This window comes from Acidisphaera sp. S103, from assembly GCF_009765975.1.
GTDB lineage: Bacteria > Pseudomonadota > Alphaproteobacteria > Acetobacterales > Acetobacteraceae > Rhodopila.
In genome coordinates this window covers 238,798-293,490 of the sequence record NZ_LMUJ01000054.1, presented here as the reverse complement: position 1 = coordinate 293,490, position 54,693 = coordinate 238,798, and the positions used below count along the sequence as shown (strand labels likewise).

At 63.2% G+C, this 54,693-nt stretch carries 49 protein-coding genes, 1 tRNA gene and 4 pseudogenes (1 of these 54 only partly in view); 28 read left to right on the top strand and 26 right to left on the bottom strand.

What is annotated here, in order from left to right; translation table 11 throughout:
* Positions 1 to 181 precede the first annotated feature (181 nt).
* The 7 genes and pseudogenes from GSQ89_RS17700 to ltrA (GSQ89_RS17675) form a co-directional block, all read left to right on the top strand.
* Positions 182 to 1,468: pseudogene (locus tag GSQ89_RS17700) on the top strand (thiamine pyrophosphate-dependent enzyme); the annotation flags it as partial.
* Positions 1,469 to 1,478: 10 nt separating this feature from the next.
* Positions 1,479 to 2,513 (top strand): dihydroorotate dehydrogenase-like protein, encoded by a 1,035-nt coding sequence (locus GSQ89_RS17695; RefSeq protein ID WP_158927565.1) that lies wholly within the window; start codon positions 1,479 to 1,481, stop codon positions 2,511 to 2,513.
* A 179-nt stretch (positions 2,514 to 2,692) separates the two neighbouring features.
* Positions 2,693 to 3,253 (top strand): general stress protein, encoded by a 561-nt coding sequence (locus GSQ89_RS17690; protein WP_158927563.1) that lies wholly within the window; start codon positions 2,693 to 2,695, stop codon positions 3,251 to 3,253.
* A 142-nt stretch (positions 3,254 to 3,395) separates the two neighbouring features.
* Positions 3,396 to 3,797, top strand: coding sequence for a MaoC/PaaZ C-terminal domain-containing protein (locus GSQ89_RS40165; protein ID WP_371734266.1), 402 nt, complete (start codon positions 3,396 to 3,398; stop codon positions 3,795 to 3,797).
* Entirely contained in the window at positions 3,782 to 4,801 is a 1,020-nt protein-coding gene (locus GSQ89_RS17685) for a bifunctional enoyl-CoA hydratase/phosphate acetyltransferase (protein ID WP_371734265.1), read from the top strand. Before GSQ89_RS40165 ends, GSQ89_RS17685 begins: the two co-directional genes overlap by 16 nt.
* Positions 4,802 to 5,094: 293 nt before the next feature.
* Entirely contained in the window at positions 5,095 to 5,928 is an 834-nt protein-coding gene (locus tag GSQ89_RS17680; protein ID WP_158927561.1) for a slipin family protein, read from the top strand.
* A 629-nt stretch (positions 5,929 to 6,557) separates the two neighbouring features.
* Positions 6,558 to 7,811: a group II intron reverse transcriptase/maturase gene (ltrA, locus tag GSQ89_RS17675; protein ID WP_371734272.1), complete on the top strand. Its 1,254-nt coding sequence runs from the start codon at positions 6,558 to 6,560 to the stop codon at positions 7,809 to 7,811.
* 30 nt (positions 7,812 to 7,841) lie between these two features.
* On the opposite strand, the pseudogene ltrA (GSQ89_RS17670) reads toward ltrA (GSQ89_RS17675), so the two are convergent.
* Positions 7,842 to 8,609, bottom strand: a pseudogene (gene ltrA / locus GSQ89_RS17670) (group II intron reverse transcriptase/maturase); the annotation flags it as partial.
* A gap of 716 nt (positions 8,610 to 9,325) precedes the next feature.
* Between ltrA (GSQ89_RS17670) and GSQ89_RS40160 the strand changes: the two are divergent.
* Both GSQ89_RS40160 and GSQ89_RS17660 read left to right on the top strand, forming a co-directional pair.
* Positions 9,326 to 9,508 carry a DDE-type integrase/transposase/recombinase gene (locus GSQ89_RS40160; protein ID WP_216856245.1) on the top strand — a complete coding sequence of 61 codons (183 nt, stop codon included), beginning with the start codon at positions 9,326 to 9,328 and terminating at the stop codon, positions 9,506 to 9,508.
* A 156-nt stretch (positions 9,509 to 9,664) separates the two neighbouring features.
* The gene (locus GSQ89_RS17660) at positions 9,665 to 9,964 is read left to right on the top strand and encodes a hypothetical protein (protein WP_158927557.1); all 300 of its coding nucleotides are present in this window, start codon (positions 9,665 to 9,667) and stop codon (positions 9,962 to 9,964) included.
* A 483-nt stretch (positions 9,965 to 10,447) separates the two neighbouring features.
* Here GSQ89_RS17660 and GSQ89_RS17655 read toward each other — a convergent pair whose 3' ends face one another.
* Positions 10,448 to 10,876 (bottom strand): type II toxin-antitoxin system VapC family toxin, encoded by a 429-nt coding sequence (locus GSQ89_RS17655; RefSeq protein ID WP_216856244.1) that lies wholly within the window; start codon positions 10,874 to 10,876, stop codon positions 10,448 to 10,450.
* A 252-nt stretch (positions 10,877 to 11,128) separates the two neighbouring features.
* Between GSQ89_RS17655 and GSQ89_RS17645 the strand changes: the two genes are divergently transcribed.
* On the top strand, positions 11,129 to 12,145 hold the full coding sequence (locus GSQ89_RS17645) for a hypothetical protein (protein WP_158927553.1): 1,017 nt from the start codon (positions 11,129 to 11,131) through the stop codon (positions 12,143 to 12,145).
* Between the two features lie 290 nt (positions 12,146 to 12,435).
* Positions 12,436 to 14,544, top strand: coding sequence for a Hint domain-containing protein (locus GSQ89_RS17640; protein WP_158927551.1), 2,109 nt, complete (start codon positions 12,436 to 12,438; stop codon positions 14,542 to 14,544).
* A gap of 298 nt (positions 14,545 to 14,842) precedes the next feature.
* Here GSQ89_RS17640 and GSQ89_RS17635 read toward each other — a convergent pair whose 3' ends face one another.
* From GSQ89_RS17635 to GSQ89_RS17625, 3 genes and pseudogenes are all read right to left on the bottom strand, one after another.
* Complete coding sequence (locus tag GSQ89_RS17635; protein WP_256367330.1) at positions 14,843 to 15,319, bottom strand: NAD(P)-dependent oxidoreductase; 477 nt, start codon at positions 15,317 to 15,319, stop codon at positions 14,843 to 14,845.
* Positions 15,234 to 15,431: pseudogene (locus GSQ89_RS40155) on the bottom strand (NAD(P)-dependent oxidoreductase); the annotation flags it as partial. The pseudogene GSQ89_RS40155 and the gene GSQ89_RS17635, both read right to left, overlap by 86 nt.
* Before the next feature lie 293 nt (positions 15,432 to 15,724).
* Positions 15,725 to 17,023, bottom strand: a complete 1,299-nt coding sequence (locus GSQ89_RS17625; protein WP_158927547.1) for an LLM class flavin-dependent oxidoreductase — start codon at positions 17,021 to 17,023, stop codon at positions 15,725 to 15,727.
* A 600-nt stretch (positions 17,024 to 17,623) separates the two neighbouring features.
* On the opposite strand from GSQ89_RS17625, the gene GSQ89_RS17620 reads away from it, so the two are divergent.
* Positions 17,624 to 18,103 (top strand): antitoxin Xre/MbcA/ParS toxin-binding domain-containing protein, encoded by a 480-nt coding sequence (locus tag GSQ89_RS17620; protein WP_158927545.1) that lies wholly within the window; start codon positions 17,624 to 17,626, stop codon positions 18,101 to 18,103.
* A complete protein-coding gene (locus GSQ89_RS17615; protein WP_371734264.1) occupies positions 18,100 to 18,528 on the top strand; it encodes an RES family NAD+ phosphorylase in 429 nt (142 codons plus the stop codon). The genes GSQ89_RS17620 and GSQ89_RS17615 overlap by 4 nt, the downstream gene beginning before the upstream one ends.
* Here GSQ89_RS17615 and GSQ89_RS17610 read toward each other — a convergent pair.
* A complete protein-coding gene (locus tag GSQ89_RS17610) occupies positions 18,454 to 19,569 on the bottom strand; it encodes an ISAs1 family transposase (RefSeq protein ID WP_158927543.1) in 1,116 nt (371 codons plus the stop codon). The two genes, GSQ89_RS17615 and GSQ89_RS17610, sit on opposite strands and share 75 nt — an antisense overlap.
* 626 nt (positions 19,570 to 20,195) lie before the next feature.
* Between GSQ89_RS17610 and GSQ89_RS17605 the strand changes: the two genes are divergently transcribed.
* Positions 20,196 to 21,392: a M20 aminoacylase family protein gene (locus GSQ89_RS17605; RefSeq protein ID WP_158927541.1), complete on the top strand. Its 1,197-nt coding sequence runs from the start codon at positions 20,196 to 20,198 to the stop codon at positions 21,390 to 21,392.
* A gap of 43 nt (positions 21,393 to 21,435) precedes the next feature.
* On the opposite strand, the pseudogene GSQ89_RS17600 reads toward GSQ89_RS17605, so the two are convergent.
* From GSQ89_RS17600 to GSQ89_RS17575, 6 genes and pseudogenes are all read right to left on the bottom strand, one after another.
* Positions 21,436 to 21,684 (bottom strand): annotated as a pseudogene (locus GSQ89_RS17600) (ISKra4 family transposase); the annotation flags it as partial.
* Positions 21,576 to 21,902: a hypothetical protein gene (locus GSQ89_RS38525; RefSeq protein WP_216856224.1), complete on the bottom strand. Its 327-nt coding sequence runs from the start codon at positions 21,900 to 21,902 to the stop codon at positions 21,576 to 21,578. The gene GSQ89_RS38525 and the pseudogene GSQ89_RS17600, both read right to left, overlap by 109 nt.
* A 179-nt stretch (positions 21,903 to 22,081) precedes the next feature.
* Positions 22,082 to 22,408 carry a CcdB family protein gene (locus GSQ89_RS40150; RefSeq protein WP_216856223.1) on the bottom strand — a complete coding sequence of 109 codons (327 nt, stop codon included), beginning with the start codon at positions 22,406 to 22,408 and terminating at the stop codon, positions 22,082 to 22,084.
* Positions 22,398 to 22,664, bottom strand: coding sequence for a type II toxin-antitoxin system CcdA family antitoxin (locus GSQ89_RS17585; RefSeq protein ID WP_158927537.1), 267 nt, complete (start codon positions 22,662 to 22,664; stop codon positions 22,398 to 22,400). Before GSQ89_RS17585 ends, GSQ89_RS40150 begins: the two co-directional genes overlap by 11 nt.
* A gap of 572 nt (positions 22,665 to 23,236) precedes the next feature.
* Positions 23,237 to 23,312: transfer RNA gene (locus GSQ89_RS17580), tRNA-Glu, on the bottom strand.
* A 73-nt stretch (positions 23,313 to 23,385) separates the two neighbouring features.
* A complete protein-coding gene (locus GSQ89_RS17575; RefSeq protein ID WP_158927535.1) occupies positions 23,386 to 23,688 on the bottom strand; it encodes a DUF6476 family protein in 303 nt (100 codons plus the stop codon).
* Between the two features lie 31 nt (positions 23,689 to 23,719).
* Between GSQ89_RS17575 and GSQ89_RS17570 the strand changes: the two genes are divergently transcribed.
* Positions 23,720 to 24,721, top strand: coding sequence for an RluA family pseudouridine synthase (locus GSQ89_RS17570; RefSeq protein ID WP_158927533.1), 1,002 nt, complete (start codon positions 23,720 to 23,722; stop codon positions 24,719 to 24,721).
* 248 nt (positions 24,722 to 24,969) lie between these two features.
* Positions 24,970 to 25,863 (top strand): RNA polymerase sigma factor RpoH, encoded by an 894-nt coding sequence (gene rpoH / locus GSQ89_RS17565; RefSeq protein WP_158927748.1) that lies wholly within the window; start codon positions 24,970 to 24,972, stop codon positions 25,861 to 25,863.
* A 97-nt stretch (positions 25,864 to 25,960) separates the two neighbouring features.
* On the opposite strand, the gene GSQ89_RS17560 is transcribed toward rpoH, so the two are convergent.
* From GSQ89_RS17560 to GSQ89_RS17540, 5 genes are all read right to left on the bottom strand, one after another.
* Complete coding sequence (locus GSQ89_RS17560) at positions 25,961 to 26,419, bottom strand: hypothetical protein (RefSeq protein ID WP_158927531.1); 459 nt, start codon at positions 26,417 to 26,419, stop codon at positions 25,961 to 25,963.
* Entirely contained in the window at positions 26,419 to 28,386 is a 1,968-nt protein-coding gene (locus tag GSQ89_RS17555; protein ID WP_158927529.1) for a hypothetical protein, read from the bottom strand. The genes GSQ89_RS17560 and GSQ89_RS17555 overlap by 1 nt, the downstream gene beginning before the upstream one ends.
* Before the next feature lie 288 nt (positions 28,387 to 28,674).
* Positions 28,675 to 29,964 (bottom strand): adenylosuccinate synthase, encoded by a 1,290-nt coding sequence (locus GSQ89_RS17550; RefSeq protein ID WP_158927527.1) that lies wholly within the window; start codon positions 29,962 to 29,964, stop codon positions 28,675 to 28,677.
* 5 nt (positions 29,965 to 29,969) lie between these two features.
* Positions 29,970 to 31,124 (bottom strand): ATP phosphoribosyltransferase regulatory subunit, encoded by a 1,155-nt coding sequence (locus GSQ89_RS17545; protein ID WP_158927525.1) that lies wholly within the window; start codon positions 31,122 to 31,124, stop codon positions 29,970 to 29,972.
* 45 nt (positions 31,125 to 31,169) lie between these two features.
* Positions 31,170 to 31,862, bottom strand: coding sequence for a hypothetical protein (locus GSQ89_RS17540; protein ID WP_158927523.1), 693 nt, complete (start codon positions 31,860 to 31,862; stop codon positions 31,170 to 31,172).
* 195 nt (positions 31,863 to 32,057) lie between these two features.
* Between GSQ89_RS17540 and GSQ89_RS17535 the strand changes: the two genes are divergently transcribed.
* Positions 32,058 to 33,632 (top strand): MBOAT family protein, encoded by a 1,575-nt coding sequence (locus tag GSQ89_RS17535; protein ID WP_254073251.1) that lies wholly within the window; start codon positions 32,058 to 32,060, stop codon positions 33,630 to 33,632.
* Complete coding sequence (locus tag GSQ89_RS17530) at positions 33,632 to 34,594, top strand: hypothetical protein (RefSeq protein ID WP_158927521.1); 963 nt, start codon at positions 33,632 to 33,634, stop codon at positions 34,592 to 34,594. The genes GSQ89_RS17535 and GSQ89_RS17530 overlap by 1 nt, the downstream gene beginning before the upstream one ends.
* Here GSQ89_RS17530 and GSQ89_RS17525 read toward each other — a convergent pair.
* Together GSQ89_RS17525 and GSQ89_RS17520 are read right to left on the bottom strand one after the other, a co-directional pair.
* Positions 34,563 to 35,153 (bottom strand): hypothetical protein, encoded by a 591-nt coding sequence (locus GSQ89_RS17525; RefSeq protein WP_158927519.1) that lies wholly within the window; start codon positions 35,151 to 35,153, stop codon positions 34,563 to 34,565. The genes GSQ89_RS17530 and GSQ89_RS17525 overlap by 32 nt on opposite strands.
* Positions 35,153 to 35,785, bottom strand: coding sequence for a hypothetical protein (locus GSQ89_RS17520; RefSeq protein WP_158927517.1), 633 nt, complete (start codon positions 35,783 to 35,785; stop codon positions 35,153 to 35,155). The genes GSQ89_RS17525 and GSQ89_RS17520 overlap by 1 nt, the downstream gene beginning before the upstream one ends.
* Before the next feature lie 252 nt (positions 35,786 to 36,037).
* On the opposite strand from GSQ89_RS17520, the gene htpG reads away from it, so the two are divergent.
* From htpG to GSQ89_RS17505, 3 genes are all read left to right on the top strand, one after another.
* Positions 36,038 to 37,858 (top strand): molecular chaperone HtpG, encoded by a 1,821-nt coding sequence (htpG, locus tag GSQ89_RS17515; protein WP_158927515.1) that lies wholly within the window; start codon positions 36,038 to 36,040, stop codon positions 37,856 to 37,858.
* Positions 37,859 to 38,025: 167 nt separating this feature from the next.
* Positions 38,026 to 39,411, top strand: coding sequence for a M17 family metallopeptidase (locus tag GSQ89_RS17510; protein WP_158927513.1), 1,386 nt, complete (start codon positions 38,026 to 38,028; stop codon positions 39,409 to 39,411).
* A gap of 146 nt (positions 39,412 to 39,557) precedes the next feature.
* A complete protein-coding gene (locus GSQ89_RS17505) occupies positions 39,558 to 39,935 on the top strand; it encodes a MarR family winged helix-turn-helix transcriptional regulator (protein ID WP_158927511.1) in 378 nt (125 codons plus the stop codon).
* A 35-nt stretch (positions 39,936 to 39,970) separates the two neighbouring features.
* On the opposite strand, the gene GSQ89_RS17500 is transcribed toward GSQ89_RS17505, so the two are convergent.
* Both GSQ89_RS17500 and GSQ89_RS17495 read right to left on the bottom strand, forming a co-directional pair.
* Positions 39,971 to 40,804 (bottom strand): carbohydrate ABC transporter permease, encoded by an 834-nt coding sequence (locus GSQ89_RS17500; RefSeq protein ID WP_158927744.1) that lies wholly within the window; start codon positions 40,802 to 40,804, stop codon positions 39,971 to 39,973.
* A gap of 8 nt (positions 40,805 to 40,812) precedes the next feature.
* Positions 40,813 to 41,745 (bottom strand): carbohydrate ABC transporter permease, encoded by a 933-nt coding sequence (locus tag GSQ89_RS17495; RefSeq protein ID WP_158927509.1) that lies wholly within the window; start codon positions 41,743 to 41,745, stop codon positions 40,813 to 40,815.
* A gap of 103 nt (positions 41,746 to 41,848) precedes the next feature.
* On the opposite strand from GSQ89_RS17495, the gene GSQ89_RS17490 reads away from it, so the two are divergent.
* A complete protein-coding gene (locus tag GSQ89_RS17490) occupies positions 41,849 to 43,015 on the top strand; it encodes a M20 family metallopeptidase (RefSeq protein WP_158927507.1) in 1,167 nt (388 codons plus the stop codon).
* A gap of 4 nt (positions 43,016 to 43,019) precedes the next feature.
* Here GSQ89_RS17490 and GSQ89_RS17485 read toward each other — a convergent pair whose 3' ends face one another.
* The 3 genes from GSQ89_RS17485 to GSQ89_RS17475 form a co-directional block, all read right to left on the bottom strand.
* Positions 43,020 to 43,226, bottom strand: coding sequence for a hypothetical protein (locus tag GSQ89_RS17485; RefSeq protein ID WP_216856222.1), 207 nt, complete (start codon positions 43,224 to 43,226; stop codon positions 43,020 to 43,022).
* A gap of 244 nt (positions 43,227 to 43,470) precedes the next feature.
* The gene (locus GSQ89_RS17480) at positions 43,471 to 44,352 is read right to left on the bottom strand and encodes a sulfotransferase family protein (protein ID WP_158927505.1); all 882 of its coding nucleotides are present in this window, start codon (positions 44,350 to 44,352) and stop codon (positions 43,471 to 43,473) included.
* Positions 44,353 to 44,661: 309 nt separating this feature from the next.
* Positions 44,662 to 45,774: an Mrp/NBP35 family ATP-binding protein gene (locus tag GSQ89_RS17475; protein WP_158927503.1), complete on the bottom strand. Its 1,113-nt coding sequence runs from the start codon at positions 45,772 to 45,774 to the stop codon at positions 44,662 to 44,664.
* Between the two features lie 144 nt (positions 45,775 to 45,918).
* On the opposite strand from GSQ89_RS17475, the gene hflK reads away from it, so the two are divergent.
* From hflK to GSQ89_RS17455, 4 genes are all read left to right on the top strand, one after another.
* Positions 45,919 to 47,235: an FtsH protease activity modulator HflK gene (gene hflK / locus GSQ89_RS17470; protein ID WP_158927501.1), complete on the top strand. Its 1,317-nt coding sequence runs from the start codon at positions 45,919 to 45,921 to the stop codon at positions 47,233 to 47,235.
* Positions 47,232 to 48,131 (top strand): protease modulator HflC, encoded by a 900-nt coding sequence (gene hflC, locus GSQ89_RS17465; RefSeq protein ID WP_158927499.1) that lies wholly within the window; start codon positions 47,232 to 47,234, stop codon positions 48,129 to 48,131. The genes hflK and hflC overlap by 4 nt, the downstream gene beginning before the upstream one ends.
* Before the next feature lie 94 nt (positions 48,132 to 48,225).
* Positions 48,226 to 49,767 carry a DegQ family serine endoprotease gene (locus tag GSQ89_RS17460; RefSeq protein ID WP_158927497.1) on the top strand — a complete coding sequence of 514 codons (1,542 nt, stop codon included), beginning with the start codon at positions 48,226 to 48,228 and terminating at the stop codon, positions 49,765 to 49,767.
* An 82-nt stretch (positions 49,768 to 49,849) separates the two neighbouring features.
* Positions 49,850 to 50,689: an amidohydrolase gene (locus GSQ89_RS17455; protein ID WP_371734271.1), complete on the top strand. Its 840-nt coding sequence runs from the start codon at positions 49,850 to 49,852 to the stop codon at positions 50,687 to 50,689.
* A 101-nt stretch (positions 50,690 to 50,790) separates the two neighbouring features.
* Here GSQ89_RS17455 and GSQ89_RS17450 read toward each other — a convergent pair whose 3' ends face one another.
* Positions 50,791 to 52,218, bottom strand: coding sequence for an MFS transporter (locus tag GSQ89_RS17450; RefSeq protein ID WP_158927495.1), 1,428 nt, complete (start codon positions 52,216 to 52,218; stop codon positions 50,791 to 50,793).
* Between the two features lie 256 nt (positions 52,219 to 52,474).
* Between GSQ89_RS17450 and GSQ89_RS17445 the strand changes: the two genes are divergently transcribed.
* Positions 52,475 to 52,807, top strand: coding sequence for a hypothetical protein (locus GSQ89_RS17445; RefSeq protein WP_158927493.1), 333 nt, complete (start codon positions 52,475 to 52,477; stop codon positions 52,805 to 52,807).
* A gap of 94 nt (positions 52,808 to 52,901) precedes the next feature.
* Here the strand turns inward: GSQ89_RS17445 and serB are convergent, their stop codons facing one another.
* On the bottom strand, positions 52,902 to 53,777 hold the full coding sequence (gene serB / locus GSQ89_RS17440; protein WP_158927491.1) for a phosphoserine phosphatase SerB: 876 nt from the start codon (positions 53,775 to 53,777) through the stop codon (positions 52,902 to 52,904).
* Between the two features lie 33 nt (positions 53,778 to 53,810).
* Between serB and miaA the strand changes: the two genes are divergently transcribed.
* On the top strand, positions 53,811 to 54,693 hold the 5' portion of the coding sequence (miaA, locus tag GSQ89_RS17435; protein WP_158927489.1) for a tRNA (adenosine(37)-N6)-dimethylallyltransferase MiaA. Its footprint extends 98 nt past the window's final position; 883 of the gene's 981 nt are visible here — the first part of the coding sequence; it begins with the start codon at positions 53,811 to 53,813; its stop codon lies beyond the right edge, outside the window.

Genomic DNA, 54,693 nt, shown 5'->3' with positions numbered 1-54,693 from the left:
GTGCGGGGCTCGGGGAACTCTTCGCCTTCGCTTCCGATCCCGCGCTCGAATCCGTTGCGGTGAGCGGGTCGACATTGGCCTTCATTGCGAGTGGTCCCTTCCGTAATGCGCCCGAACAACAGCGAGGCGCTCCCGAACCTCGCCGCAGTGGCGTCCGGAAGCGGTCCTCAAGTCAGTGGCCTGTCCCGCGATCTGTCCGCGCGAAGCCGACGTCAAGGCCATCAACATGGCCGACAAACTGCCGACGCTGGCGGATGAGCGCGCCAACATCAAATTCTTCGAGAGCCTGGCAGTAAACGATCGTTCTCGGGTTGATTTCGCCGACGTCCGAGGCGTGCAGTTCCTGGAGCCGCTGTTTGAGTTTTCCGGTGCCTGCGGTGGTTGCGGAGAAACGCCTTACCTGAAGCTTCTAAGTCAGTTGTTTGGCGATCGGCTGCAAATCGCCAACGCAACGGGCTGCTCGTCCATCTATGGCGGTAACCTTCCGGTGACGCCGTGGACCAAGAACGCCGAAGGCCGCGGACCGGCATGGTCGAATTCATTGTTCGAGGATAACGCTGAGTTCGGGCTCGGCTTCCGGCTTGCCGCGGACAAGCATCTGTCACTGGCTTTGTCCCTGTTGGCCAGCCTCGCCAGTAAGGTCGGACCGGATCTCGCGGCGGCGATTGCCAAGGCGCCCCAAATTCAGGAGTCCGATATCCGCACGCAACGGATCCGTGTCGCGCAACTGAAGACACGGCTGCTGACCTTCAAGGAACCGGCGGCGCTCGATCTTTTGTCGGTCGTGGATCATCTGGTCCGCCGCAGCATTTGGATCGTTGGCGGTGACGGGTGGGCCTATGATATCGGTTATGGTGGGCTGGACCACGTTCTTGCTACGGCGCGCGACGTGAACGTGCTGGTCCTCGACACCGAGGTCTATTCCAACACCGGCGGTCAGGCTTCGAAGGCAACGCCGCTTGGTGCGGTCGCCAAGTTCGCCGCCGCGGGCAAACGAACGGCACGCAAGGACCTTGCGCTCCAGGCGATCGCCTACGGCAACGTTTACGTTGCCCAGGTGGCCATGGGCGCGAACCCGCAACACACGTTGCAGGCCTTCCGGGAAGCCGAGGCCTACGCGGGGCCGTCACTCATCCTTGCGTACAGTCATTGCATCGCCCACGGCATCGACATGCGCTTCGGCATGAAGCAGCAGGACCTGGCTACGGCCAGCGGATACTGGCCGCTGTTCCGCTTCAATCCGATGATGCGAAGTGTTGGCGAGAACCCGTTCCGTCTCGACTCGCTACGTCCGCGGATTCCGTTGAAGACATATGCCTACAACGAGCTTCGTTACAGTTCGCTTGCCAGTACGCGTCCGGCAGAGGCGGATACGCTACTGGAACTCGCGCAGACGGCCGTTACGGAGAAATACCGCCAATATGAGGAACTCGCCACCCGCGATGGCAGCCGGTTCCATCAGGCATAAGGAGCGTATCATGTCGTTGAGCACCCAATATCTCGGCCTCACGCTGAAAAACCCAATGATTGCGTCGGCGTCTCCCTTGAACAGCAAAGTCGATAACCTGCGCCACCTGGAGGACGCAGGCGCCGCCGCCATCGTGTTGCCGTCGCTGTTCCAGGAACAGATCGAGGCCGAAACGGAGAACCAAATCTCCCGCGTGGAGGCCTTCGCCAATAGTTCCCCGGAGGCGCTGTCCTATTTTCCTGCGGCGGCCAACGGACCTTACGGAATGTATCCGGAACGGTATCTCGACCTGGTCCGGCGCGGAAAGGAATCTGTCGACATCCCAATCATCGCCAGCCTGAACGGGTCATCGCGGGCTGGTTGGGTTGAACACGCCAAGCTTATGGAGCAGGCCGGGGCGTCAGCGCTTGAGCTGAATATGTATCAGGTATCGACCAATTTACTGGAAACCGGCCGCGACATCGAAGCGCATTATCGCGACATCGTGCAAGCCGTGTGCGGCTCCGTCGGATTGCCGGTCTCGGTCAAGCTGACGCCTTATCTTAGCGCCATCGGGAATTTCGCGACGACCCTGGTGGGGCACGGCGCCAAGGGCCTGGTGCTTTTCAACCGCCTGATGGAGCCGGATATCGACCTTCTGCTGATGAAAATGACGGACACGCTTGAATTCAGCGACGCGGCGGAATTGCGCCTGCCACTTCTTTGGACGGCCATTCTTGCTGGCCGTATCAAGGCTTCCCTGGCAATATCGACGGGCGTAAGGACTGTCGATGATGTCGTGAAGGCGTTGCTTGCCGGCGCCGATGCCGTCATGACGACCTCGGCTCTATTGCGTGACGGCATCGGTTACATGTCGACGCTGACCAAAGGCTTGCATCAATGGATGGAGGTGCGGGAAATCGCATCTCTTAAAGATGTGCGTGGAATGATGAGTTGGCAGCGTAGTCGTGATCGCAGTGTTTACACGCGGGCAAACTATCTCCGGATTCTGGAGCATTATTCGGCCTCGCCGGAAGATAAATTCCCCTGGCCGCGACTCGACTGACCTTACGCCGGGGGCATTTGATGGCGGCGTTACACCACGCTGAGTAATTTCCGAACCTGCCGGTCTAAGCGCGCTCGCCATATGATCAACGCATTCACCAAGCCGCCGAAATCCGGCCGCTGATTCTCGGCGTAACAAGTTCGCCTACTGGCATACACCTTATCCAGAAAGAGTATCCCATGGATTATACCAATGCAGTCGTTGCCGTTTTCCCAGATCATCCCGCCGCGGAGGCGGCCGTGAAGAAGCTGACCGACGCCGGATTTGAAATGAAACATCTCAGCGTGGTGGGCAAGGGATATCATACCGACGAGAAGGTGGTCGGTTTCTACAACACCGGCGACCGGATCAAATTCTGGGGCACACGCGGGGCCTTCTGGGGCGGTTTCTGGGGTTTGTTCTTCGGCGGACTGTTCATGACCATTCCCCTTGTGGGGCATGTCGTCGTACTGGGATATCTCGCCACCGTGGCTATCGCGGGTATCGAGAATGCTGTCCTGGTTGGCGGATTAAGCGCACTCGGTGCCGCGATCTACAGCATCGGCGTGCCGAAGGACAGCGTGCTACAATACGAGACGGCGCTGAAGGCCGACAATTTTCTGGTTATGGCCCACGGTAGTTCAGACGAAGCCGCTCGCGCCAAGGCGATCCTGGGGACAGCCAATGCCTCGCGCGTCGATATCTACGCGGGCGGCAAAGTGCCAGAACTCGAAGGTCATGCCGCCCCCGTGAGTGACTGAGCACGACATCATTCCGGCTGAACGGTGTGCTGCCCAAAGCCGCCGGTCAGCCGGCCACGGTCGCGGGCCGGACATCAGACTCAGATAGGCGCTGCTTGCTTGCCGCCACGTCCGGCAACCAAGTGCTCGAAGGACAGAAGTCATGTTTGATGAAACCGCGGATCTGTTCATCGAAAATCGAACATTCGAGGAGATGGCTGTCGGCGAGACTGCCTGCCTATCGCACACGGTAACCCAGCGCGACATCGACCTGTTCGCAACCGTAACCGGCGATCTCAACCCCACGCATGTCGACCCTGCCTACGCGGCTACGGACATGTTCCATCGCATCATTATCCAGGGGATGTGGGGCACCGGCCTGATTTCCGCCGCGCTTGGTACGAAGCTGCCGGGTCCCGGAACGATCTATCTGGGCCAGGATCTGCGCTTTGCCCATCCCGCCAGCATTGGCGATACGATTACCGCGACCGTCCGTGAAAAAAACCTGCCAAGGGTGATGCGGTCCTTGACAGCGTCTGCAGCAACCAAATGGGTCAGACCGTGATCACCGGCAGCGCCTTCGTTCGCGCCCCGGCCGAAAAGATACGCCTGAAACGTGTGACGCTGCCTGATGTACGCGTCTTTCGTCACGACCGGATGCGGGCAATGCTCACTCGGGCCGCCGCCGGAGGCCCGATCAACACCGCGGTTGATTATCCAGTCAATACCGCCGCCCTGCGTGCCGCCGTGGACGCGGCAAGCGCCGGCCTGATCGTTCCGATCCTGATCGGGCCTGCCAGCCACATCCAGGCGGTCGCAAAGGACGCCCACCTGGACATCGCGGGCCTGACGCTGATCGATGTGCAGGATGCCGCCCAGGCCGCTTCCCGAGCAGTGGCTCTTGCCCGTTCGGGCGAAGTAGCCCTGCTGATGAAGGGGGATCTGCACACCTCTGACCTGATGCACGCGGTGATGGCGGCCGACATCGGCCTGCGCACCGTCAAACGGATCAGCCATGTTTATCTGATGGATGTTCCGGGCTATCCTCGACCGCAGCTGATAACGGACGGCGCCATCAACATCGCGCCGAACCTGATGGACAAGGCCGGTATTCTCCAGAACGCGATAGACTTGGCGCATGCCATCGGCATCGAGCAGCCACGGGTGGCGATCCTCGCTGCGGCGGAAACGATCAAGCAACGAATACAATCGACGCTCGATGCGGCCGCGCTCTGCAAGATGGGCGATCGCGGGCAGATCACGGGTGCCTTGCTGGATGGCCCACTTGCATTCGACAACGCGATCAACGAAGCCGCCGCGGTAGAGAAGGGTATCGTTTCGCCGGTGGCTGGACGCGCCGACATCCTGTTGGTGCCTGACCTCGAAGCCGGCAACATGCTCGCCAAACAGTTGACCTTTATGGCCGGGGTGGAAGCCGCCGGCCTCGTGCTGGGCGCTCGTGTCCCAATCATCCTGACCAGCCGAGCGGATAGTGCGGCGGCGCGCCTGGCTTCGTCCGCGTTGGGCGTATTGATGGCACGGGTCGGGACAGAGTCGCATCGCACGTGAGTCCAGCACACTGATCAGTGCGCTGGATGGGCTTGACGGACTGGTTTCCACCGCGGGCATTGGCGAGCACGCGCCGGCGATCCCACACGAGGGTTTAGTCCGAGCCTAATAAGTAGTTTCCGAATCTACCTTGGTAGCGGTGAAGGGATCATATTCCCCATTCGAAGCCGTCAATAGTCCCATACGACCGGCTTCCGGCGGTTTTAACGGCGAGCGGATCGTCTGAGGGGCGCTGCTTTAGCTCCTTCAACCGCGAGGGGAGCTGCTTCTATGGTCTCGAAAGGCAGAGGGCTATGTACTTCTCAACTTTTTACGTCATCACCCCGATCATCGTGATCGTTGCCTTCATCCTTGTCACAGCCAGCGCAAAAGTCCTACGTGAATACGAGCGTGCGGTAGTCTTTACGCTCGGACGGTTCCAGAAGGTAAAAGGGCCCGGCTTGGTACTGATGATCCCATTCGTCCAGGAACTGGTGCGTGTTGATTTACGCATCCAGGTCATCGAGATACCGACCCAAGACGTGATTTCGCGCGATAACGTCTCCATGAAGGTTGACGCGGTGCTCTACTTCAACGTCGTCAACCCCGAGCGGGCTATCATACAGGTACAGAATTACCTGCCGGCCACCAACATGCTGGCGCAAACCACGTTGCGGGCGGTGCTGGGACAGCACGAACTGGACGAGATGCTCTCCGAACGAAAGAAGCTGAGTGCCGACGTTCAGAGCATTCTGGACACCCAGACTGAAACCTGGGGGATCAAAGTTACCAATGTCGAGATCAGGACGGTCGAACTCACGGAAAACATGGTGAAGGCCATTGCCAAACAGGCGGAGGCGGAGCGCGACCGGCGCGCCAAGATCATCCACGCGGAAGCCGAGTTTCAGGCCTCGCAAACCCTGGTCAACGCCGCCAAGATTCTCTCGAGCATTCCCGCCGCCATGCAGTTGCGGTACCTCCAGACACTGACGGAGATCGGTGCCGAACAGAATTCGACCATCATCTTTCCGATGCCGATCGACATCATCAAGCCGTTCATCGAGCTTCTTGACAAAGCCGGCAAGGCGCCTGCGCCAAATGGCCTGATCCACGGTGCCACCGTGCAGGAAGTGCCGCCGGTTCACTGAAACTCGTGAAGTTACGGCTTCGACGCCCCGATGCCGAACATGGTGGCTCGCTACCACCACGTTCATCCTCCGAGGTGTAAAAGTGCGAGATGTCTGTGTGCTGTGAACGTTTCGCCTCGGCTTGAGACGAAGCGGAGCTTTACCGGAGATGGGGGTCGGCCCCCGAAGTCGGCCTGCAGGGGCAGGCTTCAAACCGCCACAAGCTGCGAGGGTAAAGAGCCTTCGTGGTGAGCGTTGCTGGAAAAGGCGGAAGCTATTCCGTCAGGTGGGTCTTGAGGAGACGAACGCGAGTGAACCGCTGATGACGTGTCGTAACGTACTCAACCGACGTCAAAACCGGGATCTGGACGTCTATCCCGCGAGCAAGGGTTGGGCGATACCTGCTGACGGCCCAACCGGCGTCCGGCATGAAGGCGGCGTGACCTCAAGACAGGCTTCGGTAAGGAACGCAGGAACCTGTCGTCCCGATGCGAAGGGAGAAACCCAAGCGGTTAGTCGCCGCGAGGGTCCGAGTACCGATGCGGGGCACAGGGGCGGAGGCGCCCGTAGTAGGGTTGATGGTTCTGTAATGGAATCGGACCGAAGGGGCGTCGTCATTCAGCTTTATCCCAGTGGCAACCCGCAAGGGGATGACCGCTATGGATAGAGCGAAGCCGTTTTGTATTGCTAAACGCGAGGTGTGGGAAGCGTACAAGCAAGTGAAGGCCAACCGAGGGGCGGCTGGTGTAGACGGACAGTCCATCGAGGACTTCGATAGGGATCTGGGTAAGAACCTCTATCGGATCTGGAACAGGATGTCGTCCGGAAGCTACTTTCCGCCACCCGTGCGCCGAGTTGACATACCGAAAGGCGATACCGGAGCAACGCGGCCGCTCGGGATTCCGACGGTCGCCGACAGGATCGCCCAGATGGTTGTCAAGCGGCACCTGGAGCCGATCCTGGAACCGGTGTTTCACCGGGATTCCTATGGATATCGGCCCGGGAAGTCAGCACACGATGCTCTCGTCAAAGCCCGGCAGCGTTGCTGGGCGCGCGACTGGGTGCTCGACCTCGACATCAAGAGCTTCTTCGATGATATCGACTGGGGCCTCTTGATGAGAGCGGTGCGGCGGCACACGGACTGTCCATGGGTTCTGCTCTACCTTGAACGGTGGCTGCGGGCGCCTGTGAGCATGCCGAATGGGGCCTTGGTTGACCGGGAGAGCGGGACGCCGCAGGGGGCTGTTGTCAGTCCCGTGCTGGCCAACCTCTTTCTTCACTATGCGTTCGATCTCTGGATGCAACGGGAATATCCGACCATCCCGTTCGAACGCTACGCCGACGACGCGATCTGCCATTGCGCGAGCGAGGCGCAGGCGCTTGAGCTACATCAGGCGCTGGACAAAAGGTTTGCGGAATGTCGGTTACAGCTACACCCGCAAAAGACCAAGATCGTTTACTGCAAAGATGCCAATCGTCCCGGGGAATACCCGGAGCGATCATTCGACTTTCTCGGCTACACGTTTCGGTCGAGATCGGCGGTTGGCCGAGACCAAAAGCGCTTTGTCAGTTTCATCCCCGCGGTCAGCGATAAGGCCGCCAAAAGGATACGGCTGGAGGTGCGGCGGTGGCGACTACATCTGCGCAGCGATCTTGAGCTGGACGAAATCGCCCGATGGACCCGGCCCTTCCTCTCCGGATGGGTGCGCTACTATGGGCGGTTTTACCCCTCGAAGCTTCGCGAGGAACTCCGCACGATCGATGCTTTCATCGTGCGATGGGTGTCTCGCAAATACAAACGGTTCCGGGGACACACGTTGGCGGCATGGGATTGGCTGCGTTCGCTCAAGCGGCGCAGCCCGAACCTGTTCGCCCACTGGGCCCTGGGACCAGCGGCCGGATGATGGGAGCCGGATGAATCGAGAGGGTTTGCGAACGCCACTCTTCTCCTCGTTAACCTGGAGCCGCATCCGCTTTTCCAGGAAACCACGGATCGATGTCATGACGCGCTGTCCGGCCCGCTCGCTGCGCACGAAGATGTTGGCATCGTCGGCGTAGCGGACGAAGCGGTGGCCACGCCTGGCCAATTCCTGATCCAACTCGTCGAGCACGATGTTGGAAAGCATTGGCGAAAGCGGGCCGCCTTGCGGTGTGCCTTCCTCGACGGGAACCCTCGTTCCGTCCGGCATCACCACCGAAGCTGTCAGCATCCGGCGCACCAGGGTGATCATCCGTTGGTCCGTCACGCGCTGTGCGATCCGGGCTAACAGGCGTTGATGGTGAACCCGGTCAAAAAATTTGGCCAAGTCAAAATCAACCACCGTTTGATAACCAGCCTCAAGGTATCCTTTTGCTTCGGCGATGGCGGTGTGAGCACCGCGGTTGGGGCGGAACCCGTGACTGCTGGTGTGGAAGGTCGGCTCAAAGATCGGTTCCAGTATCTGGAGGGCCGCCTGCTGAACCACCCTGTCCACCACGTTTGGGATACCTAGCCCCCGTTGCCCGCCTCCGGGCTTCGGCAGCCAGACCCGGCGAACGCCGCCGGTCCGGTAGCATCCCGCCAGCAGATCGCGGCGCAGATCGGCGATGATCGACGGGGCTTGCGCTTCCGCCATCTCCACCGTCTGCCCGTCTACTCCCGGTGCTCCCTTGTTGCGTATTACTTTCAGCAGCGCCGTCGCCAAATTGGCTTCGGACGCCACGTCTTCGAGCAGCCGACTGGTGTCGGCCACGCTGGTGCCGGGGCCTCTCGTCTTCTTGCTTCTCGCTTTAAGCAGCAGGAAGCTTCGCCGGTCGGATGCGTCCGATGGCTCACTCTCCCCGCCCCCCGAAGGGTTTTCGGCGAACGCGATGGTCAATTGTCGTGGTCCCGTCTCTTTCAATCCATCCCCTCCTTGGCTCCGCTGGCTTTCACCAACTTCGTTGCTACTATGAAGGAATCCGACTTCTGCGTGGACGTCGTCCCGTCGTCGTTGCCTCCTTCGGGTCTACCGCTTGCGCGGACCCACGCAGATCTCCCTGGGTAAGAACACTGGATGTCCCGCCGCTCCCGCCCCCATTACCGCCCCGGCCTCGGTTGGATTTTGGGCGTCGCGTTTGGAGACACGCTGACCCGGCCGGTCCGGCTTGCACAGGGGTTCACTTGCGTTCGGTGCTGCGGTTCGCCTCGGGCTTCTTCTCCACACGGCCTCACGGCGCCAGCTCTGGCGTCTCACGACGGCAGTCACTGCGTGCAGTTGCCTCCAGCTCGCGGTTGCTACCAACTCGCCCCGCAAAGGACTTTCACCTCCAATCCAGTGCCCATGCCAGGCACACCTCCCTGCGCGACGACCCGAATGCCGCACGTTATGCAACCAACCGGCAGGGGATCCACTTAACGGAAGCAAAACGCTGTAGCGAACAAGCCGACCACCTCTAACTGCCCCGCGTCACTCGACCCTATATCAAGGTCCACGGACATTGGCGCTACCTCTACCGCGCGATTGATCGCTCCGGTGCGCTGGTCGACGTGATGTTCAGCGAGCACCGCGACATGGCGTGCAGATTCCAATCCATCGCGGCCACCTGTTACGATTTGATCGCGGCCAGGCTACCGATTTGATGGCGGCCACCATTCCAATCTGATCCCGGCCACCCTCCGAAGCAGAAAGGAGGGCATCCGGGAAAGGAGATCGTTTCGCGGGTCAGTGTTCACCTGGGTCCAGTGTTGTCCCATCGCAATTGATGGAGGGGACACGGATGCCGACGGAGAGACTCCATGCGGCGGATACGGCAGGTTCTACAGCTGCATTTTGGGTCGCGAGCCAGCGGTCGGATGATCGCCGGGACGGTCGGCATCGGGCGGAGCACGGTGCAGGATTATCTGGCGCGTACGGCTGCGGCCGGACTGGTCTGGCCGTTGCCGACGGAGCAGACGGACGAAGCGCTGGAGCAGCTTCTGTTCCCCGATCCTCGGAGTAATCCCGGCGCACGCCGTTATGTCGAACCCGACTGGTCGTTGCTGGTGCGCGAGATGAAGCGTCCCGGGGTCAATCTGTCGGTCTTGTTCGAGGAATAGCGCTTGGCAGGGCGCGCAGAATCTCCGGCGCCGACACGCCGTTGGGGTTGCGCCGCACGGCATCTTCGATCGCTAGCAGTGCTTCTTCTGGTATCTTGTTTGCCAAAACGGCCTTTCCTGCGCGTAGAATCTAGGCGCAAGAATCGCGGACGTAGGCGCAAGAATCAAGGCTAGGCGCAGGAATGGCATATAAGCGCAATGATAGTTGCGCCTATACCCGGTTAGGGGCCCTTGGGTGATGCGGAGGCGGGTAGATGAGGCGGCACGTCCTGATCGGGCGCTTCGGCGCCGACGATAAAACCCGCGTGCCCAAAGCGCGTGATGAGGTCGCTTCAACCCTTCAACTGGTCGCCGGCAAGCGCTTAGACCATGGAATCGGGCGGGCCTTGGACGACCTGAAGGCGCTCTCTCTGTCGCCAAGCGAGATCGGCGCGGACCTGCTTGTCGTCGCCGCGCATAAGCATTTTAAGGAGAAGATATTGATCATGCCAGCAACTGCGTCGGCACGCCGAGCACCGGTCCAGCTTCCGCGAGCCGACGGTCGAGTGTGTGTACCGTCGCGCCATGCTCCGAGGCCGTGGCGAGGTGCAGGGCGTCGCCGGCGCGAAGCCCAAGCGTGTGCTGGTCGACGAATTTCGCCGCCGCCCGGAAATGCCCGCCCGTCACCGCCAGCACGGTGAAGCTCTCGGCGACCAGCTTGTTGAACATGGCGAGTGCCGCCGCGCGCTGCTCCAGGCTGATCTGCCCGGTTCGCAGCTTGAGCGCCATGGCGGAGGACATCTCGGTGATGGTCCACTCGCTGAGCAGAAGCTGTGCCGGATCCTGCTGTGCCAACCAGCTCTGAACGTGCGGGGTCATTGTTTCGTTGGAAAGGGCTGCGACGATCAGCGACGTGTCGAGGTAGAGCATCAGTAGCGGTCGGCATCCCGCATTGACCGCACCAGATCGGAGGCGCACTGAGTCTGCGGAGGCATGACAGCCGTCAGGGACTGGAGCAGCGCTTCGTCGATCCGCTTGCGCGGCCTGACAGCGGCAGTGAGCCGGGCGACCGGCTTGCCACGCCGGGATCGATTATTCGTGAACGGGTCGGTCGGTGCGCCTCGAACGGTAGTCCAATATATTGAGGTCGCCACACACCCCGTCGCCGCTGTTCGCAGGACCACGATGCTTGCTGATGAAATCCTAGCCGCCGCCAACTCTCCCGCCGACCGAATTTATATGGGTGCACTATCGGCACTTGGGATCGCCATACGCCAAGCCAAGCGATTCGATCTGACGCCCGGAATTATCGTCACCGCGAACACGATCAGCGCCAGCTCATTCGCGGCGCAGCTCCGCGCCCTGCCTCTCTGCCGTTTTCCGTTCGAATTCACCTGGATGGAGTGGCCAGGGGCCGATCCCGTTTACGACGACGCCTACCGGGTGGATAACGCGACCGCTGCTGCGCCAGCGCCCCATCGCATGGGTGTCCTTATCCACGCCGACGAAAGCCGGCAGAAAGGCAGTATGACCTTCGCCTGGTCCCATCGTCGGGACGGCATCAACGCCTGCCCGCTGGCCTGTTTCTTCGATTGGCGCGCCGAGGCTCCGGAAGTGGATGACGTATCGCGCAGCTTCTTCCGGCAATCCGGGCGGAGTGAGGACGAACTGCGCCAGCAAATCGTCGCCCAGAGCCAGGGGCTGCCGCAGGTGAAGGGTTCTTCGGAGGCTGACCTTGTCGATGAGCGGTCGAGGTTCGGCTTCAACATTTCCCCCGCATTCAAATTTTGGGCGGAGGCCCTCGTTCGGCGCCATGGAGCGCTACCGGGGCCGGGCAGTCCGGAATGGCAGATGTGGACCTCTGACATTCGCGGTGAGCCGGGGGTCGCGCGCAGCATTCTTTTGCTGCTCAACAGCAAGAACCTAACCCATAGCGAGGAGTCTCCGGCCCCGGAGCGCTTGAACCGGCAACGGACCAAAGCGGGAAAGCTGCCTCTCCTCGGCCACACGAAGATCCGGATAAAGCTGTCGCGCGCCCTTCAGCGGCGAGCCGGTGAGGAAGGGCAGAGAGGGGCAGCGCGTCTTCATGCCGTCCGCGGTCATTTCAAGATCAGGGCGTCCGGCGTGTACTGGTGGTCGGATTTTATGCGTGGAGATCCGGCGCGCGGGGCTGTCCACGGGACGTATAAAATCGACGACTGAGTTTTTACCGGACCATCCCCATAAGCGCCGAAATCGTCTTTGGAACAGCATGGCTGGCGCAGAGTCGTCCCGCATCCATTGTTTCTTACAGACAACCGCAGGTGGCATCTTCCGGCTCGGTGTTAACCCGTACAGAAGCGTTGTTTAGCTGACAACCGATGCTCTGCTCTCTGACTGAACCAACGGATGGAACGGTGGACTCGGCGAGGCTTGGGGGCCGAGGTGCAGGGATTGGGGCGTTCGACCAGCGAAATAATCCGGTTTCAAGGTTCGGAAGAGGGCAAGGAGTCATGACCACCAATACGATTACGCGCGCGGGTACATTGTCGACATCCGCCTATGTTCTCTCCGGGACCGGTGTGACGGCCATCAACGCCGGCACGCTCAACGTCAGTTCAACTGATGCGGTAACCATCAAAGGCACGACTAACGTTCTGTCCAACACGGGATCGATCCTTTCGTCAGCGGTGTCTGGTGGGGCGGTCGAGGTGTACTCGGGATCCAGCGGCGCCATCATCATCAATCACCTCAGTGCGGTGATTGAGGGCGTTGTCAAGAGTACCAACGAAATTGATGGGGTCTTCGCCGAGGCGACAGCCACAGTCGTGAATTATGGCTTTATCATCGGTAACAGCGCCGTTAGCACCAATGGGATCGTTTTCAACGCCGGCACCGGCTTCGTCACGAATTTCAGTACCGGGACGGTATCGGGTGGCGGCATCTGGATGGGCACCTCCGGCACGGTGGTCAACCAGGGGCAGATCATCGGCGATAGCATCTACGGCGGCGTCTACCTGGAGGACGCGGGGCAGGTCACCAACCTGTCTGGCGGTATCATTTCAGCGAACGGCGGTGGATATGGCGTCAAGATCAACAGTGGCGCCGGCACGATCACCAACGCCGGGACGATCAACAGCGGCAGTACAAATGGTCCGGCTGTCATCTTGGCAACCGGGGCCGCCAACCGGGTCATCGTGGATACGACCGGGGTTTTCATTGGAACGGTGAATGGGGGCACCGCCGCGGACGCAACGCTGGAATTGGCTACCGGGACGAGCACCGGGACGATATCGCTGGCCGGCTTCACCAATTTCGGCTCGCTGACGTTTGATACGGGTGCGGATTGGCTGGTTTCCGGGGCGTCGACCGGCCTGTTGGCCTCGGCAACGATCGCCGGCTTCGGGACAGGCGACACGCTGGCGATCACTGGTACCGAAACGATTAGCCACACCGCGAGCAGCGGTGGACTGACCAAGGTCACCCTGGCTGGCAGCAGCAACATGACGCTGACCTTCACCGGCCCGATCAGCGGTTTTCATACCAGTACCTCGGGTGGTGTAACCGATCTAACAACTGTTTGTTTCTGTATCGGCACCATGATCCGCACGCCGAACGGAGAGGTCGCCATCGAAGACCTCAAGTTCGGCGACCGAGTTGTGACGCTGGGCAACGACAACACACGGATCATAACCTGGATCGGCAAAGGCAAGGTGCTGGCCACCAGCGGCCAACGCAGCGCAGCCACGCCGGTGATCGTGCGCAAGCATGCGCTGGCCGACAACGTGCCGAACCAGGACTTACACGTAACAAAAGCGCACTCGCTGTTCATCGATGGCGTGCTGATCCCGGTGGAGTTCCTGGTCAACCACAGGAGCATCGTGTGGGACGACCGGGCACAGGAAGTCGAAATCTACCATGTGGAACTGGACCAGCACCATATCCTGATCGCCAATGGCGCCCCCGCCGAGAGCTACCGCGACGACGGCAACCGCTGGTTGTTCCAGAACGCCAACTCAGGTTGGGACCTGCCACCGCAGGAGCCGTACGCCCCGGTGCTGACCGGCGGCCCGGTGGTTGATGAGGTGTGGCACCGGCTGCTCGATCGAGCCGGTCCAACCGAGCTACCGTCGCTGACTGACGATGCGGATCTACACCTGATCGTCGATGGAATGCGGGTGGATGCCCGGGAGCAGACGGATGGGACCCACATGTTCCGCCTGCGTTCCCAGCCGAAGAGCGTCATCATCGGGTCCCGCGCCGCCGCGCCGGCGGAACTCGGATTTGCCCGCGACCCGCGCTGCCTGGGCGCGGCGCTGCGGCGTGTCACCATTCGGCAGGGCGCCAAGTTCATGCTGATCGATGCGGATGACGAACGGCTGACCGATGGGTTCCACGACTACGAGCCAGCGGAGAATATCCGTTGGACCAACGGCTACGCGGCACTGCCGATCGAGGCGTTTGCCCGGTTCGACCAAGGCGCCGAGGTGGCGGTCCACCTGGGTGGTTCAACGCGTTATCCGGATTACCGCGACGAGGCCGAGACACAAGCAACCCATGCCGGCATTTCACCATCTCGCCTGGGTACGGCTGACGATCGCAACATTTCATCGGCCGCATAGCGCACGTGGAAATCGCCGAATGCGCGGGGCGGCGCAGGTCTGCCTAAAGGCAATCGCCCTGCTTGCTCGCCGGCTCGCCAGGCGGATGCCGTAGGCACGCCTCCGGGCGCTCTTTCACCGCCGCCAACCGTAAGCGCTCGGGGGCACGTACAGCGACGGCCGGCAAGCCCGACCGGCGCTCCGGCGTTCGTTCATGCCGCTATTTCAAGCTTTCGGCGCCAGGAATTGCTTGTTGACGCAGTTCTCCAGCCGTCCGTCGCGCAGGAAACGCGCCGCGGTGCGGGCCGCGAACGCGCGGTTATCCCGCAGGCTCTCGGGCGTGTAGAAGGCCGAATGCGGCGTCAGCAGCAGGCGGTGGCGGATTCCAGTCTTCGTTGTTTTGCCACGCCGCGATCAGCCGTCGTTGCGCATTCGCCGGTTCCTCCGGCAGCACGTCGAGCCCGGCGGCCAGCACTGTGTTGTCTTTCATCGCGTCGTACAGCGCGTCGATGTCCGCCACTGGGCCGCGCGCGGTGTTGATCAGGATCATGCCCTTCTTCGCGGCCGCGAACGCCTCGGCGCCGACCAGGCCGCGCGTCTCGGCGGTCAGCGGCGTGTGGATGCTGACGAAGTCGCATTGCCCCATCAGTTCGGCCAGCGAGTCGGCGCGGCGCACGCCGAATCGCGAACTGATAGCCGTTCGGTTGGTAAGGGTCGTAGAACACCACGTCCATGTCGAAGGCCTTGGCACGCAGGGCCGCGGCGGTTCCGATCCGGCCCATGCCGACGACACCATAGGTGCACACCAACAGGCGGCGTCCAAACGGGTTATGCGCCGGGCGCCAGTTGCCCTTCAGGTCGGCATGCAATTCCTGATCGTGATAGGCGATGCTCTTCGCCAGGGTCATCATCAGGGCGATCGCGTGATCCGCGACCTCCCGCGTGCCGTAATCCGCCACGTAACGTTACGCCATGGGCGCCTTCTCATGACTGAGGAGACGCTTGGCCCCTAGAGGCGCCGGTTGGGCATCGATCGCAGGTTCCTTGCGAACGGGGGGCGACTATGACTCGCGTCAGGCGGGGCGGCAACTCTGGCCACCTGACATGACATGTCGGCATAACATCGATTTACGGTAAATTCGCGTGCGGGCCAGGGGGCAAACCAATGTCGGAGGGGATGCGGCGTGTCTGGCGCATGTCGCTAATCGTCCCCAACTGCTCGCAGTCTCTCGGACGGATCCTCGCTTGGGATGTTGATACCGCCGCCGCGACGGGCTGTGATGGCGTTGGGTGTGCCGTCGCTCGCGACGACCGAACGGCCGTAGGCGGGAATGGGCGGAATCGCATCCGGCGCGAGCGGACGCATCCACTTCTTTCGCTTCAGCGCCGCTTCGATGTAGGGCGCCAATTCCGCCTGTTTCCGCGCATCGCGTGCAGCCTGATCGGCTTTCATCGCCGGCATCACCTCAGCGGCAAACAGTTGGAGCGAGGCAATGATATCTGCGTGCGTGTTGCGTCCCGCCTGCTGGATGAAGATCACCTGATCGACGCCGGCGTCCTGATACTGCCTCATCCGGTCAATAAGTTGCACGGGTGTACCAATGCCGTTGCCAACCACGGGCGGCATCGCGTCGCGCCCCCGTTGGAACCGCTCCCACACATTTGTCACGCCGGGGATGTGCTCTCCGTAAACGTAGTGGTGGCCGAGCGCGAAGCCAAAAAACTGGAAGCCCTCCCCGCCGCGTCGGATCGCCTCCGCCTCATCATGATGCACGGAAAAGCCGGTCGCCATCGCGATATTGGCATTCACCGCATGGCCGATCGGCACGCATTCTTCGGACTTGATGATCTCGTAGTATTCGCCGGCCCATTTCGCTGCCTCGACGGGATCGACGAAGGCGAAGGCGAGCGCGCCCACTCCGTTACGAGCGGCGACGTGGATCGTCTCCTTGTTCGAGCATGCGAGCCAGATCGGCGGGTGTGGCTTTTGCAACGACTTGGGAATGACGTTGCGCGCCGGCATCGAGAAGAATTCGCCCTTGAAGCCGGGATAGGGTACCATCGCCATCATGTTGGCGGTCTGCTCGGTTGCCTCGGCCCACATCAGCTTCTTCTGCGCCTGATCGACGTTGAAGCCTTCCAGTTCCGCGCGGGACGCCGAGGATCCGGTGCCCCATTCGGCGCGGCCAGAGGAGACTAGGTCGAGCATAGCGATCCGCTCGGCCACCCGCGCGGGCGGGTTGTAGCCGGGCGGAGAGAGCACCACGGCGTGGCCAACATGGATCTGCCTGGTGCGCCCAGCGGCAGCGGCGAGGAACACCTCGGGAGCGGAATTGTGTGAATATTCCTCGAGAAAATGGTGCTCATTGGCCCAGACGTAGTCAAAGCCGAGGCGGTCGGCGACCTCCACCTCGGCGAGCGCGTGCTGGACCATCCGGTGCTCGGACTCTGCATCCCATGGGCGTGGCAATTGCAGCTCGTAGATCAGGCCGAACCTCATGGCGTTCGTCTCCCCTGCGCTTCATCTGGTTGTCCTACTACCCAGTAGCGAAAGCTGGATGGGACGTCCAGCGCCACTCCGATGTCAGAGCCTCTAAGGTCGCTCCGACCCAATTCCGTCGCCAGACCGGCGGTTTGCTGGTTGCCAGTGCTTCACAACGTGCGCGCGCCACCACGTCCCCTCCCCTGCGCGGGAGAAGACGCGCTCCTCAGTAGCCGAGAGTGATGCCTCCCCAAGGCAGCGCTGTAGGTCCTCTAGCTGACAGCTGTAGCGATCGTAGTCATCGGTGATGGGCGACCGAGACACGCGAGAGAGGGTGCGCTCGCACAAGGATCACCGTCGGACGACCGAGGTCGGCGTCTCCGTTCTTGTCCTGAACCGGATGCTGGAGTTGGGACGCCCGGACTCCGTCCGCGTCGGATGAACGTAGATGGGGTTGGGGGATTTCGCGACCCACCCGTCGATTCATGCAACAACGCCATGTGAGCCCCACTTAAGGGGATTGTACGCCTCAGGCCCGGTCATCGTTGGACCGAGTGCTTGCCGTTGTCTCACGTGATATCTTAATGTGTCTCACCTGATGACAAGACAGGGAGTAAGATGAGTACGCAAGAGACGGCCGAGTTGCTGGGCATCGTAGGACCGACGGGAACGGCACAATCAATCCTGTGGCTCCCGCGACAGGTCACCTTGGGGTTGCCGCTTTCGTCCCTTGAGCGCGTGGCTGACAAGGTCGCCCCGGACGACAAAGGGTTTGTCTACCGGATCGTATCGAAGGCGACCTGGGCGCGGCGACGCAAGGGGCTCCAAGTCGCGGGCCGTGAGTTAACTCAAGTGCCCCATCATGCGGGTAAGGGGGCGCTCTCATCTGACGAGAGTGCAAAAGTCGCCCGGCTGGCGGAAGTCTGGACTCTGGCACGGCAGGTGTGGGGTAGCGACGAGGCGGCGAGGGCCTTTCTGTTCCGCCCCCATCCCATGTTGGAAGGCCAACGCCCGATGGACGTGGTGCTCTCAAACGAATTTGGGAGGCCACTGGTTGAAGGAATACTCGGACGGCTCCAATACGGCTCCGCCGCGTGATTCTTGACCGCGTGCTGACGGGATACCGGATCGGAGATCCAAAAGGCGCTCACCCCATCTTCGATGCCACTGGTTCTAAGCTTTACCCCGGTCGCTGGAACACCCCGGTCAACCCCGTAATCTACGCATCCGCGCATTACTCGACCGCTATGCTCGAAAAGCTGGCACACGGAAGCGGAGTCCTGCCGCCAAATCAGCACTGGATTGATACCACTATCCCGAATGGAATTACCTACGAGACGTTCGGCGTCGCCCACATGCCAATGTGGGCAGCCCCGGCCTGCATGGATGCTAAAGGCATACGGCGCAGATTGGCAGACAAGCAAGCGGCCGTTACTTCTGATCCAGGGCTATCGCATTTGACCGAGGACCGATCGGGCGAACTCGTCGGACCATCCGGAGCGCTTGCGTTTGCGCCTGATTGAGATGTCCGGCCGTGCGGTACGGAGAACGTTGAGTGCGAGGTTCCTCAGTGTTGTGAGGTTTTCCGGTCCATGATCTCGCCGGTTTCGCGCGCGATCCTCGTCGAAGCTAACATCCAGAACCCAATGCAGGCAGTTTTCGATCCGCCAGTGCGCCCTGACCGCAGCCGCGAACCTGGCGGCGTCCATCGCCACCGAAGACAGGTAATGCCGACGCACCGTCGTGGTCTTGCCATCGCGCGTGACTGTCGCCTCAACCATGCCGAGCATGGCGAGACCCGGCATCGGCGCCTCATCTGGATGGCGGCGATCCGACAGCATCCAGCTCACATCATGGCTGACCGCGTGGCGGCGGACCTCGATCCGGCCATTGTCGGCATCGGTGGTCGTATGCTCGCTGTCGGGCCGGCTGACCGGATCGGCGAACCAGCCCCGGACCTCGGCGTGTTGCAGCGGACGGTTCGCCTTCAGTGTGAACAACCAGTCTCCACCACGATCTTTGATCAGCCGAGCGGTTTCACCTTGACAGTGCAACGCATCGCCCGTCACCAGCGCGCCGGTCAGATCGATTAGGCCAAGCAACGTGCGCGCCGCGGTGATCTCGCTCTCTTTGTCGCCGGCCGCAACCTGACCGATCACCATCCGCGCGTCCGCCGCGAAGGCGGTGACGACGTGCAATGGTGAACGCCCGGCTGCTCTGTCGAACGAACGACGCATCGTCTTGCCATCGATGGCGATCACGCCGGTGCCTTCCTCACCCAAACCATCAAGGAACCGGGCGAAGCAACCGGCGAAGGCGGACGGATCGAGCAGCCGAAACAGACGAGAGAACGTGTCGTGACTGGGCAAACCACCCGGTAATTTGAGAAACTCACGGAACAGGGCTTCGCGGTCGCGCGCGAAATCGGCGAAATCAACACAACTTTCCGCGCCACATATCGACGCGGTCAGCGCGATCGTCAGGACATCCAGAAGGTTATGTCGCCGTGCATTGCCGTTCCGGGGGTCCGGGAGATCCGCGAGGCTCGACCAGATCGACAGCATCCAGGCTCCTCCAAATCAGAGAGGAGACACTCGAATCCATCCCTTCGAGCCGTGTCCAGCCAGATTATTCCTTATGCGATTCGCCTGACTTCTGATCGTGCCGAGCGTGATGGCGCGGATGGAAAACAACTATCTCCTGAATCCGGATCACCCCGAATTCTCTAAAGTCACATGTGGCCTGGCCAAGCCGTGCTGGTGGGATAAACGGCTGTTTCCATAATGCGATTTTCGCCGGACTTCGCCACGTTCCGAAATGCTTGGAGGGCAAAGAGGCCGGTCGGCACGGCGAGGAACCGGAAATTTTCATCGTGGCTCTGTTGGCGACGGGATTCTCGAAAAAGGCCGAGTGGTAAGCCGCTTGAACTATTGGAGTGTGAATCGGCTCCGAACTGGGACCTCGGGCAAAAGCGTCAGAACGCGCTGATTGAATTTGAAGAGTTCGTTCGGGGGGGTCCCGATCGGCGCCAATCGGGACCCCACCACGATCGCCATTCCTACCGTAATATCAATAATTTGAGCCTCGCTGGCCAGGGGGGCCACTTCAGTGCCGCTTCACGCTCCCGGCTTGTGCACATCCGGACGAAGCCACAGTATGACGGCATTGACGCAAGGAGGCGGGCTGGCAGATGGGCGCAGGGACAATCGACGGTAGCCTCCGAGCCGGGATCGAGGCTGTTCTTCCAGAAATCGTCGCGATCCGCCATGACATCCACGCCCACCCTGAACTCGGGCGCGAGGAGTTCCAGACGTCAGCCCTGGTTGCGCAGAAGCTTCGGGCATGGGGCATCGAGGTCGCGGAACACGTCGGCGGCTTCGGGGTGGTTGGCACCTTGCGGGGCAAGCGGCCCGGCCAGGGGGCAATTGGGTTGCGCGCTGACATGGACGCACTCGCCCTGTTCGAGCAAACGTCGCTGCCGTATGCGTCGTCCAATTCGGGTCGCATGCACGCCTGCGGGCACGACGGGCACACAGCGATGCTACTGGGCGCGGCCAAGGTCCTGGCGGAGGACCGGGACTTCGCGGGGACCGTGCAACTCATCTTCCAGCCCGCCGAGGAAGGGCTAGGCGGCGCGCAGGCCATGCTCCAGGATGGCCTCTTCGAGCGATTTCCCTGCGACGCCGTCTACGGCATGCACAACATGCCCGGTATCCCTGTCGGCCGAATCGCTCTCCGCAAAGGTCCGTTCATGGCGGGGTCGGGCCGCTGGAAGGTCTGTTTCTCCGGCACCGGTGGGCACGGCGGTAATTCGGCGCATCTCGCCTCCGACCTGTCGGTCGTGCTCGCCACATTCGTCACCCTCTTGCAGACGGTTGTGAGCCGAAACGTGCCCGCGATCGACACGGCGGTGGTCAGCGTGGGACACGTCCAGGGTGGGTCGCCCGAATCCCTAAACGTGATGCCAGCAGAGCTTGTCGTCGGCGGGACCATGCGTGCCTTCACCCCGCCAATCCAGAGCCTCCTCGAGACCCGCATCAGCGAGCTCGCCGCACGGAGCCAGGGTGCCAGCGCGAGCGTGAAGACGTGGTGGAACGCCATCCCGCTCGTGAACCCCGGGCCGCAAGTACAAACCGTGGCGATGGCTGCCAGAACCGCCGTCGGACCCGAACAGGTGGACGAGGAGGCCGCCCCGGTCACGGGTGGCGAGGACTTCGCATTTATGATGCAGGCCAAGCCCGGGGCCTTCGTGTTCCTTGGGAACGGCGCCGCGGCGGATGGCTCCGTCCACGCGTTGCACACGCCCCACTATGACTTCAACGACGCCGCCCTGCCGCACGGCATCGCCTACTGGATCTCGCTAGTTCGCCAGGAACTGACGACCTAAGCAGCGTCGTAAACGAGGTTCGAGACCGTCTCAAACCTGGGGGTTATGCCACGCGACGAAAAGGACGCCAGGCGCGGCCTTCGGCGACGGCGTGGTCGTAATCGAGGATACCATTCATCACCGCGCATCGAACCTTGAGCATCAAATGCGCACCGCGTGGCGTCCACCGCATCTGCTGGGCGTTCATCCGGCGATGCAGCAGCCATTGTACTGTGCTTTCTGTGACCGCCGTGAAGATTGGCTCCTCGCGCTGCCTGGCAGTCGCATAATCAATGATGATAACTGACTGCCCGCATAGCGGTGCTGGTCGACGAATTTCGCCGCCGCCCGGAAATGCCCGCCCGTCGCCGCCAGCACGGTGAAGCTCTCGGCGACCAGCCTGTTGAACATGGCGAGTGCCGCCCCGCGCTGCGCCAGGCTGATCTGCCCGGTTCGCAGCTTGATCGCCATGGCGGAGGACTGGGATTGGTTAGGTGGACGCCCATGTTTGATCGCTATTAGCAACGTCACCGCGGTTCTCAGGAGAACACGTATTTCCGCCGTTTTGCGCGGAGTCGTGCGTCACCAGGGTCCTCATAAGCCGCCGCCAAAGTACCCGGGACATTCCGTAGTCGGTGTGAATTTCCCTAAGGTTCCCATTTTTATTTCGACTCGGGTGCCTCGATCGCGGCGGCAGAGGCACCCGGATATCAGTGCAGGCGGCCGACCGGGTACCCAAAAAGCAGTCGGTCGATAGCGTCGGTAATGTCATCCCGATCCGAGAGTGCAGATGCGACAGTTTCCCCGAGTTGGGCGGTGGAAACCGGGCTCGTGTCGAGCAGCCGCACCCTGTATTCGGAACCGTCTACAACCAGGCGCGGCGATACCACTCCAGCGTCCCCCTGGGGCCTCCATAAGGGGGCCACCAAGCGGGTAGCCGCGGGTATGTCGTGGTGCTGAAGGACGAGAAGGAAGGGGGCGCGGACTCCTCGAATGCGATGCGTCACAACGTCAAGCCAGCGCGGATTACTCACCATCGGCCTCAGCATTGGCCCGAAGGATGTCACCCAAAGAGCCGTGCTCCTTCAGATATTCCTCGTGCGCTTTGCAGTCTTGCGCGACCAGCGCATCCCACTTCGCGCGGTGCCGTCGTGCCATCTCAGCGGCAATTGCGTCCTCCGCCAGAGCGGAGAGATTCAGACCTTCCTCCCGCGCTCGCGCGACCAGATCGGTGTTCAGGGTCAGGTTGACGGGACGCTTTGTCGCCCCAGTGTCGTAGACAAGCGTGCTCATAGGCTCCTCGCTGACAGTGCGCATACATACCACGCATTTCATGTGCGTAAATGGGCCTGCCAATTGCATGAGAGCTCGCTCGCAAGCTTGTAAGCATGCTTGTCAATCTCCCTATTCCGCTTCAGTCCATCCCTTTAGATCTCATGTCCGTTTCCTGCCCTGGGTACCCCCGTGAAGAAGAAAGGAAGGCCAGGGCTCTGGCCCGCCCTCGAGCTGCTTCGGCGCGATCCCGACAGCGCCGCATTTCGACCGGCGACGCGGTGCCGGCGCGTGCATCGCGATTGCCCGCTTGATTGCTGCGATGATCGGCGCGGCGACAAGCACGACGCAATGGATATCGGTCTCTCACCGTCACCTTGCAGATGGATTTCGTCAACATTCCCCGGACGTCGGGCCGGCACGACAATGCGAACAAAACGGACACGAGGTTGCTGGATTAAAGAGGGTCGTTCGGCACGCAAGCGGAGCATTCAATGCGACTTGAAGACCCACTTGAACATTGGTCAAAACGTTGGTCAAATATCGTCGCAAATTAGCTCATAACATGTTGATATATAACGATTTATGGAAGATGGCGTCCCGTAGGGGATTCGAACCCCTGTTGGTGCCGTGAGAGGGCACTGTCCTGGGCCTCTAGACGAACGGGACATCGGCCAAGGCGGGCCTTCTAGCCTGGAACCCTCGGAACCTCAAGCATCGGAATCCGGCCGGCCCCAGAATCTTAGCGAACCAGGGAAATCCGACCGGTCACCGCCCCCGTCGCGGGGTCGATCAGCACCACCCGGTCGGCTCCGCCGCCTTGCAGTTGGATGGCCAGCCGGTCCCGCACCGCCGCGATCCCGGCGATCCGCGTTCCCGCCGGCTCATCCAGCACCGCGGCCAGAGATGCCGGCAGTGTCACCACGAGTGACGGTGGCGACGTCAGCCGGTGAACCACCACCACGATCAACGCCGTCGTGCCGACCACGATCAGCGCACCCATGACAATCACGGCGATCTTCAACGCCCGCATACTGTTTCCCATTCGAAGCCGATCCGGGTTATCCCACATCCACATGCCAGCCAACAGCGAACCATCGCCCCATGGACCGATCCGCATTACCGCCACGGCCGACCATGCCGGCCAGCGCATCGACCGGTTTCTCGCCGACCATCTCGGCACGCTCTCGCGGTCCCGGGTCAAGACGCTGATCGATGAGGGGCGGCTGCGTGGTGCCTCTGGTCCGGTCACCCAACCAGCCGAACCGGTGAAGGCGGGCGTCACCTACATCCTGGACCTGCCGGCGCCGATCCCGGCGACTCCGCTGCCACAGGCGATTCCCTTCCCCATCCTGTATGAGGACGACGACCTGATCGTCCTGGACAAGCCGGCCGGTCTGGTCGTCCACCCCGCGCCGGGCAATCTCGACGGCACCCTGGTGAACGCGCTGCTGGCCCATTGCGGGCCGGGTTTCACCGGCATCGGCGCGGAACGCCGGCCCGGCATCGTGCATCGGCTGGACAAAGACACCTCCGGCGTGATGGTGGTGGCCAAGACCCAACTCGCCAACGATGCGCTGACCACGGCTTTCGCCACGCGGGACCTCGACCGGTCCTACCAGGCGTTGGTCTGGGGGCTGCCGCAGCCGCTGGCCGGTGAGATCGAAGGTGCCATCGGCCGCGACCCGCGTGAGCGCAAGCGGATGGCGGTGGTGGACCGTGGCGGCAAGCTGGCGCTGACCCGTTACCGCACGATGCGCGCCTGGCAGACCAGCCTCGCGCTGCTGGAATGCCGCCTGGCCACCGGGCGCACGCATCAAATACGGGTGCATCTCGCAACCAAGGGGTACCCGATCGTTGGCGATCCGTTATACCTGCGTCGCGTCCCAACCGCCGCAAAGGCCATAAATCAGCCACTTCGCGGCCATCTTCTCGACTTCCCGAGGCAAGCCCTGCATGCCGCCAGCCTGGGCTTCAAACACCCCCGGACCGGCCGGGTCATCAGCTTCGAAGCACCGTTGCCATTCGATATGCAGGCACTTTTACACGATGTCGAAACTAATCTGTCCGGCTGTTAACCGTTCGTTAATATTGACAGGACTAAAACGGTCCTGTATGAATTGCCCATCAAGCGGGGGGATGCCCTTCTTTGATGGGGACGTCTGGAAATGCCGCCGCCAACTTGGGGTGGGTCACCGGGACGTGAAGCCCCAACCTGCATCCAGACTGGTCTCAGTCACATTCATGCCGTGATCTTGCGCCACGTTGGGCAAGTCAATCCGGCCTGACGAAAGGAGCCTAAACCGTGGCCTCTGCCGTCCTTAACATCGCCCCCGAGGGCAACCTGTCGCGGTATCTTCAAGAGATCCGCAAATATCCGATGCTCACGCCGGAGGAAGAACTGTCGCTCGCCCATCGCTGGCGGGACTCCGAAGATATGGAGGCGGCACACAAACTTGTCACCTCCCATTTGCGGCTCGTTGCGAAAATCGCCATGGGTTACCGCGGCTATGGCCTGCCGGTCGGTGAACTGATCAGCGAAGGCAATGTCGGGATGATGCAGGCAGTCAAACGCTTCGATCCCGATCGCGGCTTCCGTTTGGCCACCTATGCCATGTGGTGGATCCGGGCGGCGATCCAGGAATACATCCTGCACTCCTGGTCGCTGGTGAAGATGGGCACCACCGCCGCGCAGAAGAAGCTGTTTTTCAACCTGCGCCGCCTCAAGGGCCAAATGCAGGCGATCGACGATGGCGACCTGCAACCCGAACAAGTGGCGAAAATCGCCCGTGTGCTGGATGTCCCGGAACAGGACGTGGTCAGCATGAACCGCCGTCTCGCGGCACCCGATCACAGCCTGAACGCCCCGGTGCGCCAGGATAGCGAGGGGGAATGGCAGGATTGGCTGGTGGACGAATCCGACAGTCAAGAAACCTCGATCGCAGATCGGGAGGAACTGACGGGCCGGAAAGCCCTGCTCACCGGTGCGCTGAAGGCGCTGAACGAACGCGAACGCCACATTCTGATCGAGCGGCGGCTGAAGGATAACCCGACCACGCTGGAGGATCTGTCCCAGCAGTACAACATCTCTCGCGAGCGGGTGCGCCAGATCGAGGTGCGGGCTTTTGAGAAGCTGCAAAAGGGGATGAAGGCGCAGATCGCCGAACGGCGATTGAACGCCGGGAACCGTCCGGCTGCGATTGCCGGGGAGCACGTTTAGGAACGGTTCCTGTCTTGTTACGTTATTTGGAACGATTTCGCTTTCAGTCCGTCTCCTTCAAGGTTCGTCTGATGCCGAACCGTGAGGGGGCTCGACGTTACCGCGGCTGATTGTCTTCCAGTCCCCACTCTGCCGCGAGTGATTCTCGCCGGTCCATCAGGACCGAACGACGGTAACGTAGCCGGTAGTCATCCAGTACCTTCAGTCCCAGCGGCAAGGTTTGAACGGCGACCCACGCCGCCGCCGCCGCCAGCCAGACCTTCAGCACGGTGGGCCACCCCGCCAGGTACCCCATGCAGCCGTCGATCCCGGCGCATCGGTACCACGCATCCATGACGGGATGCACACAAGCCGCCGCTTGAAACAACAGGATCGCCCGAGCGACCCCACAGCCCGGGGTTTGGTCGATGATCAGCGCGAGCAGCCCCGGCAGCAGCAACACCACCAGCGGCAGGGCGATATCCGGCGACAGCGCGACCAACCCGCCGCCAGCCAGCCCCAACAGCAGAACGAGCAGCCCCGTCATGCCACGGCCGAGTTTCGATCCGATGCTCATCACAGCAAGACCGACATGACCATCAGGATGAGTGCGGACAGTCCGATTCCACCCGCGATCACCTGGCCGAATCGTTCCGCATCCGCGAAACGGGCCTTGTCGTTGCTATCGATGGAGGCCACTTCCGCATCGATTCTGGCCACCTCATGCGCCGCGCGATACGCCCCGGCGATATCCAACGCCAGGGCGGTCGTGTCGCCGGTCAACTCCAGCAGCCGAGCCACAAATCCGGCTTGCGCCAATGTGTCGAGTCGCGTTTGCATGGCGTCGCGCCGCAGTTTGTTGCGCCACCGCTCCAGATTCGGCCGCAGCCGGAGCGCCACCCATTTCGCCAGGCACGGCATCGGCGCGGGATGGTATCGAGCCTGCAGATCCTGCAGCAGCACGAGTTCGGCCAATCGGAACGTCCCGGCGTCCTTGCTGCCGAACAATCCGTTGACCATCATCTCCACCTTGCGGTCGGAACGGGCCGCGATGAACGCCGAAATATGCAGGTCGATCAGGGTGTCGCCCGCATTCCCCGCCGCGGTTTCAAAGAAGTCCATCAGATCCGCCATGCTGGCGATCCACCCGGTCGCCATCGCCGACACGCGGCACGGCAGGATCGGGTTCGAGGCATAGAACAGGCGCAACAGCCCGCTGGGGCCGCCGCCTTGCAAAAGGTGCCGCTGTTGCATCAGGTCGGGGTGATCGGACGATGCCAGTCGCGGTTCGACCTCGGACCATGCGCCGGCGATATCGTTGACCAGCAATTCCTCGACCGTGGTCAGAAGGCCGTTTTTCGCGGCGATGCCCTCGGCCAGGACCGATGGCAGGGCATCGGGAAACAGCGCGACCCCGCGCCAGCACAACGGCATGCGCGGGTTGAGCGCGCTGACGGTGTGCATCACCAGCAGCGCGTCGGCGCGGGGGCCAGACTTCGTGTCGGCCATGCGGCCCCTGACGAGGTCCTCGATCTGCGTCGCCAGCCCGGCATCGCCCAAGGCTCGGCGTAGCCATTGGGTCACCAGCCCGTTGCGCAGGAACTGGATGGCCTTCTTTTCATCATTGAACAGCGCATAGGCCAGGCTGCGCGCGTCGAACACGGCGATATCGTTCAGCACCAGCGCGGTTTGGCTGCGCCGCGCCGGGCGGGCGGCAAGCCGGCGGCCACGGGTGCTGGCCAGGTCCAGCAGCAGGCCGGGCAGCGGCCGGTGTTCCGGGTCCTCCGCCAGCATTCCGCGCAGCAGGTCGGCGAGTGCCCCGGACACCGGCATGTCCCGGGTCAGCGCCGCGAAACTGCCCATGTCGAGCTTCAGGCGAACAACTGTCGCGGCATCCAGGTTGGCCATCGGCAACCGGCCCGTCGCCAGGGTCAGCAACAGCACGCCCAGCGCATAAACATCGTCCGCGATCGAGCCGTCCCCGCGGCCGGACGGCAGGCACATTGCACTATAAGGCGACTCGAATGCGACCGGCTGGTGCATGGCCGGGGGGGCCGCCCATGCCGCGCCCAGGGTAACCGGCTGGCCCGGCGCCGACTGGAACACGTTGTTCGGCCGGATCGCTCGGTGGGTCAATCTGCGGCCGTGCAAGTATTCCAACACCCGTGCCGCAGGCCGCAGAACCAGATCGATCAGCACCTTTTCCGGCCATGGATTCAGCGCTGCCGACACCGGGGGACCTGGTGCGGGCATGCAGATAACGAAGTAACCCACGCCCTTTCCCGCCTGCAGCGGCGCGACGCCATAGCCAAGCGGCACCATCAGGTTGTCGACAAGCTCATTAAGAATCTTCAGGTGCCGGATGCGCGGCGAGGCATCCCGGGACACCGCCAGGGCGACTCGCCGCCCATCGGCGGCCATCCGGTCGCGCGCCAAGAAAGCCGGCAGCCCACCACCCGCATCAAGCAGCACCTGGGTGGGGTCAACCGCGAAGCGGCCGGCGATCAGCGTGCTGGACAGTGCGAGAAACGAATCATCAGCCATGTGGGCGAACCGTTTTGGTCAGGCCGGCGCAGTTTACCGGGGGAAAGGTTGACCAATGGTTAACGGGGCCGGGGCCGATTTTGGGATAGGACGGTTCGAGTGTCTTCCGACAGACACCATTTTACGGCATTGCTTTCATTTCGGTCTAATGATTCTGAATAAGTAACCAGTTGGGCTATTCGAAGAGACCAACCATCGGTGGTTAATACCGGCGGTCGTTGACGTCGACACATCAGCCTCGTCTTGGGACAGCGAAGTCCGGGTCATCTGAGCGACCTGGTTCGCGCTCTATCCCTCGAACGGATCCCGCACCATGATCGTGTCATCCCGTTCGGGACTCGTGGACAGCAAGGTGACCGGCGCTTCCACCAGTTCCTCGATCCGCCGGACGTATTTCACCGCCTGAGCCGGCAGATCAGCCCACGACCGAGCACCGTAGGAAGATCCCGACCACCCCTCCATGGTCTCGTATTCGGGCACGGCGGCCGCCTGCGCACCCGGTGCGGCCGGCAGATGGCGGACGAATTCGCCGTTGACCCGGTAGCCGGTGCAGATCTTCAACTCGGAAAACCCGTCCAGAATGTCCAGCTTGGTCAGCGCGATACCCTGGATGCCACCCACCTTCACCGCGTGGCGTACCAGCGCCGCATCGAACCAGCCGCAACGCCGGCGCCGGCCGGTCACCGTCCCAAATTCCCGCCCGCGATCACCCAGCAACTGGCCGATGTCGTCATGCAGTTCGGTCGGGAACGGACCGGAGCCAACCCTTGTCGTATAGGCCTTGGCAATCCCCAGCACGAAACCCACCGCACTCGGACCCAACCCGCTGCCCGAAGCCGCCGTGGCAGCGACGGTGTTGGAGGAGGTCACATACGGATAAGTCCCGTGATCCACGTCCAGCATCACCGCCTGCGCACCTTCGAACAGGATGCGCTTGCCGCCACGCCGCAGTTCATCCAGCCGCTCCCACACCGGTTCGGCGTAGGGCAGGATCTGCGGCGCCAGCTTCAGCAACCCATCCAGCAGGCTCTCCTTGCTGAACGGCGCCACGCCCAACCCCTGAAGCAGCACATTGTAGTGCAACAACAGCTCATCCAGCTTCGCCGACAACGTCTCCGGCTCCGCCAGATCAGCGACCCGGATCGCGCGGCGGGCGACTTTGTCCTCATACGCCGGGCCGATGCCGCGGCCGGTGGTGCCGATCTTGCGGTCGCCGCGGGCTTCCTCGCGGGCTTTGTCGATTGCCGGGTGGACCGGCAGGATCAGTGCGGCATTGTCGGCGATTCGCAGGGTTTCGGGGGTGACCGTCAGTCCCTGGCCGCGCACACGAGCGATCTCGGACAGCAGGGCATCGGGATCGATCACCACGCCGTTGCCGATGATGCACAGTTTCTCGCGCACCAGCCCGGACGGCAGCAGCGACAACTTATAGGTCTGGTTGCCGACGACCAGCGTATGCCCCGCGTTATGGCCGCCCTGGAACCGCACCACCACGTCGGCTCGGCTTGCCAGCCAGTCCACGACCTTACCCTTGCCCTCGTCGCCCCATTGGGCGCCGATCACGGCGACATTGGCCATTATGTTCAGCCCTCAGTGTGAAGAAGTTCGGCTTTTTCGGCACGTAGTATATGGGAGCAACCCAGGCGGTTTGCCTCGGCCGTGTCGTCGGGGACCGGCGCCAGCGCCGCGACGGTGGCAAAACCGTCAACCCGCAGACCCGCCACGATGCCACGATCGGCGCCGAACGGCACGAAAATACGCGGACGCGCCTGGCGGGACGGTGCCACACGCAGGATCGCGTCCGGATACAGCGTCAGGCCGGTGGCCGGCTCACTGTCGCCGCAAATATAGCGTCCGCCGCGCCCGAGCTCCTCGTGCCGGCCGGGCGCGTATACTGTGACCGAGACGCCGGTTTCATAGCGGAAGCCGCGGAATTCCACAGGATCCACGGTCAGCCGCAACGCCGGCGCCACCGCCTGGATCGCCGCTACCGTCTCCGCCACTCGTTCGGCCAGCGCGCCGGCGAGGTTTTGCAACTTCGCCTCGGCCAGCGCCGCCAAAGCGCGGTCGGCCGGGCCGGCGGCCATCAGCAATTCGGTCAGCACCGGCGCCAGCGCTCCGCCATGCCGGGACACCGCCGCCGCATCCTTCCGATCCAGTGCCCGAGCCAGAGCCGCGCGATCCGGCCCGGTCATCCCGGCATCGTCCAGCAATGACGGCACCAGCATCGGCAAGGTCAGGTCGAAGCTGACCCGGGTCAGGCCAACAGCCGCCAGCGCCTCGGCCGCGACCAGCACGGTTTCGGCGTCGGCGTCCGGACTGTCGTGGCCGATCAGCTCGATCCCCGCTTGTGCCACCTGCCGATCCGGCGCGAGCTGGTTGCCACGCACCCGCAAGCACTGCCCGGCGTAGGACAGGCGCAACGGCCGGGGCGCGCCGGCCAACCGGGTCGTGGCGATCCGTCCAACCTGGGGGGTCGTGTCCGCCCGCAACCCCATCATGCGTTGGCTGTCGGGGTCCATCAGGCGGAATGTCTGGTCCGCCACGGCGATGCCGGAGCCGGCGAGCAGGCTGTCCTCAAACTCCAGCAGCGGCGGCTTCACACGCTGATAGCCGTGTGAAGCGAACACCGTCATCAGCGCCTCGACGGCGGAGGCTTCCGTCTCCGCGTCGGGCGGCAGCAGGTCGCGCAGCCCGGCGGGTAGAAGGGCCGGATTGGGGGGAAGATCGTCGGTCATTTCCGGCGTCAGCTACCAGCAAATGGCCGGCCGGGAAACACCTGTTCAGCTGGCGATCTTCCGCCGCACGATCCGCAGCCCGACAAGGCCGACCGCAAGCACGGCCAGACCGGCCGGTTCGGGGGCGTCGATGGTCAGGATCGTCGCATCCAGATGCTCGACCGGCGACATGAACGTGATGCCGCCCTTCACCAGTCCCGAACCGCCGCCAATGCTGTCCAGGCTGTCGATCGCGGCCGCCGGGTCGCCACCGCCATAGGCCGAGAACAGCGTCGCATCGTCGAACAGCACGCCGATCGACTCCTGCACCATCCCGTCCGGACTGGCCGCGCCCACCGCCAGATAGTTGTCGCCGCCATCGGCCGGGTCGCAGATCGACACCAGGCCGCCCGAGCTGTTGCCGAAATACCCCAGTGTGCCAGTCGAGACGACCGTGGACGTGATTCCGTTCAGCGTGAAGCTGACCGACACCGCACCGGCGCCGAAATCGCCGTAGCAGGCCCCGCTCGCACCGCATTGCTGGGTCAAGGGCGCGGGATCGATGGAAACCGAACCGGTGATGACCTGCCCCGAGAGGTTCGCCCCGTAGCCCTCCGCGAATATGTCTTCGGTGTCGATGTTGTTGCCGGACCCGACCATGGCGGTGAACGCGATGGTGGGATTGGCCCGCGCCATGGACGACAGGGTCAGCAACAAGACACAGACCGGCAAGAGGAAGCGAGACGCTGCGAGGATCACGGGAAACCCCTTCTATGGTCGCCAATCGTACGGCCTGGATAGAACGAGTGACGAACAGCAAGTATCATGCCAGGGCTATATCCGATTGTAATTCAATCAGTTAGCCTTACATACACAGATATTCTGTAAATAATGCCGACACGCTGTCGTTAACCTTTCATTATCTGTTTCGGCGTACATTGGCGCTCACACGCCATGTTGTTTCATACCACCGCGTTCATTTTTGGTTTCCTCCCAGTCTGCCTGGTGGGATTCTTCACGCTCGGTCGTTTCTTTAAGGCAAAATGGGCGCTGTGCTGGCTGGTGGCATGCAGCCTGTTCTTCTACGCCTGGTGGAACCCGGAGCATCTGCCGCTGCTGGCTGGCTCCGTCGGGCTTAACTATGCCATTGCCCGGATGGTGCGGCGGACCCACGCACACCGGGCATGGCTGGCGACAGGGGTCGCGCTGAATCTGGCGATCCTCGGCTGGTTCAAATATGCCGATTTCCTGCTGCACATCGTCGCCCCGCATGTCCCGGCGCTGCACATCACCCTGCCCCTGGCGATCAGCTTCTTCACCTTTCAGCAGATCATGTTCCTGGTGGATACCAGCCGCGGCCACGCTCGTCGTGCCCAGGTCTTAGGACGGACCCAATGCGCTTCCTGCGTCAAAGGCCCGCCGCCTGCGCTTTCCGATACCGATCTCGGCGCAGGCGTGGATGGCGGGCCTTCGCCCGCCATGACGATCCCCGTGCCCCCCTCTTTTCTGACCTACGCCGCGTTCGTCACTTTCTTTCCCCACCTCATCGCCGGTCCGATCGTCCGGCCGTCGGAGATCATTCCGCAACTCACCGCCCACGATCTGGCCCGCCTCCGTATCGAGAATTTCAGCGACGGTCTGCTGATCTTCCTCCTCGGTCTCGGTAAGAAGCTGGTGCTGGCCGATATGTTCGGCGGTTTCGCCGATATCGGCTTCGACGCCGCCGCCCGCGGCGCCAGCCTGACGTTCTTCGAGGCCTGGTACGCCACCCTCGCCTACGCCCTGCAAATCTATTTCGACTTCTCCGGCTACTCCGACATGGCCATCGGCCTCGCCCGGATGCTGAACATCCGCTTTCCGATGAACTTCGACAGCCCCTACCAGGCCGCCAACATCGCCGAGTTCTGGCGCCGCTGGCACATCACCCTGGGCGGCTTCCTGCGCGACTACCTGTATATCCCGCTGGGCGGCAACCGGACCGGACCGATCCGCCAGATCCGAAACCTGATGGTGACCATGTTGCTGTGCGGGCTGTGGCACGGGGCGGCGTGGAATTTCGTCATCTGGGGCGGATTGCACGGGCTGCTGATCGTCATCCACAAGCAATACCGCCGTGTATTCCCCCCCTTGCCGGCGCCGTTCGCCCAGGCGCTGACCCTGCTCGCGGTCATTGTCGCCTGGGTGCCATTCCGAGCCGCGTCGTTCGGCAGCACAATGACGATGCTGCGTGGCATGGCCGGCCTCAATGGCATCGCCCTGCCGCGGATGATCGTTTCCGCGCTGCCCGGCTTCGCCTCGTTCGCCGATCCGGTCACGGTGCTGCCCTACCTCGGCGACGCCCGGACCCTCAGTTTCCCCGAACTGTCCGCCTGCCTGCTGCTGGGCTGGCTGATCGTCCTGACCCTGCCGAACGTCCACCGCATGACGCGGCGAACCCGGCACTGGAGCCTGACCGGCAGCTTCGCGCTTTCGGTGCAGGCGCTGTTCTTCGCGCCGCACGTGGCACCATTCCTGTACTTCCAGTTCTGATGCGCCGTATCCTGCTGGCCTGCATCGCTTCGCTGATCGTCTATATAAGCGCGTTCGCCTGCCTGCTGGACCGGCCGCTGACCCTGGGTGCCCTGCGAACCCGCATCGAGGCCACCGTCGCCCTGGCGCGCACCATCCATCAACCCAAACTGGTCATCCTGGCCGGATCGAACGGTCCCTATTCCCACCGCTGCGAGATCATCGGGCCGATCGTCGGGCGTCCCTGCATCAATGCCGGCGTCGCGGTCGGTATCGGCCTCGACTATCTGTTCACCCGCTGGAAGCCACTGCTGCATGCCGGCGACATCGTTTATCTGCCGATGGAGGAAACCCAGTACGCGCGTCCTCGCGCCACATCCGACCTGGGGCCGGACGCCAGCATCATGCTGCGGTACGACCGCGCCACGCTGCGGACCCTGCCGCTGCGGCGCCAGGTCGCGGCGCTGTTCGCAGGCGACCTGCGCGCCGCGATCATGAGCCTGATCGAAACCGTGCTGGTCGAAGGCGGCTTCCACGACCCGCGCGTTGCCGTCGATGGCGGCTTCAACGTGTGGGGCGATCACATCGGCCATACCGCCGCGCTGGCCGCCGTCAACCGGTCCACGCTGGCGGTGATCGTGCCGGTGCATCACACCGCGGCCGAGGTCCGCGACGGCTATGGCGCCGTCGAGATCACCGAATTCCTCCGCTGGACCCGGCGGCATGGGGTGCGGGCGGTCGGCGGCCTGCCGACCGGCTTCATCGACTCGCCGATCGCCGCGGACAGCATCGCGGCGATCCGGACGATCTACCGCGACCAGGGGGCGGACTTCCTGGAACTGCCGAACCACAGCGACTATCCGCGCACCGACTTCTTCGACACCCAGGATCACCTGAACGAGGAAGCGCAGATCGCGCACTCCAAGGCGATCGGCGAGGCCTTGGTCCCGCTTATGGACCGGGAATGGGCACGGTCGCGGTGACCGGGCAACTGTGCTGCTGTTTCTCCTGGCAGCGGGCCTGGGCCTGGGCGACAGCTTCCTTGGGCGAATTGCCGCAGCCGACATCGCACACCGACAGCTTGCCGGACATCCAGCAGGCCACGCCGATATCGGAAAACTTGTCGGAGGAGCAGCGTGATGCGATCTCCGATGTGTTGTTGATGTTCGGTTCGCGCTCGAAGCCGCGGGCCATGTCCGCGAACACGCATTGTTTCGGATCGCCGGCCCGCGACTGACAGGCATCCATGGCCCGATCGCCAACCCGCGGCGGCATATTGGCTGGACAGGGCATGCGGTTGTTGACCGGTGAGTCCGTTTCCGCCGAGGCGATCCGCATGCGTGCGGCGAACACGTCGTTGTTGGCGGTATCGTCGATCAGATAGGTCACGGTGCATCCCGCCGGCGCCTTGCTGTCCGCGACGATAGGCGGGACGTTCAGATGCAGGTCGAACGCCTGCGGACCGGCGATCGCCGCACCGCCAGGCAGCAACAGGCCCGCGGTCAGCAAGGCCAGGGCCGCGATCAGCCAGGACGGCCGCATCAGTTGCTGACCTGGCGCCAGCGGACGGACGCCATGTACGCGACGGTCGGATCGGTCACGTCCACCACCTGGGCGTTTCCGGTTCGATAGCGCGCACTCATGACCACGGCCTGGGTGATCGGCACGAACCGGGCAAAAATCGACTGCGCCGCTTCATTGGTGTCGGTGCAGCTTTTGTCGGCGATCAGCCGATAGGACAGGCGGAACAGACCCTTGTCGGTGAACAGAAGGACAAGATAGCTGGTCCCGCCGGTGCAGCCTGTGGGATTCATCCGCAGCGCCCCGGCCCGGTCGAGCGGCACGCCGAAATACCGCACTTCACCGGGATACTCGTTCGCCAAAGGCAGGTCGGTCCAGGACAGGCCGGGGTAGGGATCGGGCAGGCTCGCATTCACCTGGGCGGCCGACATGCCAAAGGCGAGGCCGCCGGTCAGGTTCGCGAAATCCGTCGCGGTCTGCTGCAATGCCGACCTGAAATTCAGCATCGCATTGTCCCATTGGACCGGCGGCGGCAGGAAAATACGCTTGACCGGTCCGGAAGACGGCGCGGGAGCCGCGGGCGTAGGGGCCGGCTGCGCATACGCCTGACTGGCTGCCAGCATCAGCAGCATCGCGGTTCGGCGCGCATCCATACGTCAGTTACTCCACGGCGGCAGGCGCACGCATCCTATCCGGAGCCAACCGGCGATGGAAGATTCCTGCTCACCGGGGAAACCGCCGCCCGATGGTCCTCGCGAGGCGCAAAGCGACGCGGCAATCCCCATGTCAGTGGCCGCCATCGCTTGGTCGCCGCCCTGCGATGACAACCGGGGTGGTGAAGATGCGGCGACGTATTGAAATCGCCCGCCGCCGACCGCATATGGCGCGGCGCAAGGAGGTTACGCATGAACGACACTGTTTTGGAACAACATTCATTTGGTGCCGAGGTCGGGCGCCTGCTCGATCTGGTGGTTCACTCGCTCTATTCCGAGCGCGAGATATTTCTGCGCGAGCTGGTAGCCAATGCGGCGGACGCGGTGGATCGCCGCCGGTTCGAGGCGCTGACCAATTCCACCCTGGCGCCGCCTGCCGACGCGAAAATCCGCATCGTGCCGGACAAGGAGGGCAGCACCCTGCTGATCTCGGACGACGGCATCGGCATGACGCGGCAGGAGCTGATCGACAATCTGGGCACTATCGCCCGTTCCGGCACCCGAGCCTTCGCGCAGAACCTGGCATCCGCCAAGCCCGAGGACCGGCCCAACCTGATCGGCCAGTTCGGCGTCGGTTTCTACTCCGCCTTCATGGTGGCCGATCGCGTCGAGGTCACGTCCCGCAAGGCCGGCAGTGACGAAGCCTTCACCTGGGCATCCGAAGGCGCCGGCCAGTTCACCCTTGCCCCGGCGACGCGCGAACAGCCCGGCACCGACATCGTGCTGCACATGAAATCCGACGCGTCGGAGTATCTGGAGCCGATGCGGCTGGAGACCGTGATCCGCAAATGGGCCGATCACATCACCCTGCCGATCACCGTCACCCAGGACGGCAAGGACCAGCCGGCGAACGAAGGCACGGCGCTGTGGCGCAAGGCGAAGTCAGAGACGACCGAACAGTCCTATAAGGAATTCTACCGCCACCTCGGCCACTACTTCGACGAACCCTGGGCCACGCTGCATTGGCGCGCCGAAGGAACGCTGGAATATTTTTGTCTATTGTTCATTCCCGGCATGAAGCCGTTCGATCCCGTCGAAGGGGATCGCGACGCCCATATCCGCCTGCATGTCCGGCGCATGTTCATCACCGACAAGGCTGAATTGCTGCCGCACTGGCTGCGCTTCGTCAGCGGCGTCGTGGACACCGAGGACCTGCCGCTGAACGTCTCACGCGAGATGCTGCAATCGACGCCGGTGCTCGCCCGCATCCGCAAGGCCCTGATCAGCCGTGTGCTGTCGGAACTGAAGTCCCGCACCAAGGAGGCCGACGATTACAACAAGTTCTACGAGAATTTCGGTCCCATCCTGAAGGAAGGCGTGTGGGAGGATAACGACCATCGCGCCGACATCGCACCGCTGCTGCGCTTCCACTCCTCCGCGCAGGACGGCTGGACCTCCCTGCCCGACTACGTGTCGCGCATGAAAGAGGGCCAGGACACGATCTACTACCTGGCCGGCGACCAGGCCGACGCGCTGAAGACCTCACCGCAACTGGAAGGCTTCCGTGCCAAGGGCTTCGAAGTGCTGCTGATGGCGGATTCGATCGATTCGTTCTGGCCGGAACGGCTGGATAGTTTCGAAGGCAAGAAGCTGCGCAGCGTCACCCAGGCGGCCGAGGACCTGGGTAAGGAGGACGACCAGCCGGATATCTCGCCGCTGCTGGCGGCCATGAAGACCGCCCTGGGCACCCGCATCGCCGACGTCCGCGCCACCGCCCGGCTGACCGACAGTGCGGTGGTGCTGGCGTCCGATGGCAAGGGACCGGATTTGGCGATGCAACGGCTGATGCGGCGCTCGGGGCGGGCGATGATGCCGACCAAGCCGGTGCTGGAGGTCAATCCGCGACACAAGCTGATCGAGGCGCTGTCCGCCAAGCTGGACGACACCGCGTTGATCGCGGACGCGGCGGAGACCCTGCTCGACCTGGCCCAAGTTCAGGAAGGCGACCTTCCCGCCGACGCTACCGCGTTCGCCCGGCGTGTCACCACCCTGCTGGCCGGCAGCCTGGGATAGGCTATGCCGGTCGGGTGACAAAACCCGATCGGCTGCCCATCTGTTCCGGGGCGCGTGATCGTTTCGAGATGAAGCGATCACGCCGCGGCTGGTTTGTTTGGGGGGGCGAATCAGGTCCAAGGTTGGCGCCGCCTTCGACAATCACCCCAAACCGCGGGATTGCACCCATGCTGGACCAGACCATCGATTGCATTGTTGATTCGCCGGACGGGACACGCCCGGTCCACGTCGTCCGGCCGGACGGGCTGGCGCAGTTCCTCGATACGCTGCCGGTCGCGCAGGCGGCCTTTCTGCGCGACACGACGTTCGGCGCGAAGGCCGGCGAGATTCGTTTCCTGCCCGGCCCGGACGGCGTAACCGGCGCGGTACTGGGCGCCGGCTCCGATCGGTCGCCCTTTATTTTCGGCAACCTTCCATTGCAATTGCCTGAAACATTTTCCTGGCGTCTCGAACCGAGCGAATACGACTCCCAGGCCGCAACTCTTGGTTATTGTCTCGGGGCATATCGTTACAACCGTTTTCGCTCAAACGAACGCAACCCCGCGAAACTTTTCGTATCATCCGGACATGAAACAAGCCTGGCCCAGGCTTCCGCCACCTGGATGGTACGGGATTTGATCAATACACCCGCCAATATCCTCGGGCCGGTTGAGCTGGCGGATTTTTCCGTATCGCTGGCGGATCGCTATGGTGCCGTGTCGCAGGTATCCGCCGGCGCGGCGCTGGAGGAAGCCTACCCGACGATCGCCGCTGTCGGTTGCGGGTCCGTCCGGCCGCCGCGTGTCGTGACGTTCCACTGGCGCGGCAGCGCGGCGACGGACGCCTCACCGCTGCTGTCGCTGTGCGGGAAGGGCGTCTGTTTCGACACCGGCGGCTACGACCTGAAGCCGTCGGCGGGCATGCTGCGGATGAAGAAGGACATGGGGGGCGCCGCGACCGTTCTGGGCCTGGCACGTATCGTCATGCAGGCCGATCTGCCGATCCGGCTGGCGGTACGCGTCGGCTGCGTTGAAAATTCCGTGTCCGGTACAGCGATGCGGCCGTCCGACGTAATACGGACGCGATCCGGCCTGACCGTCGAGGTCGGCAACACCGACGCCGAGGGCAGGCTTGTCCTGTGTGACCTGCTGCATGAGGCATCGGCGGAAAACCCGTCTTTGCTGGTGGATTGCGCCACGCTGACGGGAGCTGCCCGCGTCGCCCTGGGTCCCGACCTGCCCGCACTGTTCTGTAATGACGACGGTATCGCGGATGCGGTTCTGCGCCGCGGCTCCATGGTGCATGACCCGCTTTGGCGCCTGCCGTTATGGCCGGGATACGATGACTGGTTGAAAAGCCCTATCGCCGATGTGAATAATGTTTCATCCAAGCCGCTTGCCGGTGCCATCGTCGCTGCGCTTTATCTGCAACGGTTTGTCGCTCCAGGTATACCTTGGATGCACATCGACCTCTATGCCTGGAACGATCAGACACGGCCGAGTCGGCCTGAAGGGGGTGAAGCCATGGGCATGCGCGCACTTTTCGCGCTGGCCAGCAACGAACTTTTGGCTTAACCAGACTAAGGCAATTGGCTGATAGCGGTTGTTGTGATAGATCAGTGAATCGCCAAATGTAATAAGGTTGACTCCGATCTATATTTTGTTTATGTGGCAAAAGGGTGGTCGGCAATTTGCGCGCCCACTTAAGAAAGGACACTAAAGTGGCATCTCCTCCCAACCCGGTTTCGGATGCCCAAGTCGGCCTCCTCCGTGACACGGTTGTCGCGCTGGTTCGCCGGGATGGCGCCGATCTGTCGGCTCGTCAGCTTGGGGTCTTCCTGACTTGCTATCTGAATGACGGTGGACACACGGTTCGTGGTCTCGCCGCCGAATTGAATGTATCGAAGCCGGCGATCACACGCGCCCTGGATCGTCTGGGCGAACTGGATCTCGCGCGGCGCAAGGTCGATCCGCTGGATCGCCGCAGCGTGCTGGTGCAACGCACGACGAAGGGTTCCGCCTTCCTGCGCGATTTGCGGAACATCATGACCGAAGCGTCCGGCGGCGGCAAAAAGGGCTCAAAGAAGGCCGCGGCCTGATCTGACCGACTCGATTGGCCTGCCCTGAAGGGGGGTTATCCCCCCTTCACGCCGCCTGCGGTCAGGCCGGCGACGATTTCTTTCTGCATGACCAGGGTCAGCAACAGAACCGGTGCCGTGACGATCAGCGCCGCCGCCGCCAGCGGGCCCCAGCTTATCTGCTCGAACGTCAGCACGTTGTAGACGGCAACCGGCAAGGTGCGGGTTGAACGACCGGCCAGAACGACGCCGAAAATGAAGTTGTTCCAACTGAAAATGAATGACAGGATCATCGCGACCATGATTCCCGGCCGCGCTAGAGGCATCGCCACGTAGCGGAATGCCTGCCAGATCGTCGCGCCATCCACCAGCGCCGCTTCCTCCAACTCGCCCGGCAGGCCCTCGAAGAAGCCGATCATGATCCACACCACGATCGGCACCGTGATCACCAGGTGCGTGATCACCAGCGGCACCAGCGTGCCGATCAGGCCAAGCCATTGGAACAGCAGGAACAGTGGGATCAGATATGACAGGCCAGGGGTGACCCGGGCGATCAGGATCAGGACGGCGGCCTTGCTGGCCTTCGCCTTGGCGATGCCATAACCGGCCGGCACCCCCAGCAGCAGCGCCAGGCCGGTGGCGCTGAACGACACGATCACGGAGTTGATGGTGTATGTCAGGAAGTCGTTCTTCGCGAACACGTCGATGAAATTGTCGAACGTCGGCGGATTGGGAATGAACACCGGCGGAAAGGCAGTGTTGTCGGCCTCATTCTTGAAGGCCAGCGACAGCATCCACAGGAAAAACAAAATCGCTGGCGAAATCAGCATCAGAACGGAGAAATACAGCCCCACGCGCCCCAGGAGGCGCCTCAGACGGTGCCGTGTCATCGCTCGGGTCATTGCCATGCCTGCTTTTGCCGGACATGAAGCAGCAGCATGCTGATCAGCAGTATCAGCACGAAGAACACCACGACCATCGCCGATCCGTAGCCCAGGTCGTAATAGGCGAACGCCGTCTGGTACAGCAGGATGTTCAGTGTTTCGCTCGACGTGCCCGGGCCACCCAAAGTGATTACATAAATGGTATCGAAAGCCTTAAGCGCATCGATCATTCGGATGACGCCAGCGACAATGATGAACGGCCAGGCCAGCGGCAAGGTGATGTGGCGAAACATTTGCCACGGATTGGCACCGTCCAGGACCGCGGCTTCATACGGGTCCCGCGGCAGGCTGGCGATCCCGCCAAGCACGATCAGCATCACCAGCGGCGTCCATTGCCAGGTCTCGACCATGACAAGGGTGGGGATGACGGTCGTGCTGCTGTACACCCAGGCCGATGGCGGCAGGCCCATCAGGCTCAATAGGTAGTTGAGAACGCCCAGTTGCGGGTGAAACATCATCGTCCAGACCAGCGCGACCGCGACCGGGGTGGCCATCATCGGCAGCACGAAAATCGTCCGCGCCACGCCGCGCAGCCGGAAATTGGCGGCAAAGCAGACGGCGGCCCATACGCCCAGGATCACGGGAGCCACGACCGAAGCCGCGGTGAACACCAAGGTGCGCACGATCGCCCACTGGAACCGGTCATCGACCAGCATCTTGGCGTAGTTCGCCATACCGACGAATGGCGTCGCCCCCGATACCTTCCAGTCGTGCACCGACATGTACAGGGTAAATATCCACGGGAACACGATGACAATCGCAACGACAATCGCGGCAGGCAGGGCGAAAACCCAATAACGGCGCGCATAGTTGCGGCCACGTCCCGATCGTTTGCGTTCGGGCGGGCCGACCGTTATTGGACCGGCCGATGAAATGGAAGCGCTCATGCGGGTGGGACGTCTCTCGTTGCGAGGTCCGTTGCATCGGCCTCTTGCACGCTTCAATAGCTTAATAGACCTTGTCGCACCACCGTGATGGAGGCCATGCGCGATGTCCGGAACCGAAATCACCGCCTGGCTGGGCTCGCAGCAGGACGCGATGGTCGCGCTGCTGCGGGACATGGTCGATATCGACAGTGGTAGCTACAACAAGGCCGGCATCGACGCGGTCGGCGCCGTGGTCCGGCAGTTCCTGGAAGGTCATGGGCTGACGGTCGAGACCTTGCCGCAAAGCCGCCACGGCGACTGCCTGCGTGCGACCATTCCCGGCGAGGCGTCCGGCAACACCGGCGGCAACATCGTGCTGATGGGCCATCGCGACACCGTCTTTCCGGACGGCGAAGCGGGCCGCCGTCCGTTCACCATCCGCGACGGCATCGCCTACGGGCCGGGGGTCGCGGACATGAAGGCGGGCCTGACGATGAACTGCTTCATCCTCGCCGCCTTTGCCCGCTTCGGCGGCGCTCCGGCCCCGCTGGTCGGCCTGTTCACCGGCGACGAGGAAATCGGGTCCCCGGAAGGCCGTCCGGTGATCGAGGCGGAAGCCCGTCGCGCCCGCGCGGTGTTCAACAGCGAACCAGGCCGGGTGTCGGGCAATGTCGTGACCGGCCGCAAGGGCGGCGTGTTCATGGCGTTCCGCATCACCGGCAAGGCGGCGCATTCCGGCGGGAATTTCTCCGAGGGCATCAGCGCGATCGAGGAACTGGCGCGCAAAATCCAGGCGATCCACGCGCTGACCGACCTGGATCGCGGCATCACCCTGAATGTCGGCCTGGTCGGCGGCGGGCAAAGCGTGAACACGGTCGCTCCCTGGGCCGAGGGCCAGATCGATTTCCGCTATATCGATCCCGACGACAAAAGCGACATCCTGGCCCGCATCGGGGCCATCATCGAGCGCAGCTTCGTTCCCGGCACGCGCGCCGAACTGACCGTAAGGGGCGAATTCCTGCCGTTGACGCAAAGCCGGCCGGCGAAACGCCTGTTCGAACTATACGTGGACGCGGCAAACGCCTCGGGCTTCCGCACCGATGGGGAGTTCACCGGCGGATGCGCCGATTCGGGGTTCACCGCGGCGGTTGGCGCGCCGACGATCTGTGCGGTCGGTCCGGTCGGCGGCAACGCCCATAGCCCGGACGAATTTATGCGGATCGACAGCCTGGTGCCGCGCGCCCAGGCATGCGCCCGAGCGATTTTGGGGCTGGATGGGGTGGGTTTGTAGCGAATTAGCGGCGCCAGCCGCCGTCATAGCCGTGCCCGTATCCGCCGTAATAGCCACCATAGTACCCACCGGCATAGACCGGTGCGGTATAGCCGTAGCCATATGCGGGATAGGCCGCATAACCCGGATAGGCGGGGTAGGCCACACAGCCGCCAAGAAGCGCCGCCAATCCTAATGCGGCCACTGGTAGCATCGAACGAAACCGAAGCATCGTGTCGCTCCTTTCCCTGCTGACAGGTTTGGATATGGTGACCCTTCGCGGCGCTTTCACGGCGAAGACGCGTCGATCCCGTGTCATGTCGACGGCCGTTGACGTTGACGTTGACACGTCAGCCTTGTCTTGGGCCAGCGACGTCCGGGCCTTCTGCTCCAGTACCTTGACTGGGCCGGATGGCCCGGACTGACGCCAGGCCGTATCCAGAGACGCCGGGCCGTGGCGGTCCGGTCTGTCGCTGCTACCTCAGGCGGCGCAGCGCACGTAGCGGCGTGCTCAGCCGCCAGGATAACGGCTTACGCATGGCGGCGAGCGCCGACAGATAATTCCCGTGCATCTTGTCTAGATCGATCAACGCCGCACGCACCGCATCGAAGGCGGCTCGCGCCGCTGGTTCGTCCCCGGCGAGTCCGTGTTCGACCGCCGCCCAGGTTGCCGTCGAAAACCGCGGCATGGTCGCCTCGAACGGCTCCGATGCGACACCGTGGCATAGGTGCGGTTTCAGCAGCGGGCCGATTTCGTCGATCGCCTCGTGCCGCTCCATCGGCCATTTTAGCGCCAGCCCATCGGTGATCCGGCGCATGGCATCCGGCCAATCGGTCATGATCTCTCCCATGCTGGTCCATACACGCCGGCAGCCTCGACTCTGAACCTCCGCCTCCGACACGGATCGCAACCAGAGGAATTCCGCCAGGCCCGGTTGCATGCCGTCGCGATCGCCCAGCGACCGCACCACCTCGGCGACCGGACGCATTTGCAGGATCACCAGCGGTTCGATGTCCAGCACGTCGAGTGCCTCGAGATACAGCGGCAGCAACCGGCAAAGCCGCGGGTCCTTGATCACCAAGATCGGTGCGTCGCCATAGCTCTGACGGATTTGGCCGATGATGCGCCGCATGAACCGATATGCTTGCCGGGAGCGGAACCAACGGGCCGGGATCGGCCTTGGATCGTCCCAGCGGCGGCCGAGACTTTCCAGGATGCGATCGTTCAGCGCGACCAATGCCTTGGGTTCGAAATGCCCCAGCGGATTACCGTGTCCCGCCCCCATCAAGTCATTCGGCAGCGTCGCGCCCAGAGCGTGCAGCACATGCGCCAGCAAGGATGTCCCGCTTCGACTCATGCCAAGCACAAGAAGCGCCTTGCGTGCCGGCCTGCGTAAAGGAACGAGCGGCGCTGAGGTCTCAACGCGCGTCAGATCTTGACAAAAGTCCATCCTGATCGTAGTCCCCGGCTGCTCGTTCGATCGTGCTTATCGCCGGGGTCTTTGCGTTTCGATTGCGCTGTGATGCTGACCTGTAACTAAGCGTCACTGTGCGATACGGGACGAGTGAGCCACAGACGATTTTCCAAACGGGCCGGCCGCCTCGGACGCTGCACCTTCACAGGCTGGAACGGCGCCGGCGTTGGCCTACCGCTCCAGCGGTGAACGTCAGTCTATGACGATCCGCGGGCCGCTGCCGCGCGCCGCCGTGGTGCCGGACACCTTCTCCCACACCCGAACGGCCAGGGCGGCGTAGGCTTTTGCCGCATCGCTGTCCGGCGCCGAGGCCGCGATCGGCGTGCCGGCGTCCGAGGCCACGCGGATATCCAGCAGCAGCGGGATCTCGCCCAGGAATTCCGCGCCCAGCCGGGTTGCTTCGGTCTTCGCGCCGCCATGGCCGAAGATGTCTGCCCGGTGTCCGCACGCAGGACAGCAATAGAAGCTCATGTTCTCTACCAGGCCCAACACCGGCACCTTGGTTTTCTCGAACATGCGGACGCCGCGCCGGGCGTCGATCAGGGCGATGTCCTGCGGCGTGGAGACGATCACCGCCCCGGTCAGCGCCACCCGTTGCGCCATGGTCAATTGCGCGTCGCCGGTGCCCGGCGGCATGTCCACCACCAGGATGTCCAGCGCGCCCCACGCGACCTGGCCCATCATCTGCTCCAGCGCGCCCATGACCATCGGGCCGCGCCAGATCATCGGGGTTTCCTCATCCACCAGGAAGCCGATGGACATGCACGACAGGCCCCAGGCCTGCAGCGGGATCATCTTGTCGTTCTTCACCTCCGGCTTCCGGCTCAGCCCGATCATCCGCGGCAGGCTGGGTCCGTAGATATCGGCGTCGAGCAACCCGACCTTGTGACCCAGGCGCGCCAGCGAAACCGCCAGATTGACCGCGACGGTAGATTTGCCGACGCCGCCCTTGCCCGATGCGACCGCGACGATGGCCTTCACATCCGGCAACAGCAGGGCTTTCCCGCCTGGCGCCGCATGACCATGGCCATGGGTCGGCGCCGGAGCAGCCGGCGGCTTGTGCGCGGTCAGGATCGTGGTGGCGTTGGTCACGCCCGGCTGGCGCATCAGCAGCGCCTCGGCTTCCCGCCGCACCGGTTCCATCGCCGCGGCATGGGCCCGGTCGGTCAGCAGAGTCGCCTGCACGAGGCCGCCACGCACCTCGATTCCCTCGACCAGGCCGGCGGTGACGATATCGCGTCCGGAGACCGGATCCTTGATCGCACGCAATGCGGCCCGCAGGGCATCCGAAGTTGTGTCGACCATGGTACCTGAACCCTCACCTTGCAAACCGGCCACGACCGGCGGATAAGCACCGCGCCGCGTGCGCCTGTCCAGACCGATATGGCGCATGGTACCGTTTCCGCCAACGGCCCGCGCATCCGGCGATTCGACAGGAGCCATCCTTATATGCCTTGGAACAACGGCGGTCCCGGACCCTGGGGCAACCCGCCAGGCTCATCGGGCGGAGACAGCGACAAGAAGCCGACCCAGGGGCCATGGGGCAACAAGGGCGCGAACGACGGTGGTTCGGAACGGCCGAACGGCGACGGCAAGCCAAGCGGCCAGCGTCCCGGCGGCCCGTTCGGCGGTGGCGGCGGTCCTTTCGGCGGCGGCCCGTTCCGCGGCGGCAACGCGCCTGACCTGGATAAGCTGATCGCCCAGGCTCAGGGTTACATTCGCGGCCTGATGGGCGGCGGTGGCGGCGGGTCAGGTAGCGGTGGTGGCCTTGGCGGTCTCGCCAACGGCCGCGGCCTGATTTTCCTGCTGCTGCTGGTGGTCGTGCTGTGGGTCGGCAGCGGCTTCTACCGTGTGCAGCCAGACGAGCAGGGCGTGGTGCTGCGCTTCGGCGCCTACACATATTGGACTCCGCCGGGCCTGCATTGGCATGTGCCGTGGCCGGTGGAATCGGTGGAGCTTCCGACCGTCACCCGCATCAACCGCACCGAGATCGGCTATCGCTCCGCGCCCGGCGGCAACGTCGAAACGGGCCAGGATGCCGCCGGCCGTGACGTCCAGGCCGAAAGCCTGATGCTGACCGGCGACGAGAACATCATCGACATCGACGTCGCCATATTCTGGCGCGTCAACGACGCCGCGGCATTCCTGTTCAACACCGCCAATCCGGAAACGCTGGTCCGCGCGGTGGCTGAAAGCTCCATGCGCGAAGTCATCGGCCGCACGCCGATTCAGCCCGCATTGGGCCCGTTGCGTGCCCAGATCGAGGCCGATGTCTTCAAGCAGACCCAGGAAATCCTGGACCGCTACAAGGCGGGCGTGGAGATCACTGAAGTGCAGCTTCAGAAGGTCGATGTCCCGGCCGCCGTGACCGAAAGCTTTGTGGACGTGCGGCGCGCCAACACGGATGCCGAACGCATGCGGAACGAGGCTGACTCGTACCGCAACGACATCGTCCCGCGCGCCCGTGGTGACGCGGCCCGCATCGTCGCCGAGGGACAAGGCGCCAAGGCTGCCGCCATCGCCCAGGCAAACGGCCAGGCGCAGCAATTCGACAGCGTGTTGAAGGCCTATCAGACGGCCAAGGATGTCACGCTACGCCGGATGTATCTGGACACGATGGAGGATGTGCTGGCGCATTCCCAGCCGCTGATCGTGGACGACAAGCTGAAGGGCCTGGTGCCGTTCCTGCCGCTGAACGTGCCGCCGCCGGCACCTAAAGCGCCCGTCGCCCCAGCGTCTTCCGCCGGCGTAGGAGCAGGCCGATGAACCGGATCATGATCGCCGGCGCCGCCTTGCTGGTGGTGCTCGTCCTTATCGCCAACGGCAGCCTGTTCACCGTGTCGCAGACCGAACAGGCGCTCGTCGTCCAGTTCGGCAAGGTCGTGCGGGTGATCGAGACCCCTGGCCTACATGCCAAGTGGCCTATTGCGCAGAACGTCATCACCCTGGACAAACGCCTGCTGGCCGTCGACCTGCCGGGCGAAGAGGTGATCCTGGGCGACCAGACCCGCATGAGCATCGACACGTTCACCGTGTTCCGCATCAGCGATCCGCTGCGTTTCTACCAGGCCATCGGGCCGATCCCGGAGAACATTCGCGGCCGGCTGAACTCGGTTGTCACCGGCAGCCTGCGACGCGTTCTTGGCAACGACAAGCTCCTGGACGTTCTCTCGGCCGATCGGGATCGCATCATGTCCACGATCGACGGCCAGGTGAACACCGAGATGCAGCCCTTCGGCGTTTCCATCGTGGACGTGCGCATCCGCCGCGCCGACCTGCCGCAGGAGAACACGGATGCTATCTTGTCGCGGATGAAATCGGAACGTCAGCGGATCGCCGCCCAGGCCCGAGCGGAGGGGGCCGAGGCGTCGCAGAAGATCAAGGCCGATGCCGAACGCGAACGCACGGTGCTGGTCGCCGACGCCAAAGCCACGGCGGACAAGCTGCGCGGCGAAGGCGAGGCCGGGGCGACCACGATCTACGCCAAGGCGTTCGGCCAGGATCCTGCGTTCTTCTCGATCTGGCGGACATTGCAGGGTTATCACGACATTTTCGACAGCGGCGCGGCGCGTCTGGTCGTCAGCCCGGACAACGACTACCTGAAATATCTCCAGGCCCCGCCGCCACCGCCGGATTCACCGCAACCGGCCCCATCACGATAAGGAATCGCGCGATAACCGGCGTGTGTTTCGCTGGATAAGTTGCTAGCCTGTGGACTTCAAACCATCCGCGGTCAATTCGCCAGGAAGATCGATCATGCGCTTGTTTCGCTCCACCGTAGCCCGCGCCGCCCTGCTCGGTGTGTCTTTTGCGCTGGTGACCCCGGCGCTGCCACTGATACAACCGGCCGCCGCACGCTCCGCCCCCGAGAGTTTCGCGGACCTGGCCGCCAAACTGCTGCCCGCCGTCGTCAACGTGTCGTCGACGCAGACCATTTCCGCCAAGAACGGCAATGTCGGCCCGGAAATGCCGCTGTTCCCACCCGGATCGCCGTTCGAGCAGTTCTTCAAGGACTTCCTGAACCGCAACCACCAGGGCCAGGGCCAGGGCGGCAACGGTGGCGGTGACGACAGCCAGCCGGCGCCCGTGCGGCGGGCGCAAAGCCTCGGGTCGGGCTTCATCATCGATCCGGCGGGCTATGTGGTCACCAACAACCATGTCATCGAGGGCGCCGATGAGGTTTCCGTTACCCTGCAGGACGGCACTGTCCTGAAGGCCACGATCGTCGGCAAAGACGAAAGCGGCGACCTGGCGTTGCTGAAGGTGAAATCCGACAAACCCCTGCCGACGGTGGAGTTCGGCGATTCGAGCGCATCCCGTGTCGGCGACTGGGTGCTGGCGATCGGCAACCCGTTCGGATTGGGCGGCACGGTCACCGCCGGCATCGTCTCAGCCCGTGGCCGGGATATCCATCAGGGCCAGTACGACGACTTCATCCAGACCGACGCAGCCATCAACCGCGGCAATTCGGGCGGTCCGCTGTTCAACATGGACGGCCAGGTGATCGGCATCAACACCGCGATCTTCTCGCCGTCGGGCGGGTCGATCGGCATCGGCTTCTCCATCCCGTCCAACATGGCGAAGCTCACCATTGCGCAGTTGAAGCAGTACGGACATGCCCGCCGCGGCTGGCTGGGCGTGAAAATCCAGCAGGTGACGCCGGATATCGCCGAAAGCCTGGGACTGAAGGACGCCTCCGGCGCGATGGTCGCCGGCCTGACCAACGGCGGCCCGGCCGAGAAGGCGAAAATCCACAACGGCGACATCATCCTGAAGTTCGACGGCCAGGACGTGAAGGAGATGCACAACCTGCCGCGTATCGTGGCGGACACCGATGTGGGCAAGGAAGTGCCGGTAGTCCTATGGCGTGACGGTAAGGAAGTCACTGTCCAGACCACGCTGGCGGAGCGGCCGCCCGACGCGCAGCTCGCTTCCACCGACGCCACCAAACCGGTGGATGCCACCAAGCCGACCGACATCGCTGGACTGGGGCTGAAGGTCGCGCCGGTCAGCCAGGACCTGAAGGACAAATATCAGCTTCAGGACGGCCAGAAGGGCGTCGTCATCACCGATGTATCCCCGAACACGCCGGCCTCGGACCGCGGCCTGAAGCCGGGCGACGTCATCATGGAAGTGCAACAGGGCGAGGTTGCCTCGCCTGGCGACGTGGAAAAGCAGGTCGACGCCGCACGCAAGGCCGACCGCAAGTTCGTGCTGATGCTGATCCAGCGCGAGGGCGGCGAGCAATACGTCCCGCTGTCGTTGTCCAAGGACAGCAAGGACAAGCAACCCGGATAGCACGGCTGGTCCGGTCGAAAGGCCGGACCAATGACGCCACGAAAGCGGGACACACCGTCGGAAAACCAGGGGTGGGGAAACCATAGCTACGATCGATGCTCAGGTTCACGCATACGAACGCAACCATCCTGGTCGCCCCTGGGCCGGCTTTCTCCACGGTCCCGCCGAGGTAACAGGCGATGACATGGTCGCCGCCATGGACGAAGTCGGTGTCGATGGCGCACTGCTGGTTTCGCCGTTCTCTATGTATCGGTACGATGCCAGTTACGCGCTTGATGTGCATGCTGCCCATCCCGGGCGGTTCGGGCTGATCAAGCCGGTGGACCCGGCCGATCCCGCCGTGGCCGATACGATCGCCGATTGGGCGTCGATCAAAGGCACTGTCGCGATCCGCATCATGATGCGCGATGGCGTTGCCACCGATGCCGCCGATCCCGGGCTGAACCGCGTCCTGGCCGCCGCCGCCCGGCATTCATTGCCGGTCAACTTGCTGTGCTGGGGGCGCCTGGAGCAAGCCGGACATCTCGCCGCCCGCAACCCCGACACGCAACTGGTCATCGACCACCTCGGACTGCAACAGCCGTTCGAACCGCCGGCACCGGCCGCTCCGTTCGCCAATCTGCCGCGGGTGCTGGCCCTGGCGGCGCACGACAACATCGCGATCAAGATCTCCGGCGCCTGCACCCTGTCGCACGAACCCTTCCCCTACAACGACATCTGGGACCCGCTCGGCCGTATCTTCGAGGCTTTCGGTTTCGACCGCTGCATGTGGGGCACCGACTGGACAGCCGTCGGATTGCTGACGTACCAGCAGGGGGTCGAGTCGTTCCGCGTCACCGACCGGCTGTCCGACTCCGATCGGGCCGCGCTGATGGGTGATACGCTGGCGCGCGTCTATAAGTGGTCGCCGTCGAAAGCCTGATCATAGGTGCGTTTGGATTTTCGTTTCTGACCAAACCAAGACGTTTGGTGTCTCGCATAATCCCCTCGGCTACTGAAGTGCTCCACTGATTGAAGCGGCGGCTACCACGAACCGTGATGTTCCGGTATGCGCGCGATCAAGGGAGTGGCAGCAACGAGTAGCACAGCCGCCCCAACATAAATCCAGACCTGGATGCTGCCGGGGTCATCGGAACTGGCAAGGATTGTGGTGGCTATCGAGATTGTCGTGATGGATCCGATTTGAAGGCACATTGACCGTAAGGCGGCAATGGTCGAGGAACGCTCTGGTGCCAGTTGGAGACCGGCGTTGCGGCAGGCCGGGTTAATCATGCCACTGCCGGCACCAATAAGGAAAGCGGCGCCAGCCAGCCACATATACGGCGAAATACCAGCCACCGGGTGACTGGCTAGCAGCAGGATTCCGATGGTAATTGTTCCGACGCCAACATATATTGGCGGCCGATGGCCGGTGCGTCGCAGCGCAAACGCAGCCGCGATCGATATTCCGAATGCGGCGATGCCCTGGGCGATAAGCAATGTGCCGGAGCCAAGCGCGTCAATGCCGTAACGATTGGTCGCGTAGAGCGGGATCAACGCCACCACGCCGAACGTAACGCCGCCGAACAGTCCGTTGACCAGGTTGACCGGACCGAAACCTGACCCATAGATCAGGTTTGGCGCGATGAACGGATGTGCCGATTGTTTGATGTGGCGAATGAACATCCACAGAGCGACCAGCGTGACGGCCAACAGCGCCACAAACTCGAGCGACCGTGCATGCGCATCCTTTTCACCCAGATAGCTGGCCGCGAGCATGCCAGCGAACAGGCCGGTGCCGAGCAGCGCCATGCCCCAGGCGTCCATTTTCGGGGGTGCTGTTCCGCGGTCTCGCGGTTTATCCGGCGGAATGTAGTGCAGTGCCAGCACGATGATCGCCAGGCCGATTGGCACGTTGACCAAAAACACGCCCCTCCAGGTCCAGTACGTCACGAACACGCCACCGAATATGGGGCCGATCATCGCACCGATCGGGAAGATACTGCCGAACAGGCTGACCGCGCGATCGCGTGCGCCACCGAAATGATCCACGATGATTCCGGTCGCTGAGGGGGTGAAGCCGGCTCCGCCAGCCGCCTGTACCGCGCGCAAGGCGATCAGCACATAGATATTGTCGGTGAACCCGCAGAGCAGCGACGCGACGGTGAAGGCAACGACCGAACCGAGAAACGTTCTTCGGCGGCCGTATTGCTCGCTGAGCTTGCCGCTGACCGGCAGCATCAGCACAAACCCGAACGAGTAGGCCGTGATGGTCCATCCTGCCCAATTGATCGACGTTCGCAGCCCGTGCTGCAAGGCATGCAGTGCCGTCGCAACGATTGTCGTATCGACCGACATCATAAACAATGTGAGAGCGACCGTCGCAAAGATCATTACGCGATTTGCGCGCGGCCGCTTCCCGGCAAGAGCCAACAATTCGTCGGCCCCACCAGCATCATGCCGGTCGTTCATTTTCCGTTATCCTAAAAGTGGGCGGGGACGGCATCGTACGCCAAGACTCCAGCCAGCGATATTGGGTGCGCCGCATGATTTCCCAGAAATCGCCCGCTCAGCGAAAACGTAAGATACGCACATCAAAATCCGCCCGCTGATTTTGCGAGGCTTTTCCGATGCAAGTTTCTGAGGCAAAAATCCGGCCCAGCCCCGTGCGCGCAGTCGCGTAGGCTGGAAGTGCTACGATGGAACCGGGAAGCAAAAGGAGGATGCGATGGAGGAAGGCGCGCGCGGCATACAGCTCGCGATTGCCGCTTACGATCGGGTGATGGAGGGGGCGGACATGCGCGCCTCCGTGCTCACGCTCGCGGCGGGTCAGTGCGTGCCCTGGCACTATCACTCCACCATCACCGACAGCTTCGTCTGCCTGGAAGGACCCATGGAAGTGGAGACGCGTGCGCCACGCGCCGTGCATCGCCTTATCCCCGGGCAGCGTTGCGAGGTGGCACCGAAGACCGCACACACCGTCCACGGGGTGGATGGCGGGCCCTGCAAGTTTCTGCTGATGCAAGGGGTGGGGGTGTACGACAACGTGGCGGTCGGCTAGGTGCGAAACGCGCCCGCGTCGAAACCTGGCCCATCGGCGCTTATCCGACTGGGTGGTCATGGGTTCTACCGGTGATGGTGGAAGCTCTCCCCATTCACTCAGCGACGAACGCAGATGCCGGGTACCCTTGAGCGAACAGCAACGCCCGCAGATTGGCATGATCGACCCTGGCCCGAGCCTCTTTCGCCACAATCGGCTTGGCATGGAACGCCACGCCCAACCCGGCTGCGCGCAGCATGTCCAGGTCGTTCGCACCGTCACCCACCGCCAGGGTCGCATGCAGCTTGACCCCGCGTTGGGCGGCCAACTCGTTCAACGCCGTCAGCTTGCTGTCGCGATCCAGGATCGGCTCCGCCACCTGCCCGGTCAGGGCCGCGCCGTCATCTAGCAGCACGTTCGACCGATGCACGTCGAACCCCAGTTCGGCCGCCACCTTGCCGGTGAAGAAGGTGAACCCACCCGAGACCAGCGCAGTCAACGCTCCCTTCGCCCGCATCGTCGCCACCAGTTCGCGCGCACCCGGGGTCAGCCGTATCTGCTCCCAGGTTTTCTCCAGCGCGCCAACGTCGAGTCCCTTCAGCATCCCCACGCGTTCGCGTAGCGCGGCCTTGAAATCCAGTTCCCCGTTCATCGCCCGCTTGGTGATGGCGGCGATTTTCTCGCCCAGGCCGGCGAACCCGGCCAGTTCGTCCAACGTCTCGCCAGTGATGATGGTGCTGTCCATGTCCGCGATCAGCACCGCCTTGCGCCGGCCACGCGGCTTGGTCTCGATCGCATCCACGGGCTTATCTCCCAGCGCCGCCCGCAGCGCGGCATGGTCGAGCGGCACTGACAGCGGGATATCCGCCGCCTCTCCGGGTGACAGTACAACCGGCGGCGCACCCCGAACGGCGTTGCGAATCTGGTTGAGCAGGGCAGGAGTCAGACTGGTCGCCTCGCGCTGGGCAACGACGGTGAGTATAGTGGTCATGGTCGGCCGGAACCTGACAGCGCCCGGAGTGCCATGCAAGAGAACGAACACACGAAGACCACTCTGCCCAGGGCGCTGATCGTTGCCGGCCCCACCGCCAGCGGCAAATCCGCCCTAGCCATCGCCATCGCCGAACGCCTGAACGGCACGATCATCAACACCGACTCGATGCAGGTGTATCGGGAGCTGCGGGTCCTGACCGCCCGTCCCACCCAGGATGAGGAAGCCCGGGTTCCCCACCGCCTTTACGGCACCCGCCCCGCCGCCGAGGCCGGTAGCGTCGCCTGGTGGCGCGATCAGGCCCTGTCCGCCATGGACGAAGCCCAAGCGGCCGGCCGCCTGCCGATCCTGACCGGCGGATCCGGGATGTATTTCGCTGCCCTGACCGACGGGCTGGCCGACATTCCAGATCCCGGCCCGGATGCCCGAGCCGAAGCTCGCCGCCTGCTTGCCGAACAAGGCCCGGCTGCCCTGCATGCCAGCCTGACCCATGTCGATCCCGCCACCGCCGCGCGCCTGAAACCCGAGGACAGCCAGCGCATCGCTCGTGCCTGGGAAGTTTGGCGCGGCACCGGCCTCGGCCTGGCCGCCTGGCAGAACCGCCGAAGCAAACCCGCCCCGTGGTGCTTCACCGCCATCCTGCTCGACCCGCCGCGCGATGCCCTGCGCGCCGCCATCGCGACCCGCTTCGAGGCGATGTTGCGCGACGGCGCGTTGGAGGAAGTGCGCAGCTTGCTGACCCTGAACCTGGACCCCAGCCTGCCGGCGATGCGCGCCCACGGCGCCCCCGAACTATCCGCCTACCTGCGAGGAACCCTGTCCCTGCAGGACGCCGGCCGCCGCACCGAACTGATCACCGGCCAGTACACCAAGCGCCAGGCAACCTGGTTTCGCCACCACGAACTCGCACCCCAGA

Excerpts from the sequence above, each read along its gene's own strand:
- GSQ89_RS17585 (WP_158927537.1), bottom strand. The coding sequence starts at position 22,664 with ATGAGCACGCTTGTCTACGACACTGGGGCGACAAAGCGTCCCGTCAAC.
- GSQ89_RS17575 (WP_158927535.1), bottom strand. The coding sequence starts at position 23,688 with ATGGGAAACAGTATGCGGGCGTTGAAGATCGCCGTGATTGTCATGGGT.
- GSQ89_RS17570 (WP_158927533.1), top strand. The coding sequence starts at position 23,720 with ATGCCAGCCAACAGCGAACCATCGCCCCATGGACCGATCCGCATTACC.
- GSQ89_RS17640 (WP_158927551.1), top strand. The coding sequence starts at position 12,436 with ATGACCACCAATACGATTACGCGCGCGGGTACATTGTCGACATCCGCC.
- GSQ89_RS17635 (WP_256367330.1), bottom strand. The coding sequence starts at position 15,319 with ATGGTGTCGTCGGCATGGGCCGGATCGGAACCGCCGCGGCCCTGCGTG.
- GSQ89_RS17605 (WP_158927541.1), top strand. The coding sequence starts at position 20,196 with ATGGGCGCAGGGACAATCGACGGTAGCCTCCGAGCCGGGATCGAGGCT.
- GSQ89_RS17685 (WP_371734265.1), top strand. The coding sequence starts at position 3,782 with ATGGGTCAGACCGTGATCACCGGCAGCGCCTTCGTTCGCGCCCCGGCC.
- GSQ89_RS17660 (WP_158927557.1), top strand. The coding sequence starts at position 9,665 with ATGCGGCGGATACGGCAGGTTCTACAGCTGCATTTTGGGTCGCGAGCC.
- GSQ89_RS17550 (WP_158927527.1), bottom strand. The coding sequence starts at position 29,964 with ATGGCCAATGTCGCCGTGATCGGCGCCCAATGGGGCGACGAGGGCAAG.
- GSQ89_RS17610 (WP_158927543.1), bottom strand. The coding sequence starts at position 19,569 with ATGCTGTCGATCTGGTCGAGCCTCGCGGATCTCCCGGACCCCCGGAAC.
- GSQ89_RS17625 (WP_158927547.1), bottom strand. The coding sequence starts at position 17,023 with ATGAGGTTCGGCCTGATCTACGAGCTGCAATTGCCACGCCCATGGGAT.
- GSQ89_RS17510 (WP_158927513.1), top strand. The coding sequence starts at position 38,026 with ATGCTGGACCAGACCATCGATTGCATTGTTGATTCGCCGGACGGGACA.
- GSQ89_RS40150 (WP_216856223.1), bottom strand. The coding sequence starts at position 22,408 with ATGGTGAGTAATCCGCGCTGGCTTGACGTTGTGACGCATCGCATTCGA.
- ltrA (WP_371734272.1), top strand. The coding sequence starts at position 6,558 with ATGACCGCTATGGATAGAGCGAAGCCGTTTTGTATTGCTAAACGCGAG.
- GSQ89_RS17460 (WP_158927497.1), top strand. The coding sequence starts at position 48,226 with ATGCGCTTGTTTCGCTCCACCGTAGCCCGCGCCGCCCTGCTCGGTGTG.
- GSQ89_RS17475 (WP_158927503.1), bottom strand. The coding sequence starts at position 45,774 with ATGGTCGACACAACTTCGGATGCCCTGCGGGCCGCATTGCGTGCGATC.
- htpG (WP_158927515.1), top strand. The coding sequence starts at position 36,038 with ATGAACGACACTGTTTTGGAACAACATTCATTTGGTGCCGAGGTCGGG.
- GSQ89_RS17490 (WP_158927507.1), top strand. The coding sequence starts at position 41,849 with ATGTCCGGAACCGAAATCACCGCCTGGCTGGGCTCGCAGCAGGACGCG.
- GSQ89_RS17620 (WP_158927545.1), top strand. The coding sequence starts at position 17,624 with ATGAGTACGCAAGAGACGGCCGAGTTGCTGGGCATCGTAGGACCGACG.
- GSQ89_RS17500 (WP_158927744.1), bottom strand. The coding sequence starts at position 40,804 with ATGACACGGCACCGTCTGAGGCGCCTCCTGGGGCGCGTGGGGCTGTAT.
- GSQ89_RS17690 (WP_158927563.1), top strand. The coding sequence starts at position 2,693 with ATGGATTATACCAATGCAGTCGTTGCCGTTTTCCCAGATCATCCCGCC.
- serB (WP_158927491.1), bottom strand. The coding sequence starts at position 53,777 with ATGACCACTATACTCACCGTCGTTGCCCAGCGCGAGGCGACCAGTCTG.
- GSQ89_RS17555 (WP_158927529.1), bottom strand. The coding sequence starts at position 28,386 with ATGGCTGATGATTCGTTTCTCGCACTGTCCAGCACGCTGATCGCCGGC.
- GSQ89_RS17530 (WP_158927521.1), top strand. The coding sequence starts at position 33,632 with ATGCGCCGTATCCTGCTGGCCTGCATCGCTTCGCTGATCGTCTATATA.
- GSQ89_RS17495 (WP_158927509.1), bottom strand. The coding sequence starts at position 41,745 with ATGAGCGCTTCCATTTCATCGGCCGGTCCAATAACGGTCGGCCCGCCC.
- GSQ89_RS17520 (WP_158927517.1), bottom strand. The coding sequence starts at position 35,785 with ATGGATGCGCGCCGAACCGCGATGCTGCTGATGCTGGCAGCCAGTCAG.
- hflC (WP_158927499.1), top strand. The coding sequence starts at position 47,232 with ATGAACCGGATCATGATCGCCGGCGCCGCCTTGCTGGTGGTGCTCGTC.
- GSQ89_RS17445 (WP_158927493.1), top strand. The coding sequence starts at position 52,475 with ATGGAGGAAGGCGCGCGCGGCATACAGCTCGCGATTGCCGCTTACGAT.
- GSQ89_RS17680 (WP_158927561.1), top strand. The coding sequence starts at position 5,095 with ATGTACTTCTCAACTTTTTACGTCATCACCCCGATCATCGTGATCGTT.
- GSQ89_RS17485 (WP_216856222.1), bottom strand. The coding sequence starts at position 43,226 with ATGCTTCGGTTTCGTTCGATGCTACCAGTGGCCGCATTAGGATTGGCG.
- GSQ89_RS40165 (WP_371734266.1), top strand. The coding sequence starts at position 3,396 with ATGTTTGATGAAACCGCGGATCTGTTCATCGAAAATCGAACATTCGAG.
- hflK (WP_158927501.1), top strand. The coding sequence starts at position 45,919 with ATGCCTTGGAACAACGGCGGTCCCGGACCCTGGGGCAACCCGCCAGGC.
- GSQ89_RS17645 (WP_158927553.1), top strand. The coding sequence starts at position 11,129 with ATGCTTGCTGATGAAATCCTAGCCGCCGCCAACTCTCCCGCCGACCGA.
- GSQ89_RS17535 (WP_254073251.1), top strand. The coding sequence starts at position 32,058 with ATGTTGTTTCATACCACCGCGTTCATTTTTGGTTTCCTCCCAGTCTGC.
- GSQ89_RS17545 (WP_158927525.1), bottom strand. The coding sequence starts at position 31,124 with ATGACCGACGATCTTCCCCCCAATCCGGCCCTTCTACCCGCCGGGCTG.
- GSQ89_RS17525 (WP_158927519.1), bottom strand. The coding sequence starts at position 35,153 with ATGCGGCCGTCCTGGCTGATCGCGGCCCTGGCCTTGCTGACCGCGGGC.
- GSQ89_RS17695 (WP_158927565.1), top strand. The coding sequence starts at position 1,479 with ATGTCGTTGAGCACCCAATATCTCGGCCTCACGCTGAAAAACCCAATG.
- GSQ89_RS17480 (WP_158927505.1), bottom strand. The coding sequence starts at position 44,352 with ATGAGTCGAAGCGGGACATCCTTGCTGGCGCATGTGCTGCACGCTCTG.
- GSQ89_RS17560 (WP_158927531.1), bottom strand. The coding sequence starts at position 26,419 with ATGAGCATCGGATCGAAACTCGGCCGTGGCATGACGGGGCTGCTCGTT.
- GSQ89_RS17450 (WP_158927495.1), bottom strand. The coding sequence starts at position 52,218 with ATGAACGACCGGCATGATGCTGGTGGGGCCGACGAATTGTTGGCTCTT.